The organism is Micromonospora chalcea (genome assembly GCF_002926165.1).
Classification (GTDB): Bacteria; Actinomycetota; Actinomycetes; order Mycobacteriales; family Micromonosporaceae; genus Micromonospora; species Micromonospora chalcea.
Genome location: NZ_MAGP01000176.1, coordinates 1 through 57,671, shown reverse-complemented (window position 1 = coordinate 57,671; position 57,671 = coordinate 1). Strand labels below are relative to the sequence as shown.

Here is a 57,671-nt window from a genome sequence, read left to right as displayed (position 1 = left end):
TCGGCGGTCGACCAGCACGTGGTGCGGCTGCTGCGGATGGTGGAGACCCGCGTCGAGGAGGCCGACGCGGCCCTGCTGAGCGGCGTGGAGCGGCGCCGGCAGATCGACGCCGAGGTGCTCGCCGCGGCGGCCCGCCGGTCGCTCGGGGTGATCGGCGCGGGCGGTGCGCTCCCGGTTCCGGACACCGAGGCCGGCTTCGACAGGTACGGGCGGGCGGCCTCGGTGGTCCGGGTGGTCACCGAGGGGATGGGCAGCCCGGTCAACGAGCCGGCCGACCGCAGCGGCGCGCCACTTGACGACCGGGTGGCGGTGCGTGCGGTGTCCCGGGCGTCCAGCCTGTTCCTGCGCGAGGTGCGGCTTCCGGACCGGTGGTGGCGGCGGGACCTGGGGCCGCTCGTGGGGTGGCGGACCGGCGACGACCCGTCCCGTGCCGTCGCGGTGCCGCTGGTGTTCCGCCGGGGCCGCTACCCCCACGTCGACCCGGAGACCCGGGCGTACGGGCCGATCGACGCGACGATCGCCGCGACGTTCGCCGCCGAGGCGACCCAGGTGCAGGCGCCGCTGCCGCAGGCCGCCCGGATGCGCCACCTGCTGCGGGCCGGGCTCGTCGGTGCGGCCCGCGACGTGCGCGGGCTGCTCGTCGCCGCCGCCTGCGTGGCGCTGCTGGGCCTGGGCGTGCCGCTGGCCGCCGGCGAGGTACTGGGCCAGTTGGCCCGGCAGGGCGAGGTGGACGGCCTGTTCGGTTTCCTCGCGCTGATGCTCAGCGCCGCTGTGGTCGCGGGACTGGTCGGCGTGGTGCAGAACCTGCGGTTGCTGCGGTTGGAGGGCCGGTTGCAGTCCGGCGCGCACCTGGCGCTCTGGGACCGGCTCATGCGGCTGCCCGCCCGGTTCTTCACCGGTCGCAGCAGTGGTGAGATCGCCAACTCGATGTTGGGGATCTCGTTCGTCGGCGAGGCGCTGAGCGCGCTGCTGCCGCAGCTCGTCTCCGCGGCCGCGACCGTCGCGGTGACCCTCGGCCTGCTCCTGGTGGTCGAGCCCGTGCTCGGGCTGTGGGGGGCGGGGATCGTCGCCGTCACCATGCTGGCCTTCGGCGCGTTCGCCGTCCTGATCGTCCGCCGGCAACGGATCGCGCTTCCGGCCGAGCACCGGGCGGCGGCGATGACCAACCAGTTGCTCGGGGGAATCGTCAAGATCAAGGTGGCGGCCGCCGAGGCCCGGGCGCACGCCCGCTGGTCGGAGGTGGCCGCGGTGGCCCGGGCGGCGCTGCAACGGGTCCGGCAGAGCCAGGCGGGCCTGGTCGCGTTCGCCACGGTGCTGCCGGTCGCCGGTCAACTGGTCCTGTTCGCCGTGCTGATGGGACCGCTCGCCGGCCGGGTCACGCCGGCCGACTTCTTCGTCCTCAACGTCAGCTTCGCGATGCTGCTCGGCGCGCTGCTCGTGCTGGTGTCGGCCGGGGTCGAAGTGATCGCGGCGGTGCCCCGCCTGGGCGGCCTGCGGGACATCCTGCGCGCCGACCCCGAGGCCCGGCCGGACCGGGTGGACCCGGGCGAGCTGCGCGGTGAGGTCGCACTGCACCGGGTCACCTTCGCCTACCAGCCGGACGAGCCGCCGGTGCTCGTCGACATCGACCTGCACGTGCGCCCGGGTGAGTTCGTCGCCATCGTCGGGCCGAGCGGCTGCGGGAAGTCCACACTGCTCCGGTTGCTGCTCGGTTTCGAACGCCAGCAGCAGGGCGCGGTGCTCTACGACGGCCAGGACCTCGCCGAACTCGACGTGCACGCGGTCCGCCGGCAGTGCGGGGTGGTCCTGCAGGACGGCCAGCTCTTCGCCGGCTCGGTGCGGGACAACATCTGCGGCGCCGGCAGCTTCCCGCTGGACCAGGTCTGGGAGGCGGCGCGGATCGCCGGCCTCGCCGACGACCTGGAGGCGCTGCCGATGGGGATGAGCACCATGGTGCCGTTCGGCGGCGGGACGCTCTCCGTCGGGCAGCGTCAGCGGGTGCTGATCGCCCGCGCGCTGGCTCCCCGGCCCCGGATCATCTTCCTCGACGAGGCGACGAGCGCGCTGGACAACCGGACCCAGGAGGTGGTCACCAGGAGCACCGCGGACCTGGCCGCGACCCGGCTGGTGATCGCCCACCGGCTGTCCACGGTCCGCGCGGCGGACACCATCGTGGTGCTCGAAGCGGGGCGGATCGTCCAGCGGGGCACCTACGACGAGTTGATGGAGCAGCCCGACGGGCTGTTCCACCGGCTGGCGCGACGGCAACTCGTGGACCAGCCGGAACGGTCCGACGCCGTGGTGGAGAGCCGGCAGCCGGACGGGCAGCCCGCGACGGGCTGAGGCCCGGTCAGCCGTTGTCGATGACCGCGCCGTCCTCCACGCACACGTCCGTGCCGAGGTGGTTCTCCAGCAGTTCCGCGACGTGCGCCTCGGCCTGGTTCTCCACGGCCAGCCGGAACGCCTCGGTGAGCACGCCGACCACGCCCTGGGTCAACAGCAGGGTCTCCCGGTCGAGGTCGGCCCAGGACGATCGGTTGCCGCTGCGCACCAGCTCCGGCGCGAGGGCCAGCAGCCGGGCGGTGACGGCGGCGACCAGATCGTCGGCGACCGGCCGGAGGCTGTCCAGCACCTCGCTGAGGGTCTGCAACGCCGGCACCGTGCCCACCCGTACCCGATGCAGGTCCAGGGCGGCGCGCAGCGGACGTGGCCGGGAGGTGCGGACGGTGCCGTCGTCGGCCCGTCCGATCACGCCGTGCCGGGTCAGCGCATGGGCCAGCGCGGGACGGTCGGCGGCCAGGCGCTGCAGCATCGCGGTCAGCCCGTCCGGCGCCTCGTCACCGGCCCGGACCCCGAGCATGGCCTCGATCGAGACCAGGTTGAAGCCTTGCCGCTGCAGGGCGAGGATCGCGTCCAGCCGGCGGACGTGGGAGTCGTCGTAGAGCGCGGCCCGGCCGTGCCGAACCGGTGGGGGCAGCAGCCGCCGGGCCTGGTGGGCGCGGATGTTGCGCGGCGACATGCCGACCTTGCGGGCGAGTTCGTCCACGCTGTACCCGGCCGGGCCGCCGGGTGTCGTCGTCACCTCGTCGATGGTCACGGTGGCCTCCGGCAGCACTCGGTGACGGAACACGGCAGCCGCCGGACCGCTGTCACGGTGGGCGATCCGACGATCGCAGCGTAGGTGCGGGCGCCGCGCGGGTGACAGGCGAGGAATTACTACTTGTTCACACTGATGACAATCATTAGAATCGCCAATCCGCGTCACGCCGTTGATTTCCATTACCCGGCTTTCGCCGCGGCGCGGACCTGTCGCGGCCGCATTCGATGAAATTCCCACTCGTCGGGCGGGCCGGAACGGCCGGTGGCCCACGATGAATCGGAACCGGCGGCCCGGACCCTCCCGCGCTGCCTGTCGCCGCCCCCGGTGTCGTCGTGGGCGGCCGACCGTCGAAGGGAGCAGGGGTGTGACAAATGTCGATCGAGCGGTCTTCGTGGCCGCGTACAGCCGGCTGGTCGCCGACGTCTGGGCCGACCCGGCCAAGGAGCAGGCGCTCGACCGGGACCCACGGGGGTTCCTCGCCGGCTACGGCCTTCACCTGCCCGAAGAGGTGCAGGTCCGGGTGGTCCGGGACGTCGCCGACGCCGATCCGGACCTCGAGGTGCAGGTCAAGTCGTGGGAGCTGGCGGAGTCCAGCGGCGCCTTCGTGCTCTTCGTGCCCTCGCTGCTGCCGGTGGCCGAGGCGGAGCTGGCCGAGGACGAGCTGGACAGCGTCGTCGCCGGCCTGGACTCCAGCTGCGCGTGCTGCTGCCCGTGCTGCTGCACCTGACACCGATGTCTGCCGCCCGCCGGCCGGCACGGCAGATTCTGATGGCAGTCAGCGGAAATCCTTGATTGCCGAACCTCGATCTTCCTAGCGTTCTCGCCACAGCAATTAACCGCCCGGCCCGCAGCCCCAGGAAAGGACCGAACGATGAGCAACGACGAGCAGGAATACGGCGCGAGATTCGTGACCAAGTACTCGGAACTGGTCACCGCGGTGTGGCGCAGCGACGAGGAACTGCAGCGGCTCCTCGCCGACCCGACCGGCTACGCGACGGCGGCCGGCCTACCGGTCGCCCCCGGCGCCACCGTCGAGGTCGACCGCGCCCAGCCCGCCACGCTCTACACCAAGGAGCAGATCGTCGCCGACTGGTCCGGTACGCCCGGCCGGCACGTGCTGCACGTGCCCGAGGTGCCGCTGGTCGACCTCAACGAGCTGACCGAGGCCGAGCTGGAGACCGTCGCCGGCGGCGTGGCGCCGGCGGCCGACAACAACGTCAACATCATCGCCGTCCTCATCGTCTGAGTTCCCCTCCGCACCCCGCCGGGAGCCTCGATGACTGACACGACCGAGACCATCGCGTTCCGATCCGGCACCTACCGGACGGCCACTGTGGAGCAGACCTGGGCACGGGTCGGCGGCATGCTCGACCGGTTCCGGATCACCCGGGTCGCCGACATCACCCGGCTCGACGAGATCGGCCTACCGGTGCACGTCGCCTACCGGCCGGTCGGAGCCACCATGGCGGTGAGCGTCGGCACCGGCGCCACGGCGACGCAGTCCCGGGTCAGCGCGGTGATGGAGAGCATCGAGTCCTGGCATGCCGAGAACCTCCGGCCGGGGACCGCCGTCCGGTCCCCGGCCGAGGCGCTCGACCTGCCGTACGACGTCCGGTGGCTGCACCTGGCGGAGCGGTCGCCCCTGACCCCCGCCGTCGACCTCGACTGGGTGGCCGGCCGTGGGCTGGTGACCGGAGCGCCCTGCCTGGTGCCGCGCGCCACGATCGAACTCGACTTCACCGTCCGGCGGGGCTGGGACCGCGCCCTGTTCACCCCCAGCAGCAACGGGCTGGCCACCGGCAACACCTTCGCCGAGGCCAGCCTGCACGCCCTGCTGGAGGTCGTCGAGCGCGACTGCATCGCCCCGTACTGCACCTCGCCGCTCGCCGAGCGCACCTACACCGATCCGGGCACCGCCACGAACGCGATGACCCGCACCGTGCACGAGGCGCTGGTGCGGGCCGGCTGCTGGGTGGAGGTCTGCGACATCACGAACGCGGTCGGCGTGCCCTGCTACGCCGCCTCGATCTGGTCCCCCGACCTGCCGGTCACCTTCGGCGGCTTCGGCTGCCACGTGGACCCGGAGATCGCTGTCGGCCGGGCCATGTCGGAGGCGGCACAGTCGCGGCTGGTCATGGTCTCCGGGGCCCGGGACGACATCGACGCCACCGCGTACCACGACGTCGGCGCGCCGCCGGTGCCGCCACCCACCGTCGACCGGCCGGTCCGGCCGGTCCGCCGCGACCCCCCGCCCGCCGGGGACGTGACCCAGGTGCTGCGCGAGCTCGCGTCGCGGGTGCAGCGGATCACCGGCGTCGAGCCGTTCAGCGTCGACCTGACGCACGACGACATCGGCATCCCGGTGAGCAAGGTGTTCGCCCCCGGCCTGCGGATGTTCGACGAGCGGGCCCTGAGTACCCGACCAGGAGTGCCCCGTGACTGACGTCGTCTTCATCGGTCCGAGCCTGCCGGCCGACGAGGTCGGCCGGCTGCTGCCCGCCGGGGTGGTGCTGCCGCCCGTCGCGCACGGCGACCTGCTCCGCCTGGACGTCGGCCCCGGCGACCGGGTCCTCGTCGTCGACGGGTTCTTCCTGCAACACCCGCCCGTACGCCACCGGGAGATCCTCGACCTGCTCGACCGCGGGGTGACAGTGGCCGGCGCGGCCAGCATGGGTGCGCTGCGCGCCGCCGAGCTGTGGCCGTTCGGCATGCGTGGCGTGGGCGAGGTGTTCCAGCTCTACCGCGACGGTGTCGTCACCGGCGACGACGAGGTGGCGGTGGTGCACGGGCCCGCCGAGGAGGGCCACCGCACGTTGAGCGAGCCGCTCGTGAACATCCGGGTCGAGCTGCGCCGCGCCGTCGCCGCCGGGGTGCTCGGCCAGGCCGAGGCCACGCTGTTGCTGGACGTCGCCCGGGACCTGCCGTTCCGGCGGCGGTCGTACCGCGCGCTGGAGCGCACCGCGCCACCCGGGGCCGCGGCCGTGGTGGACCGGTTCCTGACCTGGCGCCGGCACGACCCCTGGGACGCCAAGGGCGCCGATGCGCGGCTGCTGCTGTCGATGGCGGCGGCAGACGCGCCGGAGCTGTGCCCGGCGCACGCCGGCGACCAGCCGATCGACAACCTCCACACCCGCTTCCTCGACAGCTGGCGGTCGCGGTTCGCCGGGAAGCCGGTCGGTGGGCACTGGGTCAGCGACCGGGACGCCGCGGCGGTGCTGATGCTGCTGCACCCCGAGGCGCCGGCCTGGCACCGGCGTGGGGTGCTGGCCGGGCTGGCCGAGGTCGACATCGCCGACCCGGCGGTCGAGGAACGCGCCCACCAGGCGGCGTGCGAGCGCGGCCTGACCGGCACGGCGCCGGGTGGGTGGGACTGGCTCACCGACCGGGAACGGGGCATCGGCGACCGCGAGGCGGTGCTGCGGGTGCTGGTGCGGGCGTTCGGCACCACGCCGTACCGCAGCCTGGCGCTGTGGATGGTCGCGGCGCCGCTGCGTACCCCCGCGTTGCTCGCCGCGGCGCGGCAGGTCGCGGCGACCGCGGCGTCGCTGAACGAGACGCTCGTCCCGCGTACGACGGGACACCGCCGCCCGGGCGGCCGGCTCCACTTCCGCACCGAGGTGGTCGACGAGTGCTTCGCGCGGTTGTGGGGCTGCGACGCCGACGGGCTGGAGTCGGCTGCGTGGGACCGGGGCTTCGACGGCCTGGCGTCGTTCCGGTACGCCGCCGAGCCGCTCGTGGCGTACGTCAAGGCGTTCGGCGCCCCGCGACTGCCGGCGGTGGCGCAGGGCGCGCAGGAGGACATTCCGGCCGGTTGCACGGCCCAGGTCGGCTGAGGAGGCGTCGATGAGCGGAACGGTGAAGGCGGCACTGGTCTACCCCCCGCTGACCGACCCCACCTCGGGGTACCACTCCCTGAACTACCTCGACTCGTACGCCCGGGCGCAGGGGCACCGGCCGGCGGAGATCATCGACGCCAACATCGAGGCGTTCCACCACTCGTACACGCCGTCGGCGTACGAGTGGCTGCGACGGGAGCTGTCCCGGTCCTCGACCGACGACCTCAGCGGCCCGGACGCGCTGATGGCCCGGGCGAACCACCTCGGCCTGCCCGACCCCGATCCGGAGCGGCTGCGCCGGTCGATCGGGGTGTTGCAGGATCCGAACCTGTTCTACGACTACCGGCACTACCAGGACGCGGTCGAAGGCGTGATCTCCTGGATGGACGCGCTCGGCGCGGTCGGGTTCCCCGGGCAGTTCCGCGCCGGCTTCCGGCTGCAGCCACCGCCGATGATCTCGATCGGCTCGGTGGCCGCGCTGACCGACGAGGCGCTGCTCGGCCGGCTCAACAAGCCCTTCCAGCCGTACTACGAGGACGTGCTGATCCCGCGGCTGGCCGCCGGTGGCCACCAGGTGATCGGGATCAGCGCCACCTATCAGTGGCAGCTTCCGTTCGCGCTCTGGATCGCCCGGCTCGTCCGCCGGGCCTGCCCGGACGTCTTCCTCGTCGCGGGCGGCACGGAGATCTCCGACGTCTGGAAGTGCGCCAGCAGACCCGAGTACGTCTTCCAGGTGCTCGCCGACTTCGACGCGATCGTGGTCGGGGAGGGGGAGACCGCGTACACGGAGATCCTGGACGCGGTGGCGGCCGGCACCCTGCCGGCCGGGCACCCCAACGTCCGCCTGCACCCCAAGTACGGCCGCCAGCGCCAGCTGCCCCTGCGCTACGAGCGTCTGGCGCAGGTGCCGGTCCCGGACTTCTCCGGTCTGCCCTGGGACCTCTACCTCAGCCCGGAACGGTTCGTCTACTACTCGCCGACCCGCGGCTGCTACTGGAACAAGTGCACGTTCTGCGACTACGGCCTGAACACCGACGGCCCGACGAGCCCGTGGCGGCAGGACACGGTCGGCAAGATGATCACGGACGTCACCGAGCTGTCGAAGTTCGCCAAGTTCATCTACTTCTCCGTGGACGTGCTCGCTCCCGCGACCATCCTGCGCTTCGCCGAGCAGGTCGTGGAGCGCGGGCTCGACTTCCGCTGGGGCGCCGAGATCCGGCTGGAGAAGTACTGGTCGGACGAGCGCTGCGAGCTGCTGCGGCGCAGCGGATGCGTGGCCGTGTCGGTCGGTTTCGAGTCCGGCAACCAGCGCATCCTCGACCTGATCGACAAGGGCACCAGACCGGAGCAGGTACGGCGCACCATGACCGCGATGACGAAGGCCAACATCGGCGTGCAGATGATGGGCTTCACCGGCTTTCCCACCGAGACCCGCGAGGAGGCGCTGGACAGCATCGCGTTCCTGCGCGACAACCCCGACCTGTGGACCCTCGGCGGGCTCGGCGACTTCATGCTGACCCCGGGCGCCATCGTCGCCAAGGAGCCGGAGCGGTTCGGCATCACGAACGTGCGGCCGGTGGAGGGTTCGGACATCGTCCGGATGCTCCGGTACGACGAGCCGGTGACCGAGGCGGCGCAGGCCGAGGTCGCCCGGGCCAAGGCCGACCTCAACCCGGGACACTTCCACCGTCCCTGGCTGGGCAGCACCGACACCCCGCACACGTTCTTCTACCACGACCGGTACGGCACCGCGGTACGTGGTGTGCTCGCCCACGACCGGGTGCGGCACGACACCGACGACCGGACCGAGTTCCTCGCCAACGGCGCGTTCGTGGACCGCGACGACGAGCAGGTCTGGGACGCGTACCGGCGGATCCGGTCCGACGAGCAGGAGGGCGTCCCCGGCGACCTGCCGGCGAACCGGCACCTGTTCCGCCGCACCGACGGCCAGGTGTTCGCGCTCAACCGCAGCAGCCGTCTGTTCCTGGACCTGTTCAGCACGCCGCTCACGCTCGCCGAGGCGCAGCGTCGGCTCTGGATCGTCGAACCGGCGGTCGCCGACCGGGTCTGGCGCACGTTCATCGGGCAGCGGCTGATCCGCCGGCACCAGCTCCCGGCCCCGGCCCGGCCGACGCGGTGACCCGAGCGCCGGTCGGGCCGGCGCACCCCGCCGAGTGGGATTTTGCACTCCCAGTGCACTTGTTTCCGGTTTCGCTGCTGCCTAGCGTCAGGCCATGGCTGACTCGTGGACGTTCGCTGTGGCCCGTGACGACCTCTCCCGCACCACGCTCGCCGACGGCGCGGCGCCCGCCCTCGCCGACGGGGAGGCGCTGCTGCGCGTGGACCGGGTCGGCCTGACCGCCAACAACGTGACGTACGCGGTGCTCGGCGAGGCGATGCGCTACTGGGAGTTCTTCCCGCCCGAGCCGCGCGGGCTCGACCGGCGGTGGGGACTGCCGCCGCTGTGGGGCTTCGCCGAGGTGGTTGCATCCACAGTGTCAGAAGTTGAGCCGGGCGTGCGGGTCTACGGCTACCTGCCGCCCGCCGGCCACCTCGTGGTACGCCCGGAGCGGGTGGACGGGACCGGCTTCCGGGACGCCAGCCCGCACCGGGCCGGGCTGCCCTCGCCGTACAACTCCTACCGGTCGACCACCGGCGACCCCGCGTACCGGGCGGAGCAGGAGGACCTGCTGATCCTGTTCCGGCCGCTGTTCTTCACCTCGTTCATGCTCGCCGACCAGGTCGTCGACAACGACTGGTACGGCGCGGAATCGCTTGTGCTGTCGTCGGCGTCGAGCAAGACGGCGTACGCCGCCGCGTTCGAGCTGCACGGCCGCGGCCATCGCCTGATCGGGCTCACCTCGCCCGGCAACCTCGCCTTCACCAGGTCGCTCGGCTGCTACGACGATGTCCTCGCGTACGACGACATCGCGGCGCTCGACGTCGTGCCGACGGTCTACCTCGACCTGTCCGGCGCTCCCGCGCACCGGGCCGCCCTGCGGGCCCACCTCGGCGACCGGCTCGTCCGGGACATCGCCGTCGGCCTGACCCGGCAGACGCCGAACGCCGACGCCGCCGAGGAGGTCTTCTTCGCGCCGGTCCAGATGCGCAAGCGCAGCCGGGACTGGGGCGGCGACGGCCTCGACGCCCGGTTCGCCGACGCCTGGCAGCGGTTCTCGCAGGTGGTGAGCGGATGGCTCGACGTGCGGGCCGGCGCCGGTCCGGAGGCGCTGCGGGACGCCTGGCTCGACGTCCTCGCCGGCCGTACGCCGCCCCGGGTGGGCCACGTCGTGCAGCTCTGAGAGCGTCAGCGGTCGAGGTAGGCGGACAGGCCGCCGAGCTCCTCGTTGGCGATGAAGACCGAACGGACGTTGATGACGGCTTCCTCGACGTGCGCCGGGCAGCCCCACGCCGAGTCGCCCCACGAGTCGGCGACCTTGATCTCGGCGGGCGCGGCGCAGCCGTCGCTGCCGCCGAGCTGACACCGCTCGGGGCGGGGAGTGGCGGCCTGCGCGGCGGCGGCGGCGCGCAGCCGGGCGGTGAGTTCCGCCGCCGCGGCGGCGCGCTGTTCCGCCTCGGCCCGTAGCTCCCGCTCCGCCCGCACCACCCGGGCCAGCTCGTCGTGGGCGGCTCGCGCACGGGCGTCCGCTTCGGACTTCGCCTGTTCGATGTGGTGACGTTCGATGGCCAGGGCGGCGGTGCCGGTGAAGACCCGGGCGAGGGCCAGATCGGTGTCCCGCGGGACGCGCGGGGTGCGGTGGTACATGGCGAACGTGCCGAGCAGGCTGCCGTCGCGGGCCAGGATCGGCGTGGACCAGCAGGCGGCGAGTCCGGCCCGCTCGGCCAGATCGCGGAAGTCGGCCCAGAACGGGTCGGTGGCGATGTCGGTGACGACGACCGGCTCCCGCCGGTGCGCGGCGGTGCCGCACGATCCGACGCCCTCACCGGTGGCGATCCCGTCGATGGCCTCGTTGTAGAAGTCGGGCAGGCTGGGCGCGGCGCCGTGGCGCAGGTGCCGGCCGTCGGCGTCGGCGAGCAGGACGGAGACGAGCACCTCCTGCGGCGCGAGGTTCTCGATGCAGCGGGCCATCCCGTCGAGCACCTCGGTCAGGGGCGCCTGCCGGGCGATCTGCTCCAGCATGGCGCGGTGCTCGGCCATCAGCCGTTGCGCGTGCTTGACCTGCGTGGTCTCCACCCCGATCACGCGGATCCCGGTCACCGTGCCGGCGGCGTCACGGCGCGCCTCGTAGGTGAAGTCGAAGAACGCCTCCCGCGCTTGCGAGCCGGTGCCCAGCATGATCCGGGCGTCGTGACCGGTGTAGGACTCGCCCGTCCGGTAGACCTCGTCCAGCAGGGCGATGAAGCCCTGGCCGTCCAGTTCCGGCATCAACTCGGCGAGCGGAACTCCGGTACGTGCGCGTTCCTCACCGATGGCGGCGAAGAATGCCGGGTTCGCCGCCTCCACCACGTGCGTCGGCCCGGCGAGCGCCGCGAAGACGGCGATGGACTTGCCGAACAGCGTCCGCAGGTCCTCGTCCGCCGGCCTGGGCAGGTCCTGGCCTGGTAGCGCCGTCATGCCTGGTCTTCCTCCCCGCCGCTTCGTCGACCGTCGCAAGATTACGGGTCAGTGACCGACGTTCACATCTTGGCATCGACGTCCGCCTCCGTTACCGTCGTGGGAACGCTCCCACGAACTTAGATACGTCGATGTGATCAGGAGGAAACACGTCGTGGCTATCCTCTCCGCCCGCCGCAGGTCAGCGGCCATCAGCGTGGCGGCCGTAGCGGGTCTCGCCGCCGCCGGCGTCGGCCTCGCCGTCGGCGGCGCGTCCGCCGGCACCGTGTCCGGATCGCTCTACCGCGACCCGTCCTCGGCAGTCGTCCGCTGGGTCGCCGCCAACCCGGGCGACTCCCGCGCCGCCGTCATCCGCGACAAGATCGCCAGCCAGCCGCAGGCCCGCTGGTACGCCAACTTCAACCCGTCGACCATCCAGTCCGAGGTCTCCAGCTTCATCGGCGCCGCCAACGCGGCACAGCAGATCCCGGTGCTGTCGGTGTACGAGATCACCAACCGCGACTGCGGCGGCGCCAGCGCCGGTGGCGCGCCGGACCTCAACCAGTACCAGACCTGGGTGTCCAACTTCGCCCGCGGGCTCGGCAACCAGACGGTCCTGATCATCCTGGAGACCGACTCGCTGGCCCTGCAGACCTGCCTGAGCACCAGCGAGCTGAACGCCCGCAACCAGGCGCTCACCACGGCGACCCAGACCATCAAGTCGGGCAACCCCAACGCCAAGGTGTACCTCGACGGCGGCCACTCCACCTGGAACAGCGCCAACGACACGGCCAACCGGCTCCGCGCGGCCGGCGTGCAGTACGCCGACGGCTTCTTCACCAACGTGTCGAACTTCAACCCCACGTCCAGCGAGGCGAACTTCGGCCGGGCCGTCATCTCCGCCCTCAACGGCATGGGCATCTCCGGCAAGCGGCAGGTCATCGACACCAGCCGCAACGGCGGAGCGGCCGGGGACTGGTGCGCCGACGACAACACCGACCGGCGCATCGGGCAGTACCCCACGACGAACACCGGCGACGCCAACATTGATGCGTACCTCTGGGTGAAGCCGCCGGGTGAGGCGGACGGCTGCCGCTACACGGCCGGTTCGTTCCAGCCGGACCTGGCCTTCAGCCTGGCCAACGGCGCGCCCAACCCGCCCACCACCGCGCCGCCGACGACCAACCCGCCGACCACTGCTCCGCCCACCACCGCGCCGCCGACGACCGCGCCGCCGACCACGGCGCCCCCGACCACGCCGCCGCCGGGCGGTAACGGCTGCTCCGCGTCGGTCGCGATCAACCAGTGGAACGGCGGCTTCACCGCGAGCGTGAACGTCACCGCCGGTTCGGCGAGCATCAACGGCTGGACCGTGACCGTCGCGCTGCCCAGCGGCGCGGCGATCACCGGCACCTGGAACGCCCAGGCCAGCGGCACCAGCGGCACCGTCCGGTTCACGAACGTGGGCTACAACGGACAGGTCGGCGCCGGGCAGACGACCAACTTCGGCTTCCAGGGCACCGGCACCGGTCAGGGCTCGACGGCCACCTGCGCCGCCTGACCCCGCACGACGCCTGCGGGCCCGGCACGGAGGTACGTTCCTCCGCGCCGGGCCCGTCCGCGTGCTCCTGGTCGACGTGGCTCGCCCAGGCGGCCGACGGGGGTTAGGCTGTCGATGCGGGATGTCGACGGCTGATCGCCGACCCCCTGCCCTTCCCACGGTTTCCCAGCCGCGACGACTGAGTCGAGTGCTGCCGTGCAGATTCCCTTGGAGCACGACGTGCCCGACAAGACGTTCGCCCTGAACCCCTTCAGCATCGAGGGGGGCAAGGCCACCGACGAGGAGCGCAGTCCGGCCGCGGACATCAGCGCCGCCTCCATGACCCGCCTGCGCAGCCCGTTCGCCGCGGAGGAGCCCGCCCGCGAGCGGGCCGGTGAGCGCACGCGGCGCTGACGCCGAGAGTCACGGCTGCGCGAGTCGCCGCGCTCTCCTCAGGTTGAGGGCCAGCTCCTCGCGGTTCTGGTGCGCGTGCCGGATCCACGCGGGCTGACCCGGGCCGGTGCGCCAGGATTCGCTCAGCGGGCTGTTGTCCACGGTGTCGAAACCGAACTGGTCGTACAGCCGCGTCACCAGAGCAACCGCCTCCGGGAAGTTGCTGGAGACGGAGAGCGCCAGCCGGTCAGGGGCGCCCGCGGGCCGGGCGGAGGTGAGCAGGCGGGGCGCCTGGATGTGGGTGAACGCCTTGGCGACCTTCGACGCGGGAAGCTGTTCCTGGCGTAGCTCGTGGACCGTCTTCTCGCCCGAGTCGAGGACCGGGATGTTCCCGTCACGCCAGACCATGTAGTTGTTCGTGTCCAGGACGATCTTGCCCGCGAGTTCCTCGGCCGGCATGTCGTTGACGACCTTCAGAGGTACGGCGACGACGGCGAAGTCGCCCGCCGCCGCGGCCTCCCTGGCGTACGCCGCCCGCGCCGACGGACCCAGCTCGGTGACGAGGCCCGCCAACGTCTCGGGCCCGCGCGAGTTGGCGATGACGACCGAGTACCCGGCCGCGATCGCCGCCCGTGCGATCTGGCTGCCGACCTCGCCCGCGCCGATGATGCCGATGGTTGTCATGGGTTCCCCTCCCGGCTGTCGGCTGCGGCTACCAGTTCAGGTGCCCGAACTCGTCCTGGAGCGTCCCGGTCGGGCCGTCCGTGGGCAGCGTCGCCAGACGTACGACGATCCGGGCGCTCTCGGCCGGTGACCTGCCACCGCCGAGCGCGGCGGTCATGTCGGTGGCGGTGAAGCCCGGCTCGACCGCGTTGAACTTGATGTCCGGCTGGGACCGGGCGTACTTGACGGTGATCATGGTGGCGGCCGCCTTGGACGCCGAGTAGAGCGGGAACCCGAGATCGAACTCCGGCCGGTCCGGGTTGTTCGTCGCCCAGAAGGAGCCCGCGCTGCTCGACACCGTGACCACCGTGGGATTGGCGGATCTGCGCAGCAGGGGCAGTGCCGCCTCGGTGACCCGGATGATCCCGACCACGTTGGTGTCGAACACGCGCAGCGCGGTGGGTCCGTCGACGGGGCCTTCCTCGGCGACGCCCGCGTTGTTGACCAGGACGTCGAGCCGGCCGTGGGCCGCGTCGATGGTCGACAGGGCCTCGGTCACCGAGGCGTCGTCGGTCACGTCCAGGTGCAGGAACCGCGCGCCGAGCGTCGCCGCCGCCTCCTCGCCCTTGCGCTTGTCGCGCACCCCGACGTAGACGATGTGCCCCAGGTCCAGAAGCTGCCCGGCGGTCGCGAAACCGATGCCCTTGTTCGCGCCGGTGATCAACGTGACGGTCATGCGTCTCCCTCGGTCTTTTGTACTGATCGGTTGTGACGTCACCGTAGCAAGGTTCTGTACCGATCGGTTGGTGCGCTGCGTCACTTCTGTACCGAGCGGTAGAGTAGGTGCATGGGCACTTCGACACCGGGACGGCCGCGAGCCTTCGACGAGCAGACGGTCCTCGACCGGGCCGCCGAGGTCTTCTGGCGACACGGTTACGAAGGCGCGTCGCTCAGCTCCCTCACCAGCGCCATGGGCATCAACCGGCCGAGCCTGTACGCCACCTTCGGCAGCAAGGAGGAGCTGTTCCGGCGTGCCTTCGCCCGCTACCACGAGACCAACCTGGCCAACGCCCGCGCCGCACTAGAGCAACCCACCGCGTACGCCGCCGTGGAGAGCTTCCTGCGCGCCAGCGCCGACGCGCTCACCGCCGACGACCACCCCGCCGGCTGCCTCTCCATCCAGGGAGGGCTCTCCTGTTCCCCGGAGAACACCCGCATCTCCGAGATGCTGGCCGCCGGCCGGGCCGCCACCGAGACCGCTCTGGAGGAACGGCTGTCCCGCGCGGCGAAGGAAGGCGACCTCCCGGAAGGCGTCGACAGCCGGGCACTCGCCCGGTTCGTGATGGCGCTCAGCGAGGGCCACGCCGTGCACGCCGCAGCCGGCGCGAGCCGCGAAGACCTCCAGGCCTCGGTCGACGTCGCGATGCGGGTGCTCAACCTCGTACCCGGCCCGGCGACCCCCACCTGATCTCAGGAGAACCGATGCGGGAGGACGAACTGCGGGACCTGGTGCGGCGCAGCCCCTGGCTGATCCGGGCGCTGGGCGTCGTTCGGGACTGCGGCCTCCCGGACGCCTGGATCGGCGCGGGCGTCATCCGCGACCTCGTTTGGGGCGAGCGGTACGGCCACGGATTCGACCCCTCGTCCGTGCGCGACGTCGACGTGGTCTTCCTCGACCCGGCGGACCTGAGCCGCGACAACGACGACCGGGCCACCCGGCGACTGGTGGCGGGATGGTCGGATCCGCCGTGGGAGGCGAAGAACCAGGCCGCCGTGCACACCTGGTATCCCGCCAAGTTCGGCGGTGGCCCGGTGACACCGCTGCGCACCATCGCCGACGCGGTCGCCACCTGGCCCGAGTACGCCACCGCCGTGGCTGTACGCCTCGACACGTACGACGAGATCGCGGTGTGTGCGCCGCACGGCCTCGACGACCTGCTCGACGGCGTGTGGCGACGCAACCCGACCAGGGTCAGCCCGGAGGTCTCCCGGCAACGACTGGCCCGTCACCGCCCCGCCGAACGCTGGCCCGGCGTCCGCGTCGTGACCTGAGCCGGTGCTCGCCCGGCTCAGCGCGGGCCCAGCCCGGTTCGCCCGTCGATGAGTTCGCGCACGACATCCAGGTGGCCGGCATGTCGGGCGGTCTCCTCGATGACGTGCAGAACAATCCGACGCAGGTCAATGGTCTGCGACGCCAGCGGCTCCTCCGGGTGCCGGCCGATTGGTTCCGCCGTCAACGGCGCCGCGGCGATGATCGCGTCGGAGATCCGGCACTGGTCGCGATAGAAGTCGAAGACCTGGTCCGGCGATCGAGACGTGCGCAGCGGTGTGTTCTCGTCCGGCCAGGGCAGTGGCTCCACCGAACCGCGAAAGACCTCCTGGAACCAGTGGCGCTCCGCGTGACCGAGGTGCTCCACCAGGCCGAGCGGCGACCATCCGGAGGGCAGGACAGACGTCCGCAGCGCGGTCGGGTCCAGATCAGCCAGGATGGCTCGGACGCTGGCTCGCTGATATCCGAGGAAGTCGCACAGCGCGGCCTTCTCTGCATCGATCTTCGTCACGCCGGCAGGCTAGCGACCGACGCCGACACTTCCGGCGGGTTGTGATCTCCGATGAGGTGCGCGGTGGGCTCAGCCGCCGGCGCGGCCCGCACGTGCCTGCTGGGACACACCGCTGACCCTGACGGCGGTCGACCAGAAAATCTGGGTCGGAACGACTAGACATCCTCTGCAGCGTGGAATAATCTTCTTCGAGTCGAGAGAGAAGATCCGTCAAGACGCAGACGGGGCCGCCCGGCCGTGAGGTCACGACGGACGGTGAGAAGCGGAATTCGTTCCGCCTGGAACGGCAGTAGGAGCACGTCAGCCTCAACGTGTGACGCACGATGGGGCACGCAGGTGGGGCCAAGGCTTGCTCAGGGCTCCAGCTGATGTTCGCCGCACGTGTCGGGGCCATGAAGTCGCGTGGGCTCCGGCGCCGGCGGACCGTACGACCGCAAGGGTGAGAAGTAGCAGAGGAAAGGGAGGGCCGTACACCGTTGGATCGCCCGCCAGCAGCCGTCATTCCAGGCTCGGCGGACACCGCAGTTTCCATCGAACGAGAGGTGGTCTCCGGTCACGCATATGCGATCCTCGCACCCGAAGCCTTCGATGGCTGGTGCGGATACGACAAGCCGACTTTCCTGTCGGTAGATGGTGTTCTGACCCGTTAACCCTGGGCCCCGGCGCTTATGCGCCGGGGCCCTCGATGTGGAGGTGACATGGGGCGAAACCCCGATGACATGTTCGGCGACGAGAACACTCCGGCCTACACCATCGGTCAGGCCGCAGAGATGCTCGGCACCACGCAGGACTTCCTGCGCCGCCTGGACGAGGCGAAACTGATCAACCCGCACCGCTCTGCCGGCGGGCACCGCCGCTACTCCCGCTACCAGTTGCGCCTGGCCGCCCGGGCCCGCGAGATGGTGGATCAGGGCACGGCGCTGGAAGCCGCCTGTCGGATCATCATCCTGGAAGACCAGCTCGAGGAAGCCCTGCGGCAGAACGAGAAGCAGTAGCGCGGGCCACGGCGGCAGACTGGCCGGCCCGCTTCCCGGCTCGGTCCTGGTAGCACGTACTCCTGCTTGCGCGACTCTTCGTATCCCGGCCATCGGCCGGGATGTTGCTGTTCGTAGCCGGCGGTCGAGCGGCTGTCGGCCGCCGGTGGCCGAGCACGGCGTGGATCCGGGCGCGCCTCCGCAGGGAAGCAAGCTCAGTGACTCCGGTCCTGCGAGGCTGATCCTGGCCGGCGGCGCCTGCATCTCCGGCATGGCTTCCCTCAGCACCAACCAGCGCGGAGGACTCAACGGCTGTTCCGTCCAGACGAGATCACGGCAGACCTTCGCAACGCAGACCAGGGGCTGCGATTGGAGTTGCCCTACGACCGGGTGGGGACAGTCGCCGTCACCCACATACGCAAGCTACTCGCCACGCAGGTATTGATGTCGCGTTCGGAGCCACTGAACCAGCGCTGTCGGCCGGACCCCGAACCGGCACCTCGCGCCCGGTGCTGAAGATCAGCAGACCACGCCCTCTCGGTCCTCGGAGTGCCCGGTACCACCACCTGCTCGACCGCGACGACGCTCTCTTCAGAGCGCGTCGGCGCGACCGTAGAACCCGCTCGATCATCCTGTCGATCCGCCAACTTCTTCGAGCGGTGCAACTTTCCGGGTGGGCGGTTCCGTTCTACCTCCGTCACGAGGAGGCAGCGCACTTGATAGCCGAAGACGAGCAAGCATTCCGCGAGTTCGTGACGTCAGAAATGGCGTCACTGCGCAAGCTGGCGTACGTGACCTGCGGCGACTGGCACGCGGCGGAGGACGCCGTGGCCAATGCTCTGGTCAAGCTCTATCCCCGCTGGCGGAAGCTGGACCGGCCCGATCTCTACGTCAAGACCATGGTCTACCGGGCCGCGGTCGACGAGACCCGTCGGCCGTGGCGGCGCGAGCGGTCGGCCGGTGACGCCATGCCGGACGTCGCGCTGCGCGACCCCGCCGGTGCGAGCGACGAGCGGATGCGCCTGCGGGCGGCGCTCGACTCGGTGCCACCCCGGCAGCGAGCCGCGGTCGTGCTCCGGCACTACCTGGATCTGAGCCTGGAGGACACCGCCAGCGTCCTGAACTGCACGGTGGGCACGGCCAAGAGTCAGGTGTCCCGTGGCCTGGCGAAGCTGCGCGAGTCACTCGGCGGCGACCGTACCGATCTCAACGGACCATCGATAAAGGAGTGGACCCATGCGGTTGCATGATCTCGTGGACGCGGTAACGGGCGATGAGCCGCCGATGTCCCGCACCGTCGACGACATCATCACGGCAGGGCGGCGGGCGCAGCGCCGCCGTCGGGCCGGATTCGCGTCAGCCGGCGCGGCGGGCCTCGTCGTGGCCGTGGTCGCCGGTGCGTTCGTGGTACCGGCCCTGGGTGCGCAGCAGAGCCCCCCGGCCGCGCCGTTCGCGGCCGGTGCGGCGGCGTCCGAGCCGGCCGGGGCCGAGTGGCCCGACGCCGCGTCGTTCACCTTCACCTTCACCGGGTACGACGCCGGCACGCTGCATGTGCAGGACCCGATCGTCGCGTCCACCGCGTACCAGATCGCTCCCGTCTACTCCGACGGTCACACCTCGAACGACAAGCCCATGACCCGCCAGGAGGTGGAGGAGCAGGGCGACGCGTTCTTGCGGAACAAGGAAAACGGGAAGCCGGCCCTCTTGGCGTACCTGACCGTCTACCGGCCCGGTGCCTTCGACCCGGCCGGGATCAAGGACGGCGCGAACGTCACCGTGGCCGGGCGCAGGGCCGTGCAGGCGACGCTGCCGGTCGGCCTTGACCCGCAGCGCCCGGTGGATGGCGGCAACAAGCTCTTCGCCTGGGAGTACGCCGACAACGCCTGGGCGGCTGTCACGTCGTACTCCGGCGACAAGGCAACGCCGAGCTTCGAGGAGCTGGGCGGCCTGGTCGAAGGCCTGAAGCCCAGCAGGCCGACGCCGGCCCTGGTGCCCTTCACGGTGGGCTACCTGCCGGACGGTTACGTGCCGTTGCAGATCGGCACCCACGCCACGGCGGGCCTCGGCGGCATCGCCGCGGCCCGCGGCGGCGACTACGGCGGCGCGACGTACACCAGGTCCGCCGCGCCCACCACCGGGCTGACCGCACCGTACGAGGCGAGCGAGGGTGGCATCAAAGACGGGTTCCACATCTCGGTCATCCCGAGCAGCAGCGCGAACCAGACGCCGGAGCCCGGTGTGACGAAGTGCTACGACGTACCCGACCGGCCCGGGTGGAACGGCCCGCAGGTCGACATCTGGTGCCAGTTCCGGAGCGCCGACGGCGCAGTCGTAGTCGAGGTCAGCCCCGATAGTGCCGGTAACACGCTGCCGCGGGTCGAGCTGGAGAAGATCGCCAAGGGGATCACGGTCGCCGACGTCGAGGACGAGTCGACCTGGACTCCGGCCGCGACCGCCCTGCGGCCATGACGGCCGGCACCGCAACCACGACGGTGCTGTTCCGCAGGGCCGCTTCAGCGGCTCCTGTCGCGAAGAATGAAGGCTTGGGATGAGACGCAGAGCAAAGGCCGGTCTGATTGCCACGGCAACAGCGGCTCTGTGCGTACAGGTGGTGCCTGTCGCCGAGGCGAACACCGCGCCGAAGTCCGACGCGGTGCCGGTCGGACTGGCGGAGTTCTACGCGCAGCGTCCTGCGTGGGGACCCTGCCCCCGCCCGCCGGTGCCACCGAGGCGGTCACCGGATGCTTCGGCGTCCGCGCTTCCCCCTGCCGGGAGCGCGTCCCCGGCGGTGGAATGCACGACTGTGCGGGTGCCGTTGGACTACCGGCGACCGGACGGCCCCCGGGAGACCGTCGAGCTCTCCCGGCGCCTGGCGAGCGATCAGCCGAACCGGCTCGGCGTACTGGTCGAGGTCCCCGGCGGGCCGGGCGGGCAGGGAATCTACGCGCCGGAGGACCCGGCGTACGAGGCGCTGTCAACGCGGTACGACATCATCGGGTACAACCCGCGCGGTGTCGGGCAGTCACAGCCTCTGCTGTGCGAGGGCACGAGCGTGCAGTTGTCCGGCAGGACGCGCTTCACCGACGCGCAGATGCGGGCGTACACCGAGGAGTTCCGCAGGCGTGATCAGCAATGCGAACGCGCGGACGGTGCCCGGCGTCCCTACTTCACCACCGCCAACAACGCCAGAGATCTCGACATCGTCCGCGCGGTCCTGGGTGAGCGTCAGCTGAACCTGATGGGGAAGTCCTACGGCACGTACGTGACGGCCGTCTACGGCACGCTTTTTCCGAAGCGACTGAACCGCAACGTCCTGGACTCCGCGATCCACCCGCAATGGATATGGCGGGAGGCGTGGAAGCAACAGGCAATCGCCCAACGTAGGACCGCCGACGCCTGGATGACGTGGGTGGCCGAGCGCAACGGAATCTACGGGCTGGGAACCACCCGGTCGCAGGTGCGCGCCACGATCGAACGGACCCGGGCCAAGCTGGAGCAACGCCCGATCGACCAGGGTGACTTCGTGTACGACGGCACCGAGTTCGACGGCCTCATCGGGGCCACCAACGAGGTGGCGTACTGGGACTTCTTCGCAGCGACGGCGAGCCGGCTGCGTCAGCAGGTCGAGACACCCTCGGACGTGCCGGGTGACCTGGGCCGGGCGTTGGCTCTTCAGCAAGAGATCCAGGCCGACCCGCCGCCGACCAGCAATGGCGTCTGGGAGGCAGTCAACTGCGAGGCCGAATGGCCCGCCGACCTCAAGGTGTACTACGCGGACATGCGCTACTTCTCCGAGCACTTCCCCTACGGCTGGGGTGCTTCGGCGGTTTCTCCGCGTGAGTGCACCTTCGGCTCGGTGGAGCGGGTCGAGCCGCTGGTGAAGCTGCGCCGCAGCGGCTACCCGACAGGGCTGGTCGTGCAGGAGGAGTTCGACCCGCAGACGCCGTACGAGGGCGGTCGGGCGATGGCGGATCTGCTCGGGCACCGGCTCCTCAGCGTTCCCCGCGATGGGTACCACGTCGTCCACGGCACCAACGCCTGCGTCGACGCCGCCATCGACGACTACCTGCTGAACGGAAAGCTGCCGAAACGGGGAGCGGAGTGCGAGGGAACGCCGATCCCCGAGGTTCCGACGGATGGTTCGGCGCGGGTGGGCGAGGGCGACCGCCCGTCCCTCGACGAGCAGACGACTCTCTTGCCCGGCCCTCGTCCGCTTCAGGCTGGTGGTCGTGCGCCCTCCTGATGCCGACGCGTGAGGGCTTGACATCCGCGCTGTTTTGGCCGACGCCTCCGCAGTTCCTTGGTACGTCACGGCCGGCCAGGTGGTGGATCTGTTCCACGGCGCGCAGACCCGCGGGCACGGCGACCTGGAGGTCGCCGTGCCCAGCGCACTTTGCGCCCGCGCCACGGTGGATGTAGCCGGAGAACCTGTGCCGTCGGCCTTGCCCCGCTCGACCAACTGCTGAGCGAACTTCACCTCCGCCGGCGTCGGTTCAGGAAGCTGAACAGCGTTCTTCTTGTCTGCCCTGACATGGTCCTTCCCGGACGGGATCAACGCGAATTTCGATCTGCGAGGACGTCCGCTTTCGATTTGCGGCACGCTGGGCGTTCGATACGCGGTTACTTGATGTTCGATTTGCGGGGGCAGGTGAACGGGGCGGTTCGTGAAAGGGTCCACCGCTACGTCGCGTTGCTGCGGATCGCGGCGAGTTCGGGAAAGGCACCATCCCAGTGGGGCGTCGAACATCCCGGCACCGGTCCGCTATCCTCCGCCGATGGCATCGAAGGACAACGCCGCGCTGGAGGCGATGATCGACGAATCCACCGTCGACACGGACGGTCACGAGGACGAGCGCGTCGGCCTGTTCACCATGATCGAGGAGCATCTGGCGGTGCCGTTCACCACCACCGTCCTCGGCGTCGAGGCCACCGTACGGAAGGCCGAGCTGGCGGCGGACAACATCGTCGCGGTCTGCGCCCGAGGTCGCCACCGGCAGAGGATCGATCTCCTCGACCTGCCGTTGCTCACCCCCGCGCCGGACGGCGCCGCGTGGATCGACGCCTACCGGCACTGGGCCGGACGGTAGGCCACGGTGAGCGAGTACCAGTACTACGAGTTCACCGCCGTCGACCGGCCCCTCACCGGCCGGGAGCGGGCCGAGCTTCGGTCGCTGTCGACCCGGGCCGACATCACCGCCACCAGCTTCGTCAACACCTACGAGTGGGGCGACTTCAAGGGCGACCCGCGCACGCTGATGGAGCGGTACTTCGACGCGCACCTGTACCTGACGAACTGGGGCACCCGCCAGCTCATGCTGCGGCTACCGAAACACGTGCTCGACCCCGCCACCGTCTCCCAGTACTGCCAAGGGGACAGCGCATCCGCGTGGACCGCCGGCAAGCACGTCATCATCGACCTGCACGACGAGGACGAGGACGGCACCGACGAGTGGGACCTCGACGGCCACGGCCTCCTCGCCTCCGTCATCCCGGTCCGGGCCCGCCTCGCCGCCGGCGACCTGCGCCTGCTCTACCTGGCCTGGCTGCGCTGCGTACAGTCCGCCGAGATCGCCGACGACGAGCCCGAACCGCCCGTCCCCGCCCGGCTGGGGGCCCTCGACGCGTCCCTCACCGCCGTCGCCGAGTTCCTACGCATCGACCCCGACCTGATCGCGGCCGCGGCGGCCGGACCGGCGCCGGCCACCTACGGCGAACCGACCGCCGCGCAACTACGCACCTGGGTCATCGGGCTGCCCGCTCGGGACAAGGACGCCATCCTGACCGACCTGATCACCGGCGGCGACAGCCACCTGCGCAACCGACTGCTGCGCCGCTACCGCGACGCACACCGCACTGATACGCCCACCCCGGCAGCCGCCCGTACCGCCGGGGAGCTGCTCTCCACCGCCGCGGGGTTGCGCGCCGAACGGGAACGACGGGACGCTGAGCAACGCGAACGCGACCGGATCCGCCGCGAACGGTCCGCCGCAGCAGCCCGGCAACGGCACCTCGACACCCTCGCAGTCGACCAACCCGCCGCCTGGCAGCGAGTCGACGAGCTCATCGCCACGAAGAAACCCCGCGAGTACGACACCGCCGTGCAACTCCTCATCGACCTGCGCGAACTCGGCGAACGCGACGGGGACAGTTCGTCGTTCCAGCGCCGGCTGGCCGAGCTCCGGGCGGCGCATGCCCGCAAGCCCAGTTTGCTCGAACGCCTCAACCTCGCAGGCCTCGACACCTGACGCATGGTTCCCCGCTAACCGTCGCCAAGGTGTGGCGAGGATCGTGGAGGGCCGGTGCGGCGTGCCAGCGTGACGCCCCAGACAGTCGACGCCGGCCACTTCATCCTGCCCGCCAAGATCAACCAGAGTCACCTGGAGACTCCTCCAGCGGATGCCGACCGGGGTGGACCGGTGCCAACGAGGGTCACCATGGCCGACCGCCGGCCGCAAACCGGGGTTCGTGTGCTCAGGTGTGCTCCTGGGCTGGGAGAACGGCGGTCCGGGGAACATGGGTGAACGGGGGCCACTCCCTGCCACCCCAGGTGAACCCCAGGTCGCTAGACTGTGCCCTCGCGCCCTCGTAGCTCAGGGGATAGAGCATCGGTTTCCTAAGACGACGCTCTATCTGTGCCCGAAGGCTGACTACCTGCGGGTTCCTATTCTGTTCTCACGTTAGTAGGTCGCACGTGCGCGTTGCTGTGCTCGCTTGCCGAAGATCAGCCGAACGGGCGCAAGTCCTGCTCAGGCCGCGGTTCGTTCGGTTCGACGCGTCCTTGCCGGAATCCGGCGAAGCTGCCGCGCCGCGTCAGTCTACGGTGCCGTGAGAGCGTGGGCCAGCAGCGTGGCGAGTTTGGCTGCGCGTGCCGGATGGTGATGGCCGACTAGTGCTACCAGAAGTGGAACCTGACGGGCGCGACGGTCATAAGAGAGTGTGAGCGAGACGGCGGACATGATCCGGGCCGACGACGGCGAGCTGTGGCAGCGGGCACGCCAAGGGGAGGCCGAGTGCTTCGGTGTGCTCTTTGACCGGCACGGCGGGGCCGTCCGGGCATTCTGTGCCCGCCGGACCGGCTCGATCGACGCCGCCGATGATCTGGTCTCCATCGTGTTCCTGGAGGCGTGGCGTCGGCGGGGTGAGGTCGAGCTGGTCGATGGCAACGCGCTGCCGTGGTTGTACGGGATCGCTCGCCGGACAATTCAGCATCGCTGGCGGACCGCGGTGCGGCATCGACGGGCGCTGGAACGGCTGGCACCCGCTTCGACCACGCCCGACCACGCCGAGGAGGTCGCCGGCCGGCTCGACGACGAGCGACACCTGGCCCGATTGCGGGCAGCCCTCGAGCGACTCAGGCCGCCCGACCGCGACGTGTTGCTGCTCTGTGTCTGGCAGGGCCTCACATATGCCGAGGCGGCAGTAGCGCTCGGCGTACCGGTGGGCACCGTCCGATCACGGTTGTCGCGGGCCCGGTCCCGGCTCGATGCCGAGACAGGCTCAATAAGCATTGCCGATCCCGCGACCTGCCCAGTCGCCACCCCGACACAGCGACAGGAGATGTCATGACTGAGCTGCGATCCCGCCCGGACCCGCAGCGCCAGGCCGACGTTCGGCGAATGCTGGTTGCTCAGGCCTCGCGTGGGGCTGTGCCGAGTCGGAACCGTCGCATCGCCGTAGCTGGTGGCCTCGCTGCCCTGACCGCTGCAGCGGGCTTCGTGGCGCTCGCCCCCGATCCACCGCAGCAGAATTATGCTGCTTGGACGCCCGTCCCGCAGGCCGCTCCACCACTGACCGCCTCGGACGAGGAGATCGAGGGCTGGGCTTCGAAATGCAGCGACCTCGGCGTCGGCGGGGTGGGCGTCGGAGGTGTCCCGGCGCGCCCGGAGGCCGCGGCCCGACGGGAGGTGCTGGTCGATCGACGCGGCGGTTTCACCTACTGCGTCGATGTCTCGATGGGCAGCGGCACCTCCAGGGACCCCTTGATCGCCCTGTCTGGTCTGAAGGCCGATGGGCGCAACGGGCTCAACCTCATGGCGGCCACCGTCTCCGACAAACCGTTCACCAAGCCCCAGGACAGTGCCGTGCTGGTGCTCGGCGGCGTCTGGGAGAAGCCGCCAGAGGGCGGCATCCAAGCCTTTCAGATGTACGGCCTGAGCGGTGCCGCTGTGGCCGGCGTCGACGTGGTCCTGGCCAATGGACTTCGAGTGAGCGCCACGCTGAGGAACGGTGTCTGGGGTGTGTGGTGGCCCAGCGATCGTGGCGAGTTCGCCGGCAGCAAGCTGCACGTGCGCACTGTCACCGGCGTCACGCTCGTCGACCCGAACACCGTCCGGCTACCGATCCAATGACCAGAGGTTTGCGAACCTTCGGACGACTCGGTCCTGGTTTGATCGTCACTCGCGGGTCAGCCCCGGTGGCAGCGCGGTCATCGCCGCCCACCCTGTTGCTTTCACATCCCCTGGTCAAGGACTGCGTCGAGGATCGCGCCGCCACACCGCCGGCAGAAACGCGTCCAGCGGAGGGGCCGGGTAGCCGGTCCGGTTCTGCGCGTCGAGGCCGGTGCGGGCGGCGTTGTGCAGGATGGCGCGGAGCTGGTCGTACTTGTCGCGGGGTGCGGCGGGGTGGTGGTTGATGACGAGTCCGGCGAGCCCTCGGCGGACCTCGCTGCCGATTGTGTCTTCTGCCTGCGTGTGTAGCAGGCAGGTGTTGCTGTGATCGCCTGCTGAGGATCAGCCGAGGAACCGGTTCCTGACGGAGCTTGGTGTGAATGGCCCCCGCGCCCGCAGCTACAGAGAGGGACTTGGTTGCTCGGGCGGGTTCCCACGGGCCCGGACGCCGTCCGCGATGGCGACACCTGCCAGGACGAGGGTGGCGGTGAGGGCGGGCACCAGGGCGGGTACGAGCACCAGCGCGGCGCCGGCGACGATCAGCGTGAGCAGCGCGACCAGCCTGGAAGGTGACACGCGGCTGAACACCTCGTACTCGAAGCGGGCTCGTCCGGCCAGGAACAATGCGGGGCCGCCGAGGATGACGCCGGCCAGCCAGGGGGTGGTGTGATCGGTGGGGTGGGCGATGACGACTTCGAAGCCGGCGGAGGCGGCGACGACGCCGGCCACCATGAGCAGGTGGGTGTTGGCTGCGGACCGCACGAATCCGCCTGGATCTCGAGAGGACTCGATGGTGGCCTTCAACAGGGCTCCGGCGCGGTGGACGTAGATCTGCCACAGCAGCGCGGTGACGGCGAAGGCCAGTAGGAGCGCCGCGGTGCGGCTGATTGTCGCGTCGTTGTCGGCGTAGGTCATCGTGGTGAGGAGGACCAGATCGCCGAGGGCGAGGGTGAAGAATTGCTGGTAGCGCTCCGCCAAGTGGTCGGCCGCCACCGTGTACCGGGATGTGGGTATCCGACCGAGCCGGGGCGTGGGATAGCGGAGCCAGGCTGACCCGTAGTCGATGGCGAGCGCCGCGGTCCACAGCAGGCCCCGTGCCGAGCCTGCCACGAATCCGCCGGCGATCCACGGCACCGCGGACACGAGGGACCAGAAGACGAATCGGCTGGGGCGCAGGTGCGCCGCCCGGTTGCGCAGTGCGGCGACGAGGAAGATGCCACGTCCCAGGTGGATCGCCACGTATGCGCCCGCGAAGACCAGGGCATGGTCGGAGAAAGCGCCGGGCAGCGTGCCAGCCATCAGCAGGGTTCCGAGCATCACCCAGAGCGTCATGACGAAGATGGGAGGCCGCTGCGCGTGGTAGAGGTCGGTGACCAGCGCCGTGGCGGACCAGACCCACCAGATCGCCAACAGTAGTACCACGGTCTGAGAGACCCCGACCCAGTCGAGACGCTGAGCCAGGGTTCGTGACGTCAGGGCGAGCGCGGCCACGAAGACCAGATCGAGAAACAGTTCCAGCAGGGTTGCCCGCTGCGGTCCCTCCTCCTCCCGGGCCAGCCCTACCGCTCGGTCGGCCGTCATCGGGCTCCCCTTCACTGGTCTCGGAACTTTCCGGACTGACGAGCAATTCGTGGTGGGGAAAACGGTGAGAATTCCCTGAGTGATTTTAGGGTGAGGAGCGGAAACGATAAGGCAAAGTGGTTCTTTTTCTCCTTGAGTGGGTTGGCGTACCACACTGCGGAATGCCGTTGAGCGGGGCGACGTGCGCGGGAAGAGCCGGCCCGGTGCGGTGCATGTCCAGATGGGAGGGCGTACGGTGAGCGTGGCGCCCGAGCGTCCGGTGGTTCAGGCGCCATCGCCGTCAGCCCGCTCGGGCGTGGCCCGATCGTCACTCCCGTCGTGGCAGCCTGCTCGTCGTGCTGGCTGTCGCCTGACCACGTCCGGCAGCGGGCGCGCCGGTGACCCGCGTGGACGAGGTCGCCGGGTCCACCGTACGCGGAGTGGTCAGGCTCGCCGTGCGTCCCGACGGTGTTCGGATCCAACCAGCGCGTTCCGCACGGCCGCCCCGTGAGTACGACCAGTTCGGAGGGTCGCACAAGGGAGCATCTGACGAGTCTCGCCAGGCAGCGGACTGTCAGCTCATGGGGTGGGGTTATCGAGACCAGTTCAGACGTCTCTGCGACGTAACATCCGGTCGCTGATGCCAAGGAGTTGCACAGATGGATCTGGAACGCGGCAATCCGATCATCCGTGGCACCGTCAACCAAGCCATTCGCGCTATCAGCCAGGATTCCGAGGCCCCGCCGGCTCTCACCGAACATGCTGAGGCCGTCGGCGTTCTCCTCTATGACATGATCACTTGTATCGTGTCCGATAGCACCTGGCCAGGGCCGCTCTTGCTCGCATCACTGTGCAGGACGCTGAACATCGATCGTGACGGACTCGACGTCCTTGCCCACCACACACTCACGGCTCTCCTTGCCCTACAGCCCGGCCCTGAAGTCCTGGTGCGTGCGGGTGCCACTTTCGTCGCCGCGAACTGTCACCTACCTGTCGCGAATGATCGCCGCCCCTACTGGAAGTCCCACCGTTCCAGGCCACCGCGACCCGCCACCCCTGGGTCGGTGTCGCACCTACCGATGCCACCCACGTGGGCCTGCAGCGGCTGCGCCCACGAATGGCCTTGCGCCATCAAGCGGAACCAACTCCTCGCAGAATTCGGCGGAAGCCGACCCGCGCTCGGCATCTATCTTGGCTCGTGCTTCACCGCAGCCCTTTCCGACCTGGCTCGCATCGACAAAGAGGATCTGCAACAGCGCTTTCTCGGTTGGCTACCACGAGAGAATTCTTGACGCTGCGAGGGTGATCAGGACGTGGATGAAGTTCTGGCTGCCCCGTTGACCATGGCCTGTGCCGCTTCGCCGATCGTGTCGTTGGTGTCTTGTGACACCTTGGTCAGGATTGCGAACGCCTCGGTGGGGGTGCAGTGGCGTTCGGCCATGATGATGCCCTTGGCCTGCTCGACGGCCACGCGGCCGGCCATCGTCTCCTGCATTCGCCGAGCCAGCGCGGCGGTGATGTCATAGAGGTGCGTGTTGGCCAGGGCGACGGCGGCGTACGCTGCGAAGGTCTCCAGGATCTTGATGGTGTCGTCGTCGAAGGCGTGCGGTGTGCGGGCGTAGACGTTGAGTGCGCCGACGACCGCCCCCTGTGTCGGCAGGCCGATCGACACGGAACTGCCCACGCCCGTTTTCGATCCGCGTTCGGTCCGGTCGGGCCGGCGGTCCTCGGCGGTGGGGTCGGATACCGGCAGGATGTGGCCGATGGCGGCGGCGTCCCGGCAGGGGTGGCGCGCCTGGGCGTACTGCCGCTCGTTCACGCCGCGGACCGGGTTGTGGGTGGACAGCGGGGTGTGCCCGGTCCCACCACGGACGAGCGTGACCCAGACCTCAACCGGTGTGGGCAGGACGCGTTTGGCGAGGTCGGCGACGTGTTGCAGGACGTCGTCGAGGTCGAGCTCGCCGAGCTTGGTGCCGTTGAGTTCGGCGAAGGCGTCGGCGGGGTCCGTCGGTGGCCGGGTCATGGCGTCAGGTCCTCACGGCCGGCGCACCCGTCGAGGAGCCGGGGCGGGCGCGCGGGTGGCAGCCCGCGCGTCGCGGGCCGCTGCACGGACCCCACTGGATGGAGCCGGGACCAACGCCATTGCTCGACGCCGATTCGCCACACCCGATACGGCGGATGTGAACTACAGGGCCATCAGGATACCCCGCTTCCGTCACGTACGTCGGGTGCACGACGTCGGCGGCGGCGAGTTGGACTTCGAGGTGCTCCCTGGTCTGCGGCAGTGTGTCCAGTACGCGGATCACGTCCTCGTGTGGCTGTGCGGTTCGGTCGACGGCGCGGGTCGGGGTGCTGTCGCGGTGCAGGCCGTCGAGCCCTACCGAACGGCCGGCGCCACTGATGGCCGACGGGCCGACCGGGCGTCCTCGCCGACCACGGCAAGGACATCGTCGGGACGGGGGACGGCTTCACCAGCCTTCGCGCCTGGTCCGTGACAGACGGGTGCCTTCAGGGCGAACTCCACAGTCCGTCGGGGCGGTCGACTGCCATCGAGGGCCGGAGCTACATCACGACCAGACGGCCGATCGGTCGGAGAAACGCCCTACCGGCGGCCGGGAACCATCGCCGTCGCCGCAGGGGATGACCGGCGCGATGGCGTAGGGTGGCGCGTAACGACCGCCCTGGTCCCCTGGTGATGACCCAGCCGCAGGCACACCACCAGGAGCATCGGATGCCTGTTTCCCCTGTCTAGGTCGTCCTGGCCCGGAATCCGTGAACGACCTCGTCAAGCGGGTCGCCGACCGTGACCGGGCCGCCTTCGGTCGCCTCTACCGCCGTCTCGTCCGCGTTGAGTCCATCCAGGTGTGTGAGGTTGGTGGCCGCCCGTCGGTCGCCGTCGCGGTGACCCGGGCGGTGTTCGTCGAGGTGTGGCGGCTCGCGCCGAGGTGCGCCGGTCAGGTCGATGGTCACCAGCCGGTCGACCCCGGGGACCGAAGCGGAACACCACACCGCGCTCGTACTGCTGGACGACCCGCACCGCTCGGGCGGCGGTGTCGAGACCGATGACGCCGACCGCCACTGTCGCGATCGCGACGACTGTCTGCAGAGCGTTCATGAGGGCATGCCGGTCCGGGGAGGGATGGTGTGGGGGTCATTGACGGGGTGGCGGCCGATCGGAGCGGTGCTGCCCCCTTCGTTGTCCCACACCGCGTCCGCGTCGGAGCCGGTCGTCGCCGCGGCCCGGGGCCCAACCGGTGCGTTGGCCAGGATGTCGGGCGCGTGCCTGAGGTTGGTCGGGTCGGCGGCGGTCGCCATCGCCCACTCGGCTGCCGCGCGTGGCGTGCCGGGCGGCACCACCAGCAGGTCGACCTGAACGTCGCGGCCGGTGGTGGCGACCAGCAGGGCCGGATCGAGGGTGTCGAACCAGCCGATCCGGACCACGTCCGGTCCGACGGGCAACCGGCGGAATCTGCTGTCCCAGGTGCGGAGGTTGAGCATGAGATGCCGGATCCGACCGTGGCGTTCGGACAGGGCGAGGACGAGACCGGGTAGTTCGGCGGCGGGGTCCCGGGAGCGCGGCCACCACCCGCCGTCCAGGACCGCCCGAGCCCGGACAGGGGCGAGGACCAGCCGGGGCGAGGACGGCGCCAGCCCGGGGGTCGTGGCGAATCGTCGCGTGGTGACGGACATGGCTCATCCGTCCTCCCGGGTCGGGCGGGGCGGCAGCGGGACGCCAGCGATGCCGGTCGTCGACGGAGGGGTCGGACCGGACCCGGCCGGGCCGTCGGGCCGCGTGCCGGCATGGCCGAGCATCCTCAACTGCACGATCCGGGCGGTGCCGGGCAGGGCGACGAGCAGGACCCCGAAGACCGCGGCCAGCAGCAGCGCCACCCCCATCGGCAAGGTGCCGTGAGCGCCGAGGAACGACACCTCGGCACGTTGCCCGTTCTGCAGTACGAAGACCAGGAGCAGCAGGAGCACGAACGCGAACACCACGGCAGCGACCCAGACGCCCCCGATCCGTGAGCGCTTCACCGATGGCCGCGGGGGCGTCGCGCGAGAAGCATCGGCGCCGCCACGGGCGCCTGGCGAGAAGGATCGAACATGACTGTTCCGGGGTGCGGTCATCACGAACCGCCGCCTTCCGATGAGGATCTGGCGCGCCCGCATGCCGTGGTGCGCTGGCGCGCCTGGATGATGGCGGGCCCGCGACGGGCTGTCGCGGTCCGACGTGCCGGTGCGAGGGAGGTGCCTGGCCAGGAATGCGACGGAGATCCGGCGACCTGACCGGTGCATGGGGTGCGGCGGGTGGCCGACACGGTGACCTCGATCGGTGGGGGTGCGTCCGCCAGCGGCGGACTGTCAGCCACCGGGGTCCCGAGCGACACCGCAAGCGTACGCCTCCGCGACCGGCTCGTCGGCCGTCGGAGCCGTCGCGGGTCCGGTGGGCCGCCGGTCGCGCCGCGGCGCCACGCGGGAGTACGGTGTGACCGTCGCCCGGGACCTCGGCGCGGTATGCCAGCGCATCCGTTCGACTGATCCGGGCCGGAGTCAGCAGTGGGCAAGGACCACCCGGGGCGCGGCGATCCGCCGACCGTCGGCTGCGGTTGGGGGCTGTTCTCGTCGATGCCGCCCAGGGTGGCGCCGTCGCGGTCGATCATGTCTGCGCGGCGGCGGTGTCGGTCGCCGGCGTCGACTCCGCCGCCGTCGCGGTTCTCCTCGACGCGACGCCGCGCGAGCTGGTGTACGCCACGGACCGGACCGCGTCGGAGCTGGAAGACCTGGCGCTGACCCTCGGTGAGGGGCCGTGCGTGGACGCGACCGCCGGCGGACCTGTCCTGGTCGCCGATCTGACCGTGCCGGAGTGCCGCGCCCGCTGGCCGGTGTTCGCGCCGGCCGCGGTGCTCGCCGGGGCTGGCGCGGTGTTCGCGTTGCCCCTACGGGTGGGCGGGATCCGCCTCGGTGTCCTTGACCTCTACCGGGCCCGCGCCGGTGACCTCGGGGCGGAGCAACTGGCCGACGCGCTGGTCCTGGCGGACGCGGCATGCGCGGTGCTGCTGGACGACGCGACGCGCTACGGGGCGGGCCGGGACGATCAGTGGCCCGAGGGGTCCGGCCTGCACCACCCAGAGGTGCACCAGGCGACGGGCATGATCATGGTCCAGCTGGGGGTGACGGCGGCGGTGGCGCTCATCCGGTTGCGCGCCTACGCGTACGCCCAGGACCGGCGCCTCCGGGAGGTGGCAGCTGATGTCGTCGCCCGGCGCCTGCGTCTGGGACCGGCCGGGATACCCGGTGACCGAGATGAGTGAGCTGGGGAATCGGCGCCGGGACGGCGTCGCACGGACCGCCCGTCGGGTGACCGGTGGAACCATTGATTGACGAGGTGACTGACATGGCCGAGACCCCGCTGGCCGACGTTTTCGTGGAGATGGCCGACACTCTCGTCGACGACTTCGACGTGATCGAGTTCCTGCACGTGCTGACCGAGAGGTGTGTCGAGCTGCTGGGTGTGTCGGCGGCCGGGCTGCTCCTGACCGACCAGCGGGACACGCTGCAGGTGGTCGCCGCCTCCTCCGAACGCACCCGACTGCTGGAGCTGTTCCAGCTCCAGACCGACCAGGGGCCCTGCCTCGACTCCTTCCGTTCCGGGCAGCCGGTGTCGGTCGCCGATCTGACCCTGACCACGGCCCGATGGCCGAGGTTCACCGCCGCCGCGGCCGAGGTCGGCTTCGCCGCGGTGCACGCCCTGCCCATGCGCCTGCGCTCCGAGGTCATCGGCGCGCTGAACCTCTTCGACGTCCGGCCGGGGGCCCTCGACGAGGACAAGCTCCGCATCGGTCAGGCACTCGCCGGCGTGGCCACCATCGGATTGCTGCAGCACCGCGCCATCCACCGGCGTGACATCCTCACCGAACAGCTGCAGACCGCTCTGCACAGCCGTGTCCTGATCGAGCAGGCCAAGGGGGTTCTCGCCGAACGCCTGCAGGTGGACGTGGGCCAAGCCTTCGCGATCCTGCGCGCCGGCGCCCGCAGCCGCAACCGACGACTGTCCGAACTGTCCCAGGCGATCGTCGACGGTTCCGAGCGACTCGCACCGGGACCGGCCGCCGACCGGCCCGGCTGACGACCGCCTCCGCAGCCGAGTCGGCTTCCAGGGGTGTCGGTCGGGGAGATACAGGCGTACGGTGACGCTGTCGCCCGGGTCCCCGGTGGCCGCCAGTCTCGCCGCCACCAGCCCGTTAAGGGGCGCTCAACAATGGCAACCACCATCGTGACACCCACGGCTGTTTCGTCCCCTCCGACGCTGACCCCGGCCACCGGGGAGACCGAACAACTGTGGCGTCGACGCGCAGCCGTGAAACGAGCCGTCGCGTTCACCAGGAGAGAACGCCATGGCCGTTTGTCCGATCGCCACCGGCGGCCCTCGCCGCAGGCCAACGGGAGATCCGGCCCCTCGGCATTCGGGGTACGGGTACGGCGGGCCCTCGACGTCCGTGCGCTCCGCCTGCGGGTGTTCCTCCTGCTGGCTGTCCTGCTTCTGCCGCTGGTGCTCATCACGACGTTTGCCGAGAGCTGACTGCTTCCCGGGTGCCCACGTCACCGGCACCTGGCATGGCAGGGCCCGGACCGGCGTAGCCTGAAGCGGTCCGGGATACCACCGCCCGCGCCGGCTGCGCCCTGGGGGATCGCAGGTACGTGCCGCACCATTCGCCGGTCACGGCGACGGGTCAACCGCCCGCCGCCTCGGTATCCCGGTGACGGGATTCGACCCGGGCCTCCACACCGCCACCCGTGACCATGACCGTCCGGAACGGCTTCTCGAGGGGCAGACGATGAAGATCGCCAGGTACAGGATCGTTGCGGCGCTGCGCGAGCGCGGCCAGCAGGTCAGGGCCGACTGGGTCGAGCGGGAACTACCGGAGCGGGTGGACCCCGCCGAGCACGCGGGGCTGCTCGCCACCCTGCGTCTCGATCCGGCCGACCTCGCCGACGCGCCGTCCCCGTGAGGGTCGCCCTGCTCGGTCCGGTCGCCTGGCGCACACCGCCCCACCACTACGGTCCCTGGGAGCAGGTGACCGGGCTGCTCGCCGAGGGGCTGGTCACCCGTGGCGTGGACGTGACCCTCTTCGCCACGCAGGACTCCGTCACCTCGGCGGCCCTCGACGGCGTGTGCCCCCGGGGGTACGCCGACGATCCGGGCATGGACGGCCGGGTGTGGGAGGCGATGCACGTCTCCCACGCGATGGCCCGCTCCGGGCAGTTCGACCTGGTGCACAGCCACCTCGACTGGCTGCCGCTGGCTTTCGCCGAGCACTGCCGGGCTCCGCTGCTCACCACCGTGCACGGCTTCTCCGGCGCGGGGATCCTCCCCGCGTACGCCCGGGCCCGCTCGTCCTACGTGTCGATCTCCGACGCTGACCGCAGCGCCGAACTCGACTACGTCGCCACGGTGCACCACGGCGTCGACCTGACCGGGCTGCCGTTCACTCGCGACGCCGGTCCCGGACTGGCCGCCTTCGGCCGGATCCATCCCGACAAGGGCACCCACACCGCCATCGAGATCGCCCGCCGTGCCGGCCGGCCGCTGACCATCTGCGGCATCGTGCAGGACGAGCGGTACTTCGCCGACCTGGTCGCCCCGCACATCGACGGCGACCAGGTCGTCTTCCTCGGCTCGGTCGGCCCTCGCCGCCGTGCCGAGGTGCTGGGCGCGAGCACCGCGCTGCTGCACCCGATCGCCTTCGACGAGCCGTTCGGGCTGTCGGTGGTGGAGTCGATGGTCTGCGGCACGCCGGTCGTCGCCTACTCGCGGGGATCGATGCCGGAGGTCGTCGACGACGGGGTGACGGGGTTCCTCGTGCAGACCGTCGAGCAGGCCGTCGACGCCGTCACCCGGGCTGCCGGGCTGGACCGGGCCGCCTGTCGGACCCGGGCCGGGCAGCGCTTCGGCGCGGACCGGATGGTCACCGACTACCTCGACGTCTACGACCACCTCACCCGATCGCACCGCTGAATCCGATCACCGCCCACGAACCCGTTCCGCCGGCCACACACGCTGGCCGGCGTGCGCCGACACCGCGTGAGGCCGTCCCCGCACTTCTGGGGCGGCCGACAACCGGAAGGCCCGACACCCATGCTCAGCTACGGATTCCTCAGCACCCACCCACCGACCCGGTGTGGACTGGCCGCCTTCAACTCCGCCCTCGCTGCTCAATTGAGCGCCGACGGTACGCGCGGCGGCATCGTCCGGGTCACTGACCGCGGTGACGACCTGCGGGCCGGACCCGGGGTCGTGCACACCTGGTCGACCCGCACCCAGGCCGGCTGGCGGGACGCCGCGACGGCCCTGAACGCCTTCGACGTGGCCGTCGTCCAGCACGAGTACGGGATCTACCCCGGTGCCGACGGCGAGGACGTCCTGCCGTTGCTGCGCCGGCTCACCGTGCCGAGCATCGTGGTCCTGCACACGGTGCTCCGTCGGCCCTCGGCCCGGCAGAAGTCCCTGCTGGAGCAGATCGTCACCGCGGCCGGAGCGGTCGTCACGATGACCGATACGGCTCGCGACCGGCTGCTCGTCGGTTACGCCGTACGTCCGGGCAAGGTGACGGTCATCCCGCACGGCGCAGCTGAGCAGGTCGGCGTACCCGCCGACCGCCGTACCCGGCCCCACCTGCTGACCTGGGGACTTCTCGGTCCCGGCAAGGGCGTCGAGTGGTCCTTGCGGGCCCTCGCGCGGTTGCAGGACCTCGACCCGACCCCCGCCTACACGGTCGCGGGCCGGACACATCCCAAGGTGGTCGAGCACCAGGGCGAGGCGTACCGGGCGGGGCTGCACCGGCTCGGCGCGGAGCTGGGCGTCGCGCACGCCGTGGACTACCAGAACGTCTACCACGACCAGGCCACCCTCGGCCGGCTGATCCGCTCCGCCGACGTGGTCGTCCTGCCCTACGACTCCCGCGAACAGGTCACCTCGGGGGTGCTCATCGAGGCGGTGGCCGCCGGGGTGCCCGTGGTGGCCACGGCCTTCCCGCACGCCGTCGAGCTGCTCACCGGCGGCCCCGGTCTGGTCGTACCCCATCAGGATCCGGCGGCGCTGGCCGCCGCGATCCGGCGGATCCTGACCGAACCGGGCCTGGGCGCGCGGCTGGCCGGTCGCGTCCGGCCGCTGGCCGCGGACCTGCGCTGGCCCGCGGTGGCGGCCCGCTACGGCGCGCTCGCCGAGCGGCTCGTCGCCGCCCGCCGTCCCGCGGTCAGCGCGGCGTCGGCGTGACCGCGACCACCGGGTTGTCCGCCGCGCCGGGCAGCGGCCGCCGACATCCGACGCCCCGGCCGGGCTTCGCGCACCTGGCCCGGTTGAGTGACGACACCGGCCTGTTCGAGCACGCCCGGCACGCGATCGTCCGCCGCGAGCACGGCTACTGCACCGACGACGTCGCCCGCGGCCTGGTCGTCACCAGCCGCGAGCCGGATCCGACCCCGGAGGTGCTCGGGCTGGCGGAGCGCTACCTCGCGTTCCTCACCCACGCGCAGGACACCCGGGGCGCCTTCCACAACCGGCTCGGCCACGACCGGCGCTGGGCCGACGAGCCCGGGCTCGGCGACTGGTGGGGTCGCGCGCTGTGGGGGCTGGGCACCGCCGCGGCCCGCAGCCCGGCGCCCTGGATCCGGGAGGAGGCGCTGGTCGCCTTCAGCCGGGGCGCCACCAGACGGGCCCCGACCCCGCACGCGATGGCCTTCGCCGGGCTCGGCGCGGTCGAGGTGCTGCGCCGCCATCCGGCCCACGCCGATGCGGCAGCACTGTTGGGGGACGCGGCCAGCACGATCGGCACCCCCGGATCCGATCCGCGCTGGCCCTGGCCGCAGCCGCGGCTGACCTATGCCAACGCGGCCCTCGCGGAGGTCGTCATCGCGGCCAGCCAGCTGCGCCACGACGGTCCACCCCTCGGCGACGGGTTGCGGATGCTGACCTGGCTGCGCGACGTCCAACTGCGCGACGGGCACCTGTCGGTCGTACCCGCCGACGGTTGGGCAGGCGGTGCGCCGCGGCCCCGCCACGACCAGCAGCCGATCGAGGTCGCCGCGTTCGCCGACGCCTGCGCCACCGCCGCCACGGTCACCGGCGACCCCGCCTGGGAGGCCGGGGTGCGGCAGGCGGTGGGGTGGTTCCGCGGTGACAACGACGTCGGCACGCGGATGTGGGATCCGGCGACCGGCGGCGGCTACGACGGGCTGACCGCGCACGGACCCAACCTCAACCAGGGGGCCGAGTCGACCCTCGCGCTGATCTCCACCCTCCAGCACGCCCGGCGGTGGTCGTGACCGGGAGCCTCGCCGTCCGGCAGGACGTCGTCCTCACTCCGGATCCACGCCGGGTGATCCTCAAGCTCTTCGTCCCGGGTGAGGACGCCGCCCTGGTACGCACCCGCGCGCGGGCGCTCATCGCCCGCGTCGCGCGCCTCGACGAGGAGGAGACCGGCCGGCTGCTGCGGGACACCTTCGATCGCTTCGGCGCTCGGCACCGCGACCTGGACGGCACGTTCCACCACCACTACGACCTCGTCCGGCACCGCGCCGCCCGGGCCTGGGACCTCTCGCCCGCCGCGCGTCTCCTGGTCGGCGCCTACTTCAGTCACGAGTACGCGGTCGAGGCCGCCGCGCTGTGCAACCCGTCGATGGTGACCCACCCCGACCAGAGCGGTCTGGGCGACGGGCAGGTGCGTGTCGCGATCAGCCTGCGCCAGATCGGCGAGGGCCACCGGTCGTCCATCGGGTTCGCCACCGCGGTCCTCGGCCCCGGCCGCCAACTCGCCGTCGCCGACCGGTCCGGCCCGCTGGTCGTCGGGCAGCGGGCCCGGGTACGGCATCGCCGGGACCTGCTCGTCGCCGGGCTGGCGGAGGAGGATTGCGACAACGAGGTCACCGCCACCGTGCTGGACGCCCTGCCTGATCGGTACGACGAGGGCACCTTCGAGCGGGTGCTCGGTGAGCTGCCACCCGACCTGCTCTCCCGCAGCACCGGGCCGGACACCCTCGAACACGTACGCCGCACCAACGCCGCCAGTTACGCCACGACCTTCCCCACCGACACCGCCCTGCACCAACGGGTGCTCTGGCCGGCCGTTCCGGCGGAGAGCAACGGCATGGAGGACGCCCGGTTCATCAGATTCACCGACGAGTCCGGACCCGTCTACCGGGCCACCTACACCGCCTACGACGGACGGCACATCGCCACCCGCGCGCTGGCCAGCAGCGACCTGCGCCGCTTCGAGAGCACCCCGATGCGCGGGCCGGGCATCCGCAACAAGGGCGTCGCGCTGTTCCCCCGTACCGTCGGCGGCCGGCACCTCGCCCTGTGCCGCGCCGATGGGGAGACCCTCGGGCTGACCTGCTTGGACGGCGAGAACCGGTGGCAGGAACCGGTGCCGCTGCACGCACCCCGGGACAGCTGGGAACTGATCCAGGTCGGCAACTGCGGATCCCCCATCGAAACCGACGCCGGCTGGCTCGTGCTCACCCACGGCGTCGGCCCGATGCGCCGCTACGCCATCGGCGCGCTCCTGCTCGACCTGCACCGACCGGAACGGGTCCTCGCACGGCTCCCCGGCGCGCTCCTGTCCCCCGACGAGGCAGACCGGGACGGATACGTACCCAACGTCGTCTACTCCTGCGGCGGGCTCGTCCACGCCGGCGAGCTGTGGTTGCCGTACGGGGCCAGCGACGCCCGGATCGGTCTCGCCACCGTGCCGGTGGCCGCGCTCATCGGGGCGATGGTGCGATCGCCGCCCCGCCCTGCCGCCCAGGCTGCGGAGTAGGCTGGGGGCGTTCGCTCCAGACCCCGGCGGCGTGCTGAGTTTCGACTGCCGGGAGGATCCATGAGCACCATCGACCAGACCATCGGAGCGGCGCCGCCGGGGTCGCAGCGCCGTCACGGCAGCGACTACGCCGAACTGTTGAGCCGGGTGCGCCGAGCGGGCTTGCTCGACCGGCGTCCGACCTACTACCTGGTCATGATTGCCGTCAACGCCGCGCTGGTCGCCGCGGGCTGGACGGTCTTCGTGCTGGTGGGGGACTCGTGGTGGCAACTGGTCACCGCGGCGTACCTTGCCGTGGTCTTCACCCAGAGCGGTTTCCTCGGCCACGACGCCGGCCACCGGCAGATCTTCCGGTCCCGACGCGCCAACCACCTGGTCGGGCTGGTGTACGGCAACCTGGTTATCGGGCTCGCTTTCGGCTGGTGGGTCGACAAGCACCACCGCCATCACGCCCACCCCAACACCGAGGGCCGCGACCCCGACATCGCGGGCGAAGCTCTCGCGTTCACCAGGGCGCAGGCCGACCGGCGGCGCGGTGCGGGACGGCTGCTCGCCCGCCACCAGCGGCTCCTGTTCTTCCCGATGTTGCTGCTCGAAGGCGTGGCCCTGCACGTGGCCAGCGTCCGTGCGTTGTCCCGGTCCACCTACCGAGGGCGTGGCCGGGAGGCGCTGCTGCTCGGGCTGCACGCCGCCGCATACCTCACCGCGGTCTTCGTGGTGCTGTCCCCGCTGCGCGCGGTGGTCTTCGTCGTCGTGCAGCAGGGCCTCTTCGGGCTGTACCTGGGATGTGCCTTCGCCCCCAACCACAAGGGCATGCCGATCCTCGGTGCGGACGAGGAGGTGGATTTCCTCCGCCGCCAGGTCCTCACCTCCCGCAACGTCCGCGGCAACCGGCTGGTCGATCTTCTGCTCGGCGGCCTGAACCACCAGATCGAACACCACCTGTTCCCCAGCATGCCCCGCGCCGCACTGCGCCACGCCCGGCCGATCGTCCGCGCCTTCTGCCGCGAGCACGACCTGCCCTACGTCGAAACCGGCCTGCTCGACTCGTATCGCCAGGCGCTGCGCCACCTGCACCGCGTGGGGCGCAACGCCCGGCCGGCCGGAGAATCCGCGTCACCCGTCGAGCCGACCGGACCGACGGGACCGGCGGCGCGGCTGCGCGAGGTGCAGAACGTCGATCTTCGATGACGTGCGCGTCATCGGCCCGGGGGGTCGAGTAGGACGACAGCGCCGGGTGCCCTTACGCCCAGCCATGCCGACGTTCTTCCGCGAACGGGCTGAGGGGTGTCACCCAGCTTCCCACTCAGGGTCACCTCGGCCCCGGGCCGGACCGGCTACCGCAGAGCACGGACTCGCTGCTGGGCCCGGCCGCGATCGCCAAAGGGCGGGTGAGGTCCTCAGGCCGCCGCGGCGTACCGGCGTGACGCCCCGACAGCCGACGCCGACGGCAGCAGACTCCAGGAGTCCGTCCGGACCCGCAACCAGACATCGAATTGTGTCGTTTGCTGATGTGGGCCCGGAGGGTCGGGTGACTGTCTGGGTGTGTGCCGCCGATGTCATGGCCAGCTAGGAGTGGGACGCCCCGGCCCTCGCTGATGACCGCTGTATCAGCACTGGATGGAGACTTGCGACCGATCGCCCTTTCCGAAGTTGTGGCTACTGAACCGCGGCGGGTCCAGCCCCATGACCAGCACGAGCGAGAAGGGTGATGCCCGATGGGCAGCCTGTGGGCCGGCGTCGACGTCGGCAAGACCCACCACCACGTGTGCGTCGTCGACGACGACGGCACCGTGGTGATGTCCGAAAAGATCCCCAACGACCAACAATCCATCTCCGGCATCGCCGGGCGGCTCGGCAAGCGCCGTAAGCCGATCCGCTGGGCCGTCGACCTACGAGGCGGACCCGCGGCGCTGCTGCTGGCGGTCCTGTTCGATCGAGGTGCGGACGTGCGCTACGTCAGCGGCACGGTCACCTCGCGGATGGCGGAGGCATTTCACGGTGAGCGCAAGACCGACGCCCACGACGCCTACGTCATCGCCCAAACCCTGCGCATGCGCGGCGACCTTCCGACCCTCACCCTGGCGGACGGGGTGCAGCAGCAGCTGAAGTTGCTCGTCTCCCGCCGCCTTGACCTGGTCGCCGACCGGGTCCGCATCACCGCCCGCATTCAGGACCTCCTGACCATGATCAGCCCCGCCCTGGAGAAGGCGCTGAACCTGCGCAGCAGAGGTGCGCTCCGGCTCCTCGCGCAGTGGCAGACCCCTGCCGGCCTGCGCCGTGCCGGCGAAGCCCGCATCCTGGCCTACCTACGCCAGCACGGCGTCTGGGCCGCCAAGGCGCTCACCGCCAAGGTCCTCGCCGCCGCGCGGACACAGACCCGTCGCCGTCGCGGGAGAGGCCACCGCGGCCGGGATCGTGGGCCAGATGGCTATTGACCTGGAGGCGGTCAACGACCGCATCACCGCCATCGAGGAAACCATCGCCGCAGTGGTCGCCGAGCACGAGCTGGGGGAGATCGTCACCAGCCTGCCCGGTATCGGCACCACTCTCGCCGCCGAGTTCCTCGCCCACGCCGGCACCCTCACCACCTACGCCAGTCCCGCGGCACTCGCTGCCCACGCCGGGCTCGCGCCGATCTCCCGAGACTCCGGCCGCCGCCAAGGCCACCAGGTTCGACCCCACCGCTACCACCGCGGCCTGCGCCGGGTGTTCAGCATGTCCAGCTTCACCGCCCTGACCCACTGCCCACGATCACGCGCCTACTACGACAAGAAGAGAGCCGAAGGGAAAACACACCGCCAGGCCACCGCAGCCCTGTCCAGACAACGCCTCAACGTCCTCTGGGCCTGCATCCGCGACAAGACCCCCTACCAGCCCAAACAACCAAGATCAGGAGAACTGGCGCCATGCGAACTCGCGTAGAGACTCCGCTTGCTGAAGATCAGGGTCTGTGGATCTAAAGGTGTTTCCGGCCTGACCTGCCGGGCGTTGTGCCTGGTGAGGAGGGTGCCGTGATGACCGCGACACTGAACGACCAGACCGGACGTAAGAAGCGGCCCGAGCCGTCGGCGGAGGCGAAGGCTGCCGCTGAGCTGGTCCGGGCCGCGAAGGAACAAGGGCTGTCGCTGACCGGCCCGGATGGACTGTTGAAGCAGTTGACCAAGACGGTCCTGGAGACCGCGCTGAACGAGGAGATGACCGAGCACCTCGGCTATGCCAAACACGACCAGGCCGGGGCCGGGTCGGGCAACGTCCGCAACGGGACTCGGTCGAAGACGGTGCTGACCGAAGCCAACGGCCCGGTGCAGATCGACGTGCCTCGGGACCGGGCTGGCACGTTCGAGCCGCAGATCGTGCGCAAGCGGCAGCGCCGGTTGTCGGGGGTCGATGAGGTCGTGTTGTCGTTGTATGCCAAAGGGTTGACGACCGGGGAGATCTCGGCGCACTTCGCGGAGATCTACGGTGCGTCGGTCAGCAAGGAGACGATCTCCCGGATCACCGACAAGGTGATCGAGGAGATGACCGACTGGTCGCACCGCCCGTTGGACGAGATCTACGCCGCCGTGTTCATCGACGCCATCGTGGTCAAGGTCCGCGACGGGCAGGTCGCCAATCGGCCCTTCTACGCCGCGATCGGGGTCACCCTCGACGGCGACAAAGACATCCTCGGCCTGTGGGCCGGCGCCGGTGGTGAGGGCGCGAAGTTCTGGATGAGCGTGCTGACCGACCTGCGCAACCGCGGCGTCAAGGACGTGTTCTTCCTCGTCTGCGACGGCCTGAAAGGGCTGCCGGAGGTCGTCACGAACGTCTGGCCCCGAACCGTGGTGCAGACGTGCATCATCCATCTGATCCGCAACACGTTCCGCCTCACCTCCCGCAAGTACTGGGACGAGCTGAAACGCGACATCAAACCGATCTACACCGCCGTCAACGCTCAAGTGGCCAGGGCGGCGTTCGACGATCTAGCCGAGAAGTGGGGCGGCCGGTATCCGGCGGTGATCCGACTGTGGGACAACGCCTGGGCCGAGTTCATCCCGTTCCTCGACTACGACCTGGAGATCCGCACCGTCATCTGTTCCACGAACGCGATCGAGTCGCTCAACGCCCGCTACCGGCGGGCCGTGAAGGCCCGCGGCCACTTCCCGAACGAGCAGGCCGCGTTGAAGTGTCTGTACCTGGTGACCCGGTCCCTGGACCCCACCGGAGCAGGCAGAACCCGATGGACGATGCGCTGGAAACCCGCCCTGAACGCCTTCGCCATCACCTTCAGCGACCGCTTCCCCGCCGCTGAAACCTACTAACCAAGATCGCCGGAAACACCCTTAGCGAGACAGGCCCGAAGATCAGCTTCTTTATTCGGTAGATGTTGTGGCTGTGGTGATGCCGGCGATGATGTGGGCCGGTAGGGCTGCCCGTGCGGTCTTGCTGTGTGGGGCCTCCAGATAGCTGAGCAGGCGTGATGGCGTCTCAGGTGGTCCGAGTGGGACTGGTTCGAGGCGTCGCCATCCGCGGGCGGAGGAGGCCTTGATGGCTGTGAGGTAGGTGCTTTCGGTCATGCGGCCTAAGGTGCGGGCGCGCATGAGTAGGGCGGCTAGGGACACCTGCCAGCATCGCTTGAGCTCGAATAGCTTGGGCCAATCTACTGTAGTTGGTAGTTGGTTTCGGATCTCGTCCGCTGGCATGAGGAATGCCGCAGCGAATTGGTGCGCTTGTGTTTCGACCTCTTTTATCCCCCAGATTTGTTCGCCGTGGAGGACGAGGTGGGCGAGTTCGTGAGCGGCGTCGAAGCGTGAGCGTGCCCGGTCATTTTTGTCCGTACCGAGCACGACGACTGGGTGGTCGGAGAAGGGCAGTGAGAAGGCGTCGACGTCTGCGGTTCCGAGCGGGAGTCGGATGACGGCGATGCCGTGCCCTTCGAGGAGCCGGACGACGTCGGTGATCGGGCCGGCGGGGACGTTCCATGTCTTGCGGACTTGGTCGGCGATCCGCTCGATCTCGCTGCGGGGAGCGTCGAGCCCGCTGGAGCGGATGCGGGGGACGTCGCCGCCGGCGAAGTGTCCGGTCCGAGTCGCGTGGAGGGCTAGATCGTGGGCGACGTGGGCGATCGCTCTTGCGCGACGGCGGTCTACCACTGCGGTCCGGCGCAGCGACCGGAAGAAGCCTTCGTGTGTCTCGGTCAACGGCTGGGCGAGGAACTCGGTGGGCACCTGCAGCGTGGCGCTGAGGGCGTGAACGCTCTCCGGGCTGGGACGTGCTGCGCCGCTCTCGAACTGGCTGATGGCCGCCGGTGTCAGGCCGACGGCGGCAGCGAGCTGAGCCTGGCTGAGCCCGACGAGTTCGCGGGCCACCCGCAGGCGTCCCCGTTCGAACGTCGACGTGCTCATGACTCTCCCAACCCGATCTTGTACTCCCGCATTGTGGCTGATCCGGCGCGTCGTGCCCGGTTGGCGCGGCGAAACAGTTACCTTCCGAGTGTAGAAGCACGCGCGGAAGTGGACGTCGTGATATTAAGTACGAGGCCAAAGTTGATGATCGTCGAGGAGGGCGGATCGCGGTGGTGACGGTGACGAGACCGGGTGGCGGCGGGTGACGACGCAGCGGTTCCAGATCCTGTCGCTGGACGGCGGGGGGTTGCGGGGGATGTTCTCCGCAGCCGTGCTGGCCCGGCTCGAGGAGGATCTCGGCATCCGGGTCACGGATCACTTCGACCTGATTGCCGGCACGTCGACCGGTGGCATCATCGCGTTGGGCCTGGGGTTGGGCATGACACCTCGCGAGATCCTCGAGTTCTACACCGACCTCGGTCCGCGGGTCTTTCGTGACCGCAGCCGGTTGCGGGGCCTGCGGCACCTGGTACGTGCCAAGTACGCCGCCGGGCCGCTGCGCGCCGCGCTGACCGAGGTGCTGGGCGAGCGGACCTTCGGCGAGAGCACCAAGCGGTTGGTGATCACCTCGTACAACGTGGGCGCCGACGACGTGTACCTGTTCCGCACCCCGCACCTGCCGCAGCTGACCCGGGACTGGCGCGAATGGGCCGTCGACGTCGCCATGGCCACCGCCGCCGCCCCGACCTATCTGCCCGGCATGCCGCTGGGCGGTACCCGGCTGGTTGACGGAGGCGTCTGGGCGAACAACCCGGCGATGGTGGCCCTGACCGAGGCCGTCGGGCCGCTCGGCCTGCCGCTGGACGCGATCCGGGTCTTCAGCCTGGGCACCACCACCGACGTGCGCCACCGCAGCCGCCGCCTCGATGGAGGAGGGCTTCTGCCGTGGGCTCGCGACGCCGTCGAGGTGCTGATGCGCGCGCAGAGCGAGAGCGCGATCAAGCAGGTCCGCCACTTCCTCAGCAACGACCGGGTGCTCCGGCTCAACCCGACCGTGCCAACCGGGGTGCTCGCCTTGGACAAGGTCGACGCCGACGACCTCATCGGCCGGGCCGCCCACGAGAGCCGCGCCGCCTCCCCGAGCTTCAACCGCTGCTTCGCCGACCACCGCGCGCCGGCGTACGTCCCGTACCACCCGGCCCGGAAGGACTGACGCGATGGACACCATCGAGCAGATGCTCTCCATGCTCCTCGACGGGGCGGTGGAGACCCTGGACATCTCCCCGCACCTGCAGCAGCTCGCCGTCGAACGCTACGAGGAGGTTGGCACCTGGCTCGCCGAACACGGCGAGCCGGACTGGCGCATCTACCCCCAGGGATCCTTCCGGCTCGGCACCGTGGTGCGTCCGACCACCCGGACGGGAGAGTACGACATTGACCTGGTCTGCCGGGTGCCGCGGCGCAAGGAGAACATCACCCAGGCCCAGCTCAAGCAGTTGCTCGGCGACATGCTCCACGCCTACCTGCGGTGGAAGACCCGGCAGGGCCACACCGACGGCCCCAAGTCCTGCGAGGCCCGCCGCCGCTGCTGGACCCTCGAGTACCCAGACCACGGCTTCCACCTCGACGTCCTGCCCACCATCCCGGACATCGAGCACCCGCCCACCGGCATCCTGCTGACCGACCAGAACCTGCGCGAGTGGCAGCACAGCAACCCGATCGGCTACGCCGACTGGTTCAAGCGGCGCTGCGAACAGGGCCGGAGCCTCGTCGAGGCCAAGCGCCACCTCAACGTCGCTGACGTGCCCGACTGGACGGTCCGCAGCACGCTGCAGCGCATCGTCCAGGTTCTCAAGTGGCACTGCATGCTGCGGTTCGCGAACGACCCGGACAAGCGGCCCCCGTCGATCCTGATCACTACCCTCGCCGCCCGGGCCTACCGCGGCGAGCAGGACCTGTTCACCGGCACCCGAGCCGTGCTCGACGGGATGACCTCCTTCATCGAGAACCGCCACGGCACATGGTGGGTGCCCAACCCGGCGCACGAGGAGGAGAACTTTACGGACAAGTGGAACGAGTACCCCGAGCGGCGCCTGGCCTTCATCGCCTGGCACCGGGACATCGTCACCGTGCTCGACGACCTCGCCGGCCTGCAGGGCAAGGGCCTCCAGGTCATCGCTTCCCGCATGTCCGAGGGCTTCAGTGCCGGACCTGTGTTCAAGTCGGTGGAGGGTTACGGTGACCGCATGCGCCACAGCCGCGAGACCGGGGCCCTGCGCATGACCTCCACCGGCCTGCTCACCACCACCGCCACCACCGGCCCCCGGGTCCGCGACCACCACTTCCATGGCGAGCACCCCGACCCGCGCCGTTAACCTCCGCCGTCAGCTCATCGCGATCACCGCACTGCTACCGGACGCCGTCGGTGCGGTCCACCGTGGTGAGCTGGCGTGCATCATCCGCCTGCAACCGTCCCCGGCCAGCCAGATCTACACCGTGCGGCTGACCTATCGGCACGGCCGACGCCCCGAGGTGATGGTCACCGACCCGCCGCTCGCCCGGCACCCAGGGGCTGCCGCACTGCCGCACGTCTACGCCGGCGACGAGCTCTGCCTGTACTACCCCGGCCAGTGGAAGCAGGACATGTTCCTCGCCGCCACGGTCGTACCGTGGGCCGCGGAGTGGCTCATGCACTATGAGATCTGGCTCGTCACCGGACGATGGACTGGAGGTGGCCACACCCATGCCGGCGCAGGCCAATAGCCAGCTAGGAGCTACAGGGTCGTGGACCCCGGTTCCGCTCGATTCTCGGCTGCACCGCGGCCCTGCGGCCATCACCTTCGCTCCCGTGCTCGGGAAACTCGAGTCTCTGCCGCTGGACCAACTCACCTGGGAGAACTTCGAACGGATCCAGTGGCGGGTCATGCGCGATGTCGAGGGTCTGCGTCACGCGCAGATCTACGGCGAGCGCGGCCAGAGTCAGTACGGGCTGGATGTTGTCGCGCTCGCGCCGGACGGGGTCGGCGTCGCACTGCAGAGCAAGCGCTACAAGCGTTTTGGGCCTGCAGAGCTCAAAGCCGCTGTGACGAAGTTCCGGTCGACGACCCGTCCGTTCCAAGTGAGTCGGCTCATCATCGGCGTGAGTCGCGAGGTCACGTCGACCAAAGTCGTCGAGGATCTCGCTAAGTTCCGGGCCGAGTTTCACCCGATCACGTTGGACCTGTGGGACAGGCAGGAGCTGTCCCGACTCCTTCGCGGCGCACCGGAGATCGTCATCGAGTTCTTCGGCCTCCCGACAGCCGAGGCCTTCTGCCTGCCATTCGAGCTGGAACCCGTGCGGGTGCCGACCGCCGACGCGGTAGCCATCCGGGAGGCTCTGGCCCGGACACCGGAGGAGACAACGGGTGCAGCCGCCCTGCTCCGGAAGGCACGCGCCGCGTCGGAAGAGCCCGAGCGCGCCTTGGCTCTGATCGAAGAAGCTCAGGAAAAACTGCGCGCAGCAGGATTTGCCAGCTACGCCGAGCAGCACGAAAACGAGCGTACTCGCCTTCTGGCGGGTCTCGGTCGCGTCGGCGAGGCGGCTCGGCGGATCCTGGATGACATCTGGACAGCCCTCGACCGAGGGCTGAGCACCACCGCGCAGATCGGCCAACGGCGACTGCGCGAACTCGCCCGCGACGCGGCACCCGACGGTCCAGCGGTGGAGTTGGTGAAGGTCGCCGACGCGGCGATGGACCTGTATTTCGACCCGCTGGCGTCCTTGCCGGAAGCCCGTGTGCTGGTCGTCGGTGAGCACGCTGACCAGGTCCGACTCGCCGTCCTTGCCGGCGAGACCGCACTCGCGAACGACGACCATGCCTGGCTGACCCGCGAGCGGCAGAAGCTGGCCGCGCTGGCGGAAACGGAGACCAGTGACCGAGTGCTCCAGACGCGGCTGCGGCTGCTGGTCGCCGAGTCGAGCGGCGACTGGTCGAACCTTCTCGAGGACGCGCGGAAACTCCGCCTCGGACACGCCCTCGGCGGCCTGGTCACAGCGCGCTACGCGCGGCACTGTGCGCTACATCAGAGATTCGAGGAGGCAGAAGCCCTCTGGGACGAGGCAGCCGGTGATGCGTGCCTCGCCCAATGCTGGACAGACGCGGCAACCTGGACATTCAGCCGCCGAGCCTTCCGCAGCCGCTGGAAGCCCTTCACAAGCGACAAACTGCTGCCGCTGCAAACGGCACTACGCGAGATGGGGCCCACTCGCCCCATCATCGCGACTGCCGAGGGCGCCTACGAGGACGCTCTGGAAGGGCTACGCGTTCACAAGCTGCGCTCCGCAGCGATCTCCGCCCAACGAGCACTGCGAGACGCTGTGGCGATCAGCGACTGGGTGGCAGAGGGCAAGGCCAGGCAAGTCCTGGCCGCCGCGCTGATCGAGGCGGACGAGCCGGTGGCCGCCGCGCGCCACCTCACCCGCGCAGGCGACGTCGAAGCCATCAAGAACCTAGGCAAGGCGTGCTCCAGCAGCTTCATCGACATCACCGCCGACCTGTCCGCCCCCAACTACTGGACCGTCGGTACCGCCTACCGGCTGATCGCGCAGCAGGCAGACGTGATTCCCGACGGCATGGTAAGGGTGATAGCGGGTCACATCGTCGCCGAGATCGCAGGCGCTGAAGCACACGAGCTTGTCGACCTCAGATCCTTCGCGACCTCTCGTTACCGCGGAGCCCTGAGCGCTCTCGCCGGCATCTCCGACCGCCTCACGTCTGAACATGCCGAGACGGTCTTGTCCCACTTCGAGCGGCAGCCGCAGGTAGAAGTCAATCACTATCGCCTCCACGATGAGGACGAAGCCACAGCGGTAGCGCGCATCGCAATCAACCAGCCGGCACTCAGCCAGCGAGCCATACCGCACTTGGTGGCGTTGTTGGCCCGGTCCCAGTCATCTCGCAACCAGGCCGCGCGGGAAGCCATCGACCATTACATCGAGATCGCCAAACCTCACCTCGCCGAGCTGGCCGCCGAAGATGACGGGTGGGCGCAGGAGACGCTCGCCTATCACGATCCCGAAGCCAACCCGCCGGAAGTTGTCGAGCAGGCGCTGACCCGCCTCACTACCCCCCTCAGCCACCAGCCAGGCGTCTACAGCACGGGAACCACCGCCGTCGGCGACTCGCTGCTCGTTCGTGCGATGCCCTCCACGCGCCTGGAGCCAGCCGTCGCGGAACTCCTCCGGCGAGCCGACGACCCCCACGTCGGCTCCAGCGACCGAGGGGAATACCTGATCGCCGCGTCCAATCTCGCTCACCATCTCGACGACAACGACCGCGACAAGCACTTCCCGGTCGCCCTGCGATGTGCCTCCGCGCCTACACCGTCTGAGCACGACGAATTTGATCAGCGGTTCGACCATCGGCTCGGATTCCTACAGATCACCAACCCCGACCAGGACAGCCGTGACCGCGCGTTGTTCCTCGCGGCCTGCCTAGCCACCGACGACGCTCAACGCGTTGCGGTCAGACGCCAGGCGTACGCACTTCTCAGAGCCGGCGAAAACTCGGACTACTGGCCGACGCGAGCCCTGCAACAACTCGGTGACGCAATGAAGGACGACGTTGGATTCCTGGTCGCGCAGGGGTGGGCACTCAGGTCGCTCGCGGCAATCCTCTGGGCGCGGCACGGCAACCCGCCGCAAGCCGGGGCACGGCTCGCCGCCGATACTGACGTCCGCGTCCGACGAGCCCTTGCCAAGGCCCTCGCCAGCGTCGAAGTCGCGGACTATCAGTCCTCCGCGCGTGACCGGCTCGCCCAAGACCCCTGCCACAGCGTCCGCTCCGCCCTGTGCAGCCGGACAAGATAGTCCGAGTAGCGTGACCCCACGCTGCGCTTGACTGCCGCTCTTCGGCCGGGATGCTCCGCCTTTCCGGGGTGCTCAACGTTGCGCCAAGGCATCAGAATGGACTGCGTGGCAGTTTCGCCCGGCACAGCAAGAGCGACCGGCCCCAACGGCAACTCGTCGGCACCTACGGTCCCGGGTAGGTCTGCCACGCCCGGTGGCCTATCTGGCCCTGCCTACGTCAGATATTCCCGCGACACCCTGACCGTGGACGGCGGGCCGGACGGCCGGTGGATTGCCGCAGACGAGTCCGGCTGGGATGGCGAGGCCCTTTTTCAGCCCACCGAGCCGTACATGACCATCGGTTCGGTCGCCATCGACGACGGCGACGCCGACACGGTGCTGGCCCTGCTGCGCCGCGACGCCGGGATCGAGCAGGCCGCTGAGCTCAAGTTCGGCCACTTCGCCCGGGGCCGTAACCAGCGACGACTTGAGGTGCTCGCCGGAGCGCTGCGGCCCGGCGGCATGCTTGCCGGCAGGGTGAGCATCTTCATGATCGACAAGCGGTTCTTTGTCACAGCCAAGATCATTGACTTGCTGCTTGAAGAGCATGCGCACGAGAATGGGGTGGACCTGCACGCGGACGACCAGGCTCGGCGGTACGCACAGAAGCTGATCGAAGAGGGCCCGCGGGCGCTTGGGGCGCCGATGTTCGACGAAGTGATCAGAATGTTCGTCCGCTTCGCTGGCATCCGCAACCGAGGACAGGCGTTGGTCGAGGTAGCCGAGTTGTTCCAGGTACTCGATGCTGCCGAACGCCGATCGCATCGCCGAGCGATCACGGACATCCTGGGCATGCTGCTGCGGTGCCGCGCGCAGGCTGATGAACTGCAGAAGACGATGCTTGAACCGGACTTTCTTCTGGCCATGGAACCGTTAATCCCGACGATGCCCGCCGTGCTCAACGAGTGGTCACGGCAAGTCGGGCCGGCCAGCCTGCTCATGGACGCCCACAAGGTTCTGACCGACGACCGCATCGACATCTTGTGGAAGGCCATGACGGCGGGTCACCCAGACTTCCGATTCCTCTGGACTGGCCTCAGGCCGCGAGGGCTGGCACGGGGTGACTCATTGAATCATCCGTCGATCCAACTGGCCGACCTCGTAGCCGGGGCGGGACGTGCCGTGGCGCACTTTCACGAGGGCTTGACCACCTCCACCGCCGAGGTTGGCGCCGCCCTCGCAGCCAGCGTCGCCCCGCTCATCACACCGCACAGCCTGATCGCGCACGACGAGCCCATCCGCTTCTCCCGGCCAAAAGAGTCGAGGGGCCACCCGCCTACAGGCTCGTAGTTCGCAGGCCGAGATCAGGGTCAGGAGCCGTTGGTGGTGAACCACTTAAGGTGTTGGTCCAGCTGACTCGGCTCGGATCAAGATCTTGTAGTCAGGCTCAGGGGCTGTCTCACCTTTGGCTCTGGTTCAGGGAGGGCGGCGAGCAGCCCCCTGATGATCTTCGAAGATGTGCGCGGTGTGTGCTCATCCTCCAGCGGATGCCAACCGGGTGAGCCGTCCGCGCGCAGATCGGTCAGTCACTGGACGACCTGGTGCGGGAACTCACCCTGCGCGTGGCCGCCGCACCGCCGCCCTCACCCGGTTGACAGCCTGCGCTAAGTGAGGCGGGCGAGCGACCTGGGGAGGCCGAGAGGTCAGGCTGCTGGCGGTGCGGAAGCCTGGCACAGGTCGCTGACCGGCATGGCGCGGATTCTGTCGCCGAACGGCAGCGTGGAGGTTGCGGTGTAGAGGACGATGCCGGCGATGAAGTCGTCGCCGAAGCGATTCGCGAGGCGGCGTAGTCCGCGGGATCGACGCCATCGCCGCCCGCATGGAGTGCGCAATCATCTACCGCTTTGGACTGCGCCGCCTGATGCGGCGCTGGTGGGTACTGCGCAGACTCCGTCACCGGGCCCGTCTGCCCGTGACATCCCCCGACCGCGGCCGAATAGGTCGTGACCAGGTTGTCGCAACCGATATGCACCGATGCGCAGGGTGTAGGAGACGGCCTGCGCCGCCGAAGCCTCCGGGCAAACACGGCTGAGCCGCACACGACGTCCGCTTCCACTGGTGCGCCCGACAGGACACTGGCTCACCGCGATTGATGCGACAGCCCTGCCGTGGAAGGAGCACTTCGCCGAATGGCCCTACAACCGAACGATCCTCACTCCGCCAATCCCACCACTGCCGATCAGTCGAGCCTGCCGAGTCCTCGACCCACGGCTAACTACGAGGCGAGCGCAAGACCGGGACGCTCCACGCCACGGCCGGAGAACGCTGCTGCGCTGGACGCGACATCCAGCGCTGCCGCCGTGGGGATCGCGGATCCACGGTGGTGTGTGCAGGGACATTTCGACGACGACCGGCGCGCGGACCGCCGCCACCAGAGCGACCGGATCACACTGCGCTTGTCCCTTGCCGACGCTGTCGACCTTGGCGAGCGCTCGACCCACCCACACCGGTGGGTACCGGCCGCACTTGTCATCCGGCTTGTGCAACACCTTGACGAGATACACCCCGCGATCACCCTGTACCGCGATCCCACTGCCATCGACGTGTGGGTGAGGTGCACAGCGGCGGAGGCGGAACGGCTCGCCGCTCTGCTCGTCCGCGCCGCGGAACTCGCAGAAGCGCCGCTGCCCGCCGAACTCGCCTCCGACGGCCCGTTCTGGCAGGACACCGCATGCCCGTCCTGGTGCTCCACCCGTCACCTACCCGAGGACGCCTACGAGGACCGCACACACTTCGGCGACCTGCCTTCCGCCGGTGAAACCCTGGTCGACCTGCTGCTTGAGACGGCTGCCGAAGGGCGCCCGGAGCAGCTTGAGGTCACCGTCGCCCAGCACTACCGCTGCACCAAGGCACGGGTACACGTCATCAAGTCCGAGCAGGCCGAGATGCGGCTCACCCCGGTCGAGGCCCGTACCCTCGCCGGGCACCTGCTGCAGTTCGTCCAGACCGCGGGCCTGCCCGTGGATACAACGTGGCCATGCAAGCCCATCGAGGGCGTGACCGTTGGTGGCGAACCGGCTTTCCCCTGCCCCCACCGTCACCTGTGGTGCGTCGGACACACCAAAACTGAGATTACCGAGTACCGCCACGTCGGCAACCACCTCCTACACAGCGGCCCGATCACCAGCGTTCCCTACACCACCGCCGGCCAGCCCGGCAGCATTGATATCAGCATCAACAGCCTCACTGACGACTGCACGCAGCTCTTCGCCTACGTGCAACTTCTCGGCGGCGACGGCGGCGCCGAACTGGACGTCATCGGCATCGATGAGGCCATGATCGCGCTGCAATACACCAAGAGGTTCCTCCTCCAAGCTCAGCCGAGCGTCTGAGGTCCGTAAGGGAACTCGGACGCGGAGCCAGGCCCAGGTGCCGTCTACCGGTTCGGCGACGCGGCTGCAGATCGACGTGGGTTCCGGGCGGAGCTTCGCGGTGGCCGGGCCTCGTTTCGGTATGCTGGCCGGCAGCACTGGGACGCCATCACCAAAGCTCTCAAGCCCGTCTACACCGCGCCGACCGAGTCGGCTGCCCGGGCCCGGTTCGCCGAGTTCACCGAAGCTTGGGGCGACAGGTATCCGGCGATCGTCAGGTTGTGGGGAGCAGGCATGGGCGGAGTTCGTGCCGATCTTGGCCTTCGACGCCGAGGTCCGCACCGTCGTCTGCTCCACCAACGCCATCGAGAGCGTCAACGCCCGCATCCGTCGGGCCGTCCGCGCCCGCGGGCACCTCCCCAACGAGGCCGCCGCGCCCAAGCGCGTCTACCTCGCCGTGATGAGCCTCGACCCCAGCGGGCAGGGCCGCCGACGCATGGACCATGTGCTGGAAACCAGCCCTGAACGCCTTCGAAGGACGCCTGTCCGCAGGGCGCAAGTAGCAGCCAACAATCCGAGTACACCGTTCGTTCGTTTGACAGACCCGCCTATCCTCCGTCACCACCGAATGTGAGACAGGGCCGTTAGCGAGACAGCCCCTTGCTGGGATCGCGATAGCGGTTGCCGCCGTATGTGTGGAGAGCGCGGGCGACGAGGTGGCGGCGGGTATGGAGGGTGTTGAGGGGGCAGATGGCGACCGCGTTCAGGTTCGGCAGGAAGCGCGGTCCTTCGCCGCTGCTGGTGGACTCCGGGAACAGCTCAGGGTTGCTGCACCACCCCACGAGGTGGCGAGTGCCTGCTTCGAGGCGCATGATCTCGACGCTTTCCAGTGCCTGCCAGGGGAACCAGTAGGTCCCGCTGCGACTGTAGACCTGAATTCCCGCCCTGCCGATCTCCAGCTGAGTGGGGTTCCTGGCCATGTTGGCAAATCCTATGGTGGCAAAGATAAGGAAGGCGTCGAACAGGCCCAGCAGGGCCTTGGGGATGAGCGGGATGTGTGCTGTGGGAATGATGATCGCCAGCACGATGACCAACAGGGTGTTGACGCCGACGATCGTCCAGTACATGCCGCTGCTTGCAGCGAAGGCGGCGTATTCCGCGGGCGGGTTGCCTCGGTCCGGGCGGGATAGCACCCAGTCGCCGTGCTCGCGGGGCGGCTCGACCGGCGGCTCCTTCGGGATGCTCGCCGCTTCAGCTCTGGGCGTGCGTCGATGTTCCGGAGGGGCTTGAGGGGGCGTCGGGCTCCGACGCGGAGGTTGGCCGTCGTTGCTCAGCCGTCGCAGGTCCCAGATGGCGAGCCAGAGGAGGCCGATGAAGGGGACTCCGAAGCAGGCGTTGCCGATTACCGCATTCGTCACGGTGTTCGGCTCCCACTGCCCGGTCACAGTGATCCCGATCGCGCCGATCTCGCATACCCCCACCACGAGTGTCACCAGCCACAAAAGACTGCGCCCGATCCACTTCCAGGTCCTCACCCTGCGGACCCGCCCCGCGATGGTTCGCAGGTCGGTGATGGTGTGTAGACCGACCGGTAGGCCGGGCCGCGACAGTGGGGTACGAACCCATTGGCTGAGCGTCTCTCGATCCGGAGGAACGAGCCTGCCGCGGACAGCATCCTGCCAAGCGGCCCTCAACCCGTCGGCGAAGCCGACGACATAGGGCAGTGAGGGCGTGAGTTGTGCATGGGCCACGCGAGTGGGCGCGGCGTAGACCCCGAGAAACTGGGCGATCGAAGGTAGCCAGTCCGGCACTGTCTCCCCGTCAGCAGCGTGCCCAGAAACGATGCGATCCCAGTGATCTCGCCACGGCCTCAACCAGCTCGCGATTTCGAAATTGGTGGCGAGGAGGCCCTCCAAGACGTACAGGGGAATAACCACAGCCGCGGTCACGCCGTCTGCGTAGCCGTGGCGCTGCTCGGTGAGGCGCTCGTCGGCCGACATCCCGTGATTGACGCGCACGGCAGCATGCGCCGACGGTGGCAGTTCGATGGGGACTCGAACGGCTGGTGGTCCCGCGACCGGTTTCGCAGCTACCCTAACCCTGCCTCGGGCAGGTGGAGTGGGCTCAACTGGGGAGACCCAGGGACCACTGCCACCGACCTCCGGCTCCGGTCGGCGAGAAACCTCGCCGTCGGCAGGCTGGCGACCGATTTCCACCTCCGCGACTGCGAAGTGACCCTCCTTGGCGAGGAGACGCCCGATGACAAAGAGGGAATCGTCGCTGCGACCGACGAGCGCGCCGTGGAGCCCGGCCATGCTGCTGAGCCGGCCCAGCGGTCTGTGTTCTTGCGTGTCGAGATCGAGCCGCATCAGCGTCAGATCATCCGATAGCGTGACGACCTGCCGTTCGTTCAGGGCGGTCAGTGCGCGCACACGTCCTGCTGGTGCCAGCAGGCGTCGTTCCACGGTGAGCTGCGATGACAGTAGGAGGAGGTCGGCTCCGTCCGACACCACCAGTCTGGTAGTGGTCAGCCAGGCTGCCGCCGTGACCGCAAGGGGCAGCTCGTACCATTTTTCATCGCCGACTTGCGTGCCCAGCCTGATGAGGCGAGCCGAAGCTGCCCCTGCCGATCCTCGATCAAGACACCAGGCTGATCCGTCGGGATTCATCAGCAGGTGGCTGTCGTCGAGGTTCGCTGCGCCACTGGAAACCACGGTCAGCTGGCCCGTCGCCCACCGGCCAACGCCATGTCCCCGGGCCATGAGAAGCACCTCATCCGCCATGGCCAACGAACCGTTGTTGCAGCCGAAGACAGGTGCAACCCATTTGGAACGTTGAGCTGGCAGGTCCACCGCGAGAATGCCCTGTTCGAGGGTCAGCAAAGGTCTGCCGCCCGGGTCGACGGCGACTCCCGCCCTCCGCGCATCGGCATGATCGACGGCACCGACGGTGAAGACTTGCAGCTGCATCCCGTCCGTGCCATTCGCTACCGGCTCGCGCGTCACTCTGGGCGTCTCGGGTCGATGCTTCAGGAGTTCGTTGAGTGGTGTGTAGGCGCGGCCTTGGAAGGACGCGGCGTCAGTGACCAACTCGAAAAGTTCCTGTGGCGGCACGAAACCGCTGAGCATCGCCTCCCAATGGGACTGGTCGAGCAACAACACATCCAGACGCCGACCCTTGTCGACTTCGTCTATGGCCTCGTCGGTGAAACCTTTAATCGCCAGGAAGACCCCGGTCACCCCTGCCATGCGTTGCTCGACGCGTCGTTGGAGCTTCGCGATCGGCCCCGTCCCCGTCTTGGCCTGCTCCCACTTGGCCTCCAGGATGTAGCGCCGGCCCGCGTGGTTGAAGACGACGTCCAACTCGCCGACGCCCCGCTGGTCCGACTTCGCTCGCAGGCCAAAGCTCGTCAGGAGCTCGGCGATCATCCCGTTAAACCGCTGGCCACGCGCTTGTCGAGTCAGCCCGGAGCCCGGCTGGCGAAGCGCACCGTACTCGGCAACAAGCCTGCGCCATCTAATCGGATCCTCAAGCACCACTACATGCTGTCGCCTCACGCTCACTGGTCAACAACCACACGGACAAAGAACCGACCAGACAGGTCCAGTCAATGCTGAGACCAGACCCGGTGGCCGGGACTGTAAAACGAACGGTGTAACTCCTGATCAAGGAGCAGCACCTGATGTCTGATGGATCGACGATCGCCGTGGATACTGCCGCGGTGGCGAAGAACGTGCCGGGGCAACCGGCGGAGGGTCTCG

48 protein-coding genes and 2 pseudogenes (1 of these 50 running past the window's edge) are annotated in these 57,671 nt (G+C 69.8%); 38 read left to right on the top strand and 12 right to left on the bottom strand.

What is annotated here, in order from left to right; all coding sequences use genetic code 11:
- Nucleotides 1–2,343, top strand: partial view of an ATP-binding cassette domain-containing protein gene (locus tag BAW75_RS32700; RefSeq protein WP_208635355.1) — the 3' portion only. The gene continues 690 nt to the left of window position 1, outside the view; only the last 2,343 of its 3,033 coding nucleotides appear in the window; the start codon falls outside the window, past its left edge; it ends in the stop codon at nt 2,341–2,343.
- A 7-nt stretch (nt 2,344–2,350) separates the two neighbouring features.
- Here BAW75_RS32700 and BAW75_RS30675 read toward each other — a convergent pair whose 3' ends face one another.
- Entirely contained in the window at nt 2,351–3,130 is a 780-nt protein-coding gene (locus BAW75_RS30675; RefSeq protein ID WP_158629852.1) for a MerR family transcriptional regulator, read from the bottom strand.
- A 334-nt stretch (nt 3,131–3,464) separates the two neighbouring features.
- Here BAW75_RS30675 and BAW75_RS30670 point away from each other — a divergent pair, with 334 nt between their 5' ends.
- The 6 genes from BAW75_RS30670 (at nt 3,465) to BAW75_RS30645 (ending at nt 10,238) form a co-directional block, all read left to right on the top strand.
- Nucleotides 3,465–3,827, top strand: a complete 363-nt coding sequence (locus BAW75_RS30670; protein ID WP_124778775.1) for a hypothetical protein — start codon at nt 3,465–3,467, stop codon at nt 3,825–3,827.
- 144 nt (nt 3,828–3,971) lie between these two features.
- On the top strand, nt 3,972–4,346 hold the full coding sequence (locus tag BAW75_RS30665) for a hypothetical protein (protein ID WP_043327003.1): 375 nt from the start codon (nt 3,972–3,974) through the stop codon (nt 4,344–4,346).
- Between the two features lie 30 nt (nt 4,347–4,376).
- Entirely contained in the window at nt 4,377–5,543 is a 1,167-nt protein-coding gene (locus BAW75_RS30660; RefSeq protein ID WP_104115849.1) for a YcaO-like family protein, read from the top strand.
- Entirely contained in the window at nt 5,536–6,933 is a 1,398-nt protein-coding gene (locus BAW75_RS30655; RefSeq protein ID WP_104115848.1) for a TfuA-like protein, read from the top strand. Before BAW75_RS30660 ends, BAW75_RS30655 begins: the two co-directional genes overlap by 8 nt.
- A 10-nt stretch (nt 6,934–6,943) precedes the next feature.
- Nucleotides 6,944–9,076: a B12-binding domain-containing radical SAM protein gene (locus tag BAW75_RS30650; RefSeq protein WP_104115847.1), complete on the top strand. Its 2,133-nt coding sequence runs from the start codon at nt 6,944–6,946 to the stop codon at nt 9,074–9,076.
- Between the two features lie 94 nt (nt 9,077–9,170).
- Nucleotides 9,171–10,238, top strand: a complete 1,068-nt coding sequence (locus BAW75_RS30645) for a DUF2855 family protein (protein WP_104115846.1) — start codon at nt 9,171–9,173, stop codon at nt 10,236–10,238.
- A 5-nt stretch (nt 10,239–10,243) separates the two neighbouring features.
- Here BAW75_RS30645 and BAW75_RS30640 read toward each other — a convergent pair whose 3' ends face one another.
- Nucleotides 10,244–11,512 carry a GAF domain-containing protein gene (locus tag BAW75_RS30640; protein WP_104115845.1) on the bottom strand — a complete coding sequence of 423 codons (1,269 nt, stop codon included), beginning with the start codon at nt 11,510–11,512 and terminating at the stop codon, nt 10,244–10,246.
- Between the two features lie 154 nt (nt 11,513–11,666).
- Here BAW75_RS30640 and BAW75_RS30635 point away from each other — a divergent pair, with 154 nt between their 5' ends.
- Nucleotides 11,667–13,052 (top strand): glycoside hydrolase family 6 protein, encoded by a 1,386-nt coding sequence (locus BAW75_RS30635; RefSeq protein ID WP_104115844.1) that lies wholly within the window; start codon nt 11,667–11,669, stop codon nt 13,050–13,052.
- A gap of 195 nt (nt 13,053–13,247) precedes the next feature.
- Nucleotides 13,248–13,445: a hypothetical protein gene (locus BAW75_RS30630; protein ID WP_104115843.1), complete on the top strand. Its 198-nt coding sequence runs from the start codon at nt 13,248–13,250 to the stop codon at nt 13,443–13,445.
- A 9-nt stretch (nt 13,446–13,454) separates the two neighbouring features.
- Here BAW75_RS30630 and BAW75_RS30625 read toward each other — a convergent pair whose 3' ends face one another.
- Nucleotides 13,455–14,108: an NADPH-dependent F420 reductase gene (locus tag BAW75_RS30625; RefSeq protein WP_104115842.1), complete on the bottom strand. Its 654-nt coding sequence runs from the start codon at nt 14,106–14,108 to the stop codon at nt 13,455–13,457.
- 28 nt (nt 14,109–14,136) lie between these two features.
- Nucleotides 14,137–14,823, bottom strand: a complete 687-nt coding sequence (locus BAW75_RS30620) for an SDR family NAD(P)-dependent oxidoreductase (RefSeq protein WP_104115841.1) — start codon at nt 14,821–14,823, stop codon at nt 14,137–14,139.
- A 111-nt stretch (nt 14,824–14,934) separates the two neighbouring features.
- On the opposite strand from BAW75_RS30620, the gene BAW75_RS30615 reads away from it, so the two are divergent.
- Together BAW75_RS30615 and BAW75_RS30610 are read left to right on the top strand one after the other, a co-directional pair.
- Complete coding sequence (locus BAW75_RS30615) at nt 14,935–15,555, top strand: TetR/AcrR family transcriptional regulator (protein ID WP_104115840.1); 621 nt, start codon at nt 14,935–14,937, stop codon at nt 15,553–15,555.
- Nucleotides 15,556–15,569: 14 nt separating this feature from the next.
- Entirely contained in the window at nt 15,570–16,139 is a 570-nt protein-coding gene (locus tag BAW75_RS30610; protein ID WP_104115839.1) for a nucleotidyltransferase family protein, read from the top strand.
- Between the two features lie 17 nt (nt 16,140–16,156).
- Here the strand turns inward: BAW75_RS30610 and BAW75_RS30605 are convergent, their stop codons facing one another.
- Nucleotides 16,157–16,648 (bottom strand): DinB family protein, encoded by a 492-nt coding sequence (locus tag BAW75_RS30605; RefSeq protein ID WP_208635354.1) that lies wholly within the window; start codon nt 16,646–16,648, stop codon nt 16,157–16,159.
- A gap of 698 nt (nt 16,649–17,346) precedes the next feature.
- Here BAW75_RS30605 and BAW75_RS30600 point away from each other — a divergent pair.
- The 8 genes from BAW75_RS30600 to BAW75_RS32185 all read left to right on the top strand — a co-directional run bounded on the left by BAW75_RS30600 (nt 17,347) and on the right by BAW75_RS32185 (nt 25,970).
- Entirely contained in the window at nt 17,347–17,643 is a 297-nt protein-coding gene (locus BAW75_RS30600; protein WP_043326983.1) for a helix-turn-helix domain-containing protein, read from the top strand.
- 695 nt (nt 17,644–18,338) lie between these two features.
- Complete coding sequence (locus BAW75_RS30590) at nt 18,339–18,872, top strand: SigE family RNA polymerase sigma factor (protein WP_104115888.1); 534 nt, start codon at nt 18,339–18,341, stop codon at nt 18,870–18,872.
- Nucleotides 18,859–20,091 carry a hypothetical protein gene (locus BAW75_RS30585; protein ID WP_104115838.1) on the top strand — a complete coding sequence of 411 codons (1,233 nt, stop codon included), beginning with the start codon at nt 18,859–18,861 and terminating at the stop codon, nt 20,089–20,091. The genes BAW75_RS30590 and BAW75_RS30585 overlap by 14 nt, the downstream gene beginning before the upstream one ends.
- Nucleotides 20,092–20,431: 340 nt before the next feature.
- The gene (locus tag BAW75_RS30580) at nt 20,432–21,865 is read left to right on the top strand and encodes an alpha/beta hydrolase (RefSeq protein ID WP_167435646.1); all 1,434 of its coding nucleotides are present in this window, start codon (nt 20,432–20,434) and stop codon (nt 21,863–21,865) included.
- Nucleotides 21,866–22,397: 532 nt separating this feature from the next.
- Nucleotides 22,398–22,709, top strand: a complete 312-nt coding sequence (locus tag BAW75_RS30570) for a hypothetical protein (protein ID WP_104115835.1) — start codon at nt 22,398–22,400, stop codon at nt 22,707–22,709.
- A gap of 6 nt (nt 22,710–22,715) precedes the next feature.
- Nucleotides 22,716–23,867, top strand: a complete 1,152-nt coding sequence (locus BAW75_RS30565) for a hypothetical protein (protein ID WP_104115834.1) — start codon at nt 22,716–22,718, stop codon at nt 23,865–23,867.
- Between the two features lie 691 nt (nt 23,868–24,558).
- Nucleotides 24,559–25,188: an RNA polymerase sigma factor gene (locus BAW75_RS30560; protein WP_244206325.1), complete on the top strand. Its 630-nt coding sequence runs from the start codon at nt 24,559–24,561 to the stop codon at nt 25,186–25,188.
- Nucleotides 25,185–25,970, top strand: a complete 786-nt coding sequence (locus BAW75_RS32185; protein WP_146074926.1) for a hypothetical protein — start codon at nt 25,185–25,187, stop codon at nt 25,968–25,970. The genes BAW75_RS30560 and BAW75_RS32185 overlap by 4 nt, the downstream gene beginning before the upstream one ends.
- Nucleotides 25,971–26,408: 438 nt before the next feature.
- On the opposite strand, the gene BAW75_RS30550 is transcribed toward BAW75_RS32185, so the two are convergent.
- On the bottom strand, nt 26,409–27,590 hold the full coding sequence (locus BAW75_RS30550; RefSeq protein ID WP_104115832.1) for a low temperature requirement protein A: 1,182 nt from the start codon (nt 27,588–27,590) through the stop codon (nt 26,409–26,411).
- Between the two features lie 638 nt (nt 27,591–28,228).
- On the opposite strand from BAW75_RS30550, the gene BAW75_RS33150 reads away from it, so the two are divergent.
- The gene (locus BAW75_RS33150; protein ID WP_244206324.1) at nt 28,229–28,861 is read left to right on the top strand and encodes a hypothetical protein; all 633 of its coding nucleotides are present in this window, start codon (nt 28,229–28,231) and stop codon (nt 28,859–28,861) included.
- A gap of 14 nt (nt 28,862–28,875) precedes the next feature.
- Here BAW75_RS33150 and BAW75_RS30540 read toward each other — a convergent pair whose 3' ends face one another.
- The 4 genes from BAW75_RS30540 to BAW75_RS30520 all read right to left on the bottom strand — a co-directional run bounded on the left by BAW75_RS30540 (nt 28,876) and on the right by BAW75_RS30520 (nt 31,565).
- Nucleotides 28,876–29,592, bottom strand: a complete 717-nt coding sequence (locus tag BAW75_RS30540; protein WP_104115830.1) for a GAF and ANTAR domain-containing protein — start codon at nt 29,590–29,592, stop codon at nt 28,876–28,878.
- Nucleotides 29,593–30,317: 725 nt separating this feature from the next.
- The gene (locus BAW75_RS32525) at nt 30,318–30,539 is read right to left on the bottom strand and encodes a hypothetical protein (RefSeq protein ID WP_167435645.1); all 222 of its coding nucleotides are present in this window, start codon (nt 30,537–30,539) and stop codon (nt 30,318–30,320) included.
- Nucleotides 30,540–30,680: 141 nt separating this feature from the next.
- Nucleotides 30,681–31,259, bottom strand: a complete 579-nt coding sequence (locus tag BAW75_RS30525; protein ID WP_104115827.1) for a DUF5994 family protein — start codon at nt 31,257–31,259, stop codon at nt 30,681–30,683.
- 3 nt (nt 31,260–31,262) lie between these two features.
- On the bottom strand, nt 31,263–31,565 hold the full coding sequence (locus BAW75_RS30520; RefSeq protein ID WP_208635353.1) for a LapA family protein: 303 nt from the start codon (nt 31,563–31,565) through the stop codon (nt 31,263–31,265).
- Nucleotides 31,566–32,176: 611 nt separating this feature from the next.
- On the opposite strand from BAW75_RS30520, the gene BAW75_RS30515 reads away from it, so the two are divergent.
- The 11 genes and pseudogenes from BAW75_RS30515 to BAW75_RS30470 all read left to right on the top strand — a co-directional run bounded on the left by BAW75_RS30515 (nt 32,177) and on the right by BAW75_RS30470 (nt 43,689).
- Entirely contained in the window at nt 32,177–32,881 is a 705-nt protein-coding gene (locus BAW75_RS30515) for a GAF and ANTAR domain-containing protein (RefSeq protein ID WP_208635352.1), read from the top strand.
- A gap of 83 nt (nt 32,882–32,964) precedes the next feature.
- Nucleotides 32,965–33,696 carry a GAF and ANTAR domain-containing protein gene (locus tag BAW75_RS30510; RefSeq protein WP_104115825.1) on the top strand — a complete coding sequence of 244 codons (732 nt, stop codon included), beginning with the start codon at nt 32,965–32,967 and terminating at the stop codon, nt 33,694–33,696.
- A gap of 132 nt (nt 33,697–33,828) precedes the next feature.
- Nucleotides 33,829–34,149, top strand: coding sequence for a hypothetical protein (locus tag BAW75_RS32180; protein WP_146074925.1), 321 nt, complete (start codon nt 33,829–33,831; stop codon nt 34,147–34,149).
- 256 nt (nt 34,150–34,405) lie between these two features.
- Nucleotides 34,406–34,579, top strand: a complete 174-nt coding sequence (locus BAW75_RS32520; RefSeq protein ID WP_167435644.1) for a hypothetical protein — start codon at nt 34,406–34,408, stop codon at nt 34,577–34,579.
- A complete protein-coding gene (locus BAW75_RS30500; RefSeq protein WP_104115823.1) occupies nt 34,576–35,586 on the top strand; it encodes a glycosyltransferase family 4 protein in 1,011 nt (336 codons plus the stop codon). The genes BAW75_RS32520 and BAW75_RS30500 overlap by 4 nt, the downstream gene beginning before the upstream one ends.
- Before the next feature lie 120 nt (nt 35,587–35,706).
- Nucleotides 35,707–36,843, top strand: coding sequence for a glycosyltransferase (locus tag BAW75_RS30495; RefSeq protein WP_104115822.1), 1,137 nt, complete (start codon nt 35,707–35,709; stop codon nt 36,841–36,843).
- Nucleotides 36,840–37,892: a glycosyltransferase gene (locus BAW75_RS30490; RefSeq protein WP_244206323.1), complete on the top strand. Its 1,053-nt coding sequence runs from the start codon at nt 36,840–36,842 to the stop codon at nt 37,890–37,892. The genes BAW75_RS30495 and BAW75_RS30490 overlap by 4 nt, the downstream gene beginning before the upstream one ends.
- On the top strand, nt 37,889–39,385 hold the full coding sequence (locus BAW75_RS30485; protein ID WP_104115884.1) for a glycoside hydrolase family 130 protein: 1,497 nt from the start codon (nt 37,889–37,891) through the stop codon (nt 39,383–39,385). The genes BAW75_RS30490 and BAW75_RS30485 overlap by 4 nt, the downstream gene beginning before the upstream one ends.
- Before the next feature lie 60 nt (nt 39,386–39,445).
- The gene (locus tag BAW75_RS30480; protein WP_104115821.1) at nt 39,446–40,576 is read left to right on the top strand and encodes a fatty acid desaturase family protein; all 1,131 of its coding nucleotides are present in this window, start codon (nt 39,446–39,448) and stop codon (nt 40,574–40,576) included.
- 527 nt (nt 40,577–41,103) lie between these two features.
- A pseudogene (locus BAW75_RS33580) lies at nt 41,104–42,310 on the top strand (IS110 family RNA-guided transposase).
- 92 nt (nt 42,311–42,402) lie between these two features.
- Nucleotides 42,403–43,689 carry an IS256 family transposase gene (locus BAW75_RS30470; RefSeq protein WP_104115820.1) on the top strand — a complete coding sequence of 429 codons (1,287 nt, stop codon included), beginning with the start codon at nt 42,403–42,405 and terminating at the stop codon, nt 43,687–43,689.
- A 51-nt stretch (nt 43,690–43,740) separates the two neighbouring features.
- Here BAW75_RS30470 and BAW75_RS30465 read toward each other — a convergent pair whose 3' ends face one another.
- Nucleotides 43,741–44,772: a helix-turn-helix domain-containing protein gene (locus BAW75_RS30465; protein ID WP_104115819.1), complete on the bottom strand. Its 1,032-nt coding sequence runs from the start codon at nt 44,770–44,772 to the stop codon at nt 43,741–43,743.
- Between the two features lie 202 nt (nt 44,773–44,974).
- On the opposite strand from BAW75_RS30465, the gene BAW75_RS30460 reads away from it, so the two are divergent.
- The 7 genes and pseudogenes from BAW75_RS30460 to BAW75_RS30425 all read left to right on the top strand — a co-directional run.
- The gene (locus BAW75_RS30460; protein ID WP_104115818.1) at nt 44,975–45,925 is read left to right on the top strand and encodes a CBASS cGAMP-activated phospholipase; all 951 of its coding nucleotides are present in this window, start codon (nt 44,975–44,977) and stop codon (nt 45,923–45,925) included.
- A gap of 4 nt (nt 45,926–45,929) precedes the next feature.
- Nucleotides 45,930–47,087, top strand: a complete 1,158-nt coding sequence (locus tag BAW75_RS30455) for a nucleotidyltransferase domain-containing protein (RefSeq protein WP_208635351.1) — start codon at nt 45,930–45,932, stop codon at nt 47,085–47,087.
- Entirely contained in the window at nt 47,059–47,475 is a 417-nt protein-coding gene (locus BAW75_RS30450; protein ID WP_104115817.1) for a type II CBASS E2 protein, read from the top strand. The genes BAW75_RS30455 and BAW75_RS30450 overlap by 29 nt, the downstream gene beginning before the upstream one ends.
- An 85-nt stretch (nt 47,476–47,560) precedes the next feature.
- Entirely contained in the window at nt 47,561–50,560 is a 3,000-nt protein-coding gene (locus tag BAW75_RS30445; RefSeq protein ID WP_146074924.1) for a restriction endonuclease, read from the top strand.
- A 243-nt stretch (nt 50,561–50,803) separates the two neighbouring features.
- The gene (locus tag BAW75_RS30440) at nt 50,804–51,889 is read left to right on the top strand and encodes a hypothetical protein (RefSeq protein WP_104115815.1); all 1,086 of its coding nucleotides are present in this window, start codon (nt 50,804–50,806) and stop codon (nt 51,887–51,889) included.
- An 839-nt stretch (nt 51,890–52,728) separates the two neighbouring features.
- Nucleotides 52,729–53,931, top strand: coding sequence for a DUF6907 domain-containing protein (locus BAW75_RS30430; protein WP_479680894.1), 1,203 nt, complete (start codon nt 52,729–52,731; stop codon nt 53,929–53,931).
- A 105-nt stretch (nt 53,932–54,036) separates the two neighbouring features.
- Nucleotides 54,037–54,473: pseudogene (locus tag BAW75_RS30425) on the top strand (transposase); the annotation flags it as partial.
- An 81-nt stretch (nt 54,474–54,554) separates the two neighbouring features.
- On the opposite strand, the gene BAW75_RS30420 reads toward BAW75_RS30425, so the two are convergent.
- Nucleotides 54,555–57,446 carry a restriction endonuclease gene (locus tag BAW75_RS30420; RefSeq protein ID WP_167435643.1) on the bottom strand — a complete coding sequence of 964 codons (2,892 nt, stop codon included), beginning with the start codon at nt 57,444–57,446 and terminating at the stop codon, nt 54,555–54,557.
- Between the last annotated feature and the right edge of the window lie 225 nt (nt 57,447–57,671).

Bases quoted from the DNA above. Each gene is read 5' to 3' on its own strand.
- BAW75_RS30665 (WP_043327003.1), top strand. From the start codon at position 3,972: ATGAGCAACGACGAGCAGGAATACGGCGCGAGATTCGTGACCAAGTAC.
- BAW75_RS30660 (WP_104115849.1), top strand. From the start codon at position 4,377: ATGACTGACACGACCGAGACCATCGCGTTCCGATCCGGCACCTACCGG.
- BAW75_RS30650 (WP_104115847.1), top strand. From the start codon at position 6,944: ATGAGCGGAACGGTGAAGGCGGCACTGGTCTACCCCCCGCTGACCGAC.
- BAW75_RS30645 (WP_104115846.1), top strand. From the start codon at position 9,171: ATGGCTGACTCGTGGACGTTCGCTGTGGCCCGTGACGACCTCTCCCGC.
- BAW75_RS30640 (WP_104115845.1), bottom strand. From the start codon at position 11,512: ATGACGGCGCTACCAGGCCAGGACCTGCCCAGGCCGGCGGACGAGGAC.
- BAW75_RS30625 (WP_104115842.1), bottom strand. From the start codon at position 14,108: ATGACAACCATCGGCATCATCGGCGCGGGCGAGGTCGGCAGCCAGATC.
- BAW75_RS30620 (WP_104115841.1), bottom strand. From the start codon at position 14,823: ATGACCGTCACGTTGATCACCGGCGCGAACAAGGGCATCGGTTTCGCG.
- BAW75_RS30615 (WP_104115840.1), top strand. From the start codon at position 14,935: ATGGGCACTTCGACACCGGGACGGCCGCGAGCCTTCGACGAGCAGACG.
- BAW75_RS30610 (WP_104115839.1), top strand. From the start codon at position 15,570: ATGCGGGAGGACGAACTGCGGGACCTGGTGCGGCGCAGCCCCTGGCTG.
- BAW75_RS30600 (WP_043326983.1), top strand. From the start codon at position 17,347: ATGGGGCGAAACCCCGATGACATGTTCGGCGACGAGAACACTCCGGCC.
- BAW75_RS30585 (WP_104115838.1), top strand. From the start codon at position 18,859: ATGCGGTTGCATGATCTCGTGGACGCGGTAACGGGCGATGAGCCGCCG.
- BAW75_RS30570 (WP_104115835.1), top strand. From the start codon at position 22,398: ATGGCATCGAAGGACAACGCCGCGCTGGAGGCGATGATCGACGAATCC.
- BAW75_RS32185 (WP_146074926.1), top strand. From the start codon at position 25,185: ATGACTGAGCTGCGATCCCGCCCGGACCCGCAGCGCCAGGCCGACGTT.
- BAW75_RS30550 (WP_104115832.1), bottom strand. From the start codon at position 27,590: ATGACGGCCGACCGAGCGGTAGGGCTGGCCCGGGAGGAGGAGGGACCG.
- BAW75_RS33150 (WP_244206324.1), top strand. From the start codon at position 28,229: ATGGATCTGGAACGCGGCAATCCGATCATCCGTGGCACCGTCAACCAA.
- BAW75_RS30540 (WP_104115830.1), bottom strand. From the start codon at position 29,592: ATGACCCGGCCACCGACGGACCCCGCCGACGCCTTCGCCGAACTCAAC.
- BAW75_RS30525 (WP_104115827.1), bottom strand. From the start codon at position 31,259: ATGTCCGTCACCACGCGACGATTCGCCACGACCCCCGGGCTGGCGCCG.
- BAW75_RS30510 (WP_104115825.1), top strand. From the start codon at position 32,965: ATGGCCGAGACCCCGCTGGCCGACGTTTTCGTGGAGATGGCCGACACT.
- BAW75_RS32180 (WP_146074925.1), top strand. From the start codon at position 33,829: ATGGCAACCACCATCGTGACACCCACGGCTGTTTCGTCCCCTCCGACG.
- BAW75_RS32520 (WP_167435644.1), top strand. From the start codon at position 34,406: ATGAAGATCGCCAGGTACAGGATCGTTGCGGCGCTGCGCGAGCGCGGC.
- BAW75_RS30495 (WP_104115822.1), top strand. From the start codon at position 35,707: ATGCTCAGCTACGGATTCCTCAGCACCCACCCACCGACCCGGTGTGGA.
- BAW75_RS30480 (WP_104115821.1), top strand. From the start codon at position 39,446: ATGAGCACCATCGACCAGACCATCGGAGCGGCGCCGCCGGGGTCGCAG.
- BAW75_RS30470 (WP_104115820.1), top strand. From the start codon at position 42,403: ATGACCGCGACACTGAACGACCAGACCGGACGTAAGAAGCGGCCCGAG.
- BAW75_RS30465 (WP_104115819.1), bottom strand. From the start codon at position 44,772: ATGAGCACGTCGACGTTCGAACGGGGACGCCTGCGGGTGGCCCGCGAA.
- BAW75_RS30455 (WP_208635351.1), top strand. From the start codon at position 45,930: ATGGACACCATCGAGCAGATGCTCTCCATGCTCCTCGACGGGGCGGTG.
- BAW75_RS30450 (WP_104115817.1), top strand. From the start codon at position 47,059: ATGGCGAGCACCCCGACCCGCGCCGTTAACCTCCGCCGTCAGCTCATC.
- BAW75_RS30430 (WP_479680894.1), top strand. From the start codon at position 52,729: ATGGCCCTACAACCGAACGATCCTCACTCCGCCAATCCCACCACTGCC.